Annotated in this window: 54 protein-coding genes and 1 tRNA gene (1 of these 55 running past the window's edge); 31 read left to right on the plus strand and 24 right to left on the minus strand. The window is 36.9% G+C overall.

All coding sequences use genetic code 11. The annotated features are described in order from the left end of the window. From DDY94_RS06560 to DDY94_RS06655, 20 genes are all read left to right on the plus strand, one after another. Positions 1–169, plus strand: partial view of a YceD family protein gene (locus DDY94_RS06560; RefSeq protein WP_111683377.1) — the final stretch only. 371 nt of this gene lie to the left of the window's left edge; only the last 169 of its 540 coding nucleotides appear in the window; its start codon lies off the left edge, out of view; its stop codon occupies positions 167–169. 8 nt (positions 170–177) lie between these two features. Next, the gene (gene rpmF, locus DDY94_RS06565) at positions 178–381 is read left to right on the plus strand and encodes a 50S ribosomal protein L32 (RefSeq protein ID WP_111683250.1); all 204 of its coding nucleotides are present in this window, start codon (positions 178–180) and stop codon (positions 379–381) included. A gap of 178 nt (positions 382–559) precedes the next feature. Further along, complete coding sequence (locus tag DDY94_RS06570) at positions 560–1,558, plus strand: beta-ketoacyl-ACP synthase III (protein WP_111683251.1); 999 nt, start codon at positions 560–562, stop codon at positions 1,556–1,558. A 29-nt stretch (positions 1,559–1,587) separates the two neighbouring features. Continuing rightward, the gene (accB, locus tag DDY94_RS06575; protein ID WP_111683252.1) at positions 1,588–2,073 is read left to right on the plus strand and encodes an acetyl-CoA carboxylase biotin carboxyl carrier protein; all 486 of its coding nucleotides are present in this window, start codon (positions 1,588–1,590) and stop codon (positions 2,071–2,073) included. An 83-nt stretch (positions 2,074–2,156) separates the two neighbouring features. Then, positions 2,157–3,506: an acetyl-CoA carboxylase biotin carboxylase subunit gene (gene accC / locus DDY94_RS06580; protein WP_111683253.1), complete on the plus strand. Its 1,350-nt coding sequence runs from the start codon at positions 2,157–2,159 to the stop codon at positions 3,504–3,506. A gap of 174 nt (positions 3,507–3,680) precedes the next feature. After that, on the plus strand, positions 3,681–5,807 hold the full coding sequence (locus DDY94_RS06585) for a zinc-dependent metalloprotease (RefSeq protein WP_111683254.1): 2,127 nt from the start codon (positions 3,681–3,683) through the stop codon (positions 5,805–5,807). Between the two features lie 51 nt (positions 5,808–5,858). Next, complete coding sequence (locus DDY94_RS06590) at positions 5,859–6,974, plus strand: NAD(P)/FAD-dependent oxidoreductase (protein ID WP_111683255.1); 1,116 nt, start codon at positions 5,859–5,861, stop codon at positions 6,972–6,974. After that, positions 6,971–7,420: a 3-oxoacyl-ACP synthase gene (locus DDY94_RS06595; protein WP_111683256.1), complete on the plus strand. Its 450-nt coding sequence runs from the start codon at positions 6,971–6,973 to the stop codon at positions 7,418–7,420. The genes DDY94_RS06590 and DDY94_RS06595 overlap by 4 nt, the downstream gene beginning before the upstream one ends. A gap of 64 nt (positions 7,421–7,484) precedes the next feature. Next, a complete protein-coding gene (locus DDY94_RS06600) occupies positions 7,485–8,000 on the plus strand; it encodes a YceI family protein (RefSeq protein WP_111683257.1) in 516 nt (171 codons plus the stop codon). Then, entirely contained in the window at positions 8,000–9,133 is a 1,134-nt protein-coding gene (locus DDY94_RS06605; protein WP_111683258.1) for an NAD(P)/FAD-dependent oxidoreductase, read from the plus strand. The genes DDY94_RS06600 and DDY94_RS06605 overlap by 1 nt, the downstream gene beginning before the upstream one ends. Next, positions 9,130–9,840 (plus strand): methyltransferase domain-containing protein, encoded by a 711-nt coding sequence (locus DDY94_RS06610; RefSeq protein WP_111683259.1) that lies wholly within the window; start codon positions 9,130–9,132, stop codon positions 9,838–9,840. The genes DDY94_RS06605 and DDY94_RS06610 overlap by 4 nt, the downstream gene beginning before the upstream one ends. Then, complete coding sequence (locus DDY94_RS06615; protein WP_111683260.1) at positions 9,841–10,893, plus strand: type III polyketide synthase; 1,053 nt, start codon at positions 9,841–9,843, stop codon at positions 10,891–10,893. Positions 10,894–10,924: 31 nt separating this feature from the next. Further along, positions 10,925–11,464, plus strand: coding sequence for a dihydrofolate reductase family protein (locus DDY94_RS06620; RefSeq protein ID WP_111683261.1), 540 nt, complete (start codon positions 10,925–10,927; stop codon positions 11,462–11,464). Continuing rightward, positions 11,461–12,255, plus strand: coding sequence for an enoyl-ACP reductase FabI (locus DDY94_RS06625; RefSeq protein WP_111683262.1), 795 nt, complete (start codon positions 11,461–11,463; stop codon positions 12,253–12,255). Before DDY94_RS06620 ends, DDY94_RS06625 begins: the two co-directional genes overlap by 4 nt. Before the next feature lies 1 nt (position 12,256). Then, positions 12,257–12,694: a 3-hydroxyacyl-ACP dehydratase FabZ family protein gene (locus tag DDY94_RS06630; protein ID WP_111683263.1), complete on the plus strand. Its 438-nt coding sequence runs from the start codon at positions 12,257–12,259 to the stop codon at positions 12,692–12,694. Positions 12,695–12,828: 134 nt separating this feature from the next. Next, a complete protein-coding gene (locus DDY94_RS06635) occupies positions 12,829–13,134 on the plus strand; it encodes a GIY-YIG nuclease family protein (protein ID WP_111683264.1) in 306 nt (101 codons plus the stop codon). An 86-nt stretch (positions 13,135–13,220) separates the two neighbouring features. After that, positions 13,221–14,495, plus strand: coding sequence for a beta-ketoacyl-[acyl-carrier-protein] synthase family protein (locus tag DDY94_RS06640; RefSeq protein ID WP_111683265.1), 1,275 nt, complete (start codon positions 13,221–13,223; stop codon positions 14,493–14,495). Between the two features lie 22 nt (positions 14,496–14,517). Continuing rightward, a complete protein-coding gene (locus DDY94_RS06645; protein WP_111683378.1) occupies positions 14,518–14,769 on the plus strand; it encodes an acyl carrier protein in 252 nt (83 codons plus the stop codon). Further along, the gene (locus DDY94_RS06650; RefSeq protein ID WP_111683266.1) at positions 14,769–15,332 is read left to right on the plus strand and encodes a 4'-phosphopantetheinyl transferase family protein; all 564 of its coding nucleotides are present in this window, start codon (positions 14,769–14,771) and stop codon (positions 15,330–15,332) included. Before DDY94_RS06645 ends, DDY94_RS06650 begins: the two co-directional genes overlap by 1 nt. Beyond that, on the plus strand, positions 15,332–17,584 hold the full coding sequence (locus tag DDY94_RS06655) for an efflux RND transporter permease subunit (RefSeq protein ID WP_111683267.1): 2,253 nt from the start codon (positions 15,332–15,334) through the stop codon (positions 17,582–17,584). Before DDY94_RS06650 ends, DDY94_RS06655 begins: the two co-directional genes overlap by 1 nt. A 7-nt stretch (positions 17,585–17,591) precedes the next feature. Here the strand turns inward: DDY94_RS06655 and DDY94_RS06660 are convergent, their stop codons facing one another. The 9 genes from DDY94_RS06660 to DDY94_RS06700 all read right to left on the minus strand — a co-directional run bounded on the left by DDY94_RS06660 (position 17,592) and on the right by DDY94_RS06700 (position 30,408). Next, a complete protein-coding gene (locus tag DDY94_RS06660) occupies positions 17,592–18,503 on the minus strand; it encodes an ABC transporter ATP-binding protein (RefSeq protein WP_111683268.1) in 912 nt (303 codons plus the stop codon). Between the two features lie 69 nt (positions 18,504–18,572). Continuing rightward, a complete protein-coding gene (locus tag DDY94_RS06665) occupies positions 18,573–21,050 on the minus strand; it encodes an FG-GAP-like repeat-containing protein (protein ID WP_111683269.1) in 2,478 nt (825 codons plus the stop codon). Between the two features lie 10 nt (positions 21,051–21,060). Beyond that, positions 21,061–22,422, minus strand: coding sequence for an Ig-like domain-containing protein (locus tag DDY94_RS06670; RefSeq protein ID WP_111683270.1), 1,362 nt, complete (start codon positions 22,420–22,422; stop codon positions 21,061–21,063). A 122-nt stretch (positions 22,423–22,544) separates the two neighbouring features. Then, entirely contained in the window at positions 22,545–24,614 is a 2,070-nt protein-coding gene (locus DDY94_RS06675) for an HAD family hydrolase (protein ID WP_157957266.1), read from the minus strand. 32 nt (positions 24,615–24,646) lie between these two features. Then, the gene (locus tag DDY94_RS06680) at positions 24,647–26,812 is read right to left on the minus strand and encodes a prolyl oligopeptidase family serine peptidase (RefSeq protein ID WP_111683272.1); all 2,166 of its coding nucleotides are present in this window, start codon (positions 26,810–26,812) and stop codon (positions 24,647–24,649) included. Positions 26,813–26,998: 186 nt separating this feature from the next. Further along, complete coding sequence (locus DDY94_RS06685) at positions 26,999–27,988, minus strand: aspartate-semialdehyde dehydrogenase (RefSeq protein ID WP_111683273.1); 990 nt, start codon at positions 27,986–27,988, stop codon at positions 26,999–27,001. Positions 27,989–28,182: 194 nt separating this feature from the next. After that, entirely contained in the window at positions 28,183–28,581 is a 399-nt protein-coding gene (mscL, locus tag DDY94_RS06690) for a large-conductance mechanosensitive channel protein MscL (RefSeq protein ID WP_111683274.1), read from the minus strand. Between the two features lie 77 nt (positions 28,582–28,658). After that, positions 28,659–29,768: an alanine racemase gene (gene alr / locus DDY94_RS06695; protein ID WP_111683275.1), complete on the minus strand. Its 1,110-nt coding sequence runs from the start codon at positions 29,766–29,768 to the stop codon at positions 28,659–28,661. Beyond that, positions 29,755–30,408: a thymidine kinase gene (locus DDY94_RS06700; protein WP_111683276.1), complete on the minus strand. Its 654-nt coding sequence runs from the start codon at positions 30,406–30,408 to the stop codon at positions 29,755–29,757. The genes alr and DDY94_RS06700 overlap by 14 nt, the downstream gene beginning before the upstream one ends. A gap of 83 nt (positions 30,409–30,491) precedes the next feature. Between DDY94_RS06700 and DDY94_RS06705 the strand changes: the two genes are divergently transcribed. Together DDY94_RS06705 and DDY94_RS06710 are read left to right on the plus strand one after the other, a co-directional pair. After that, complete coding sequence (locus tag DDY94_RS06705) at positions 30,492–31,238, plus strand: hypothetical protein (protein ID WP_111683277.1); 747 nt, start codon at positions 30,492–30,494, stop codon at positions 31,236–31,238. Then, entirely contained in the window at positions 31,238–31,594 is a 357-nt protein-coding gene (locus DDY94_RS06710) for a DoxX family protein (protein ID WP_111683278.1), read from the plus strand. The genes DDY94_RS06705 and DDY94_RS06710 overlap by 1 nt, the downstream gene beginning before the upstream one ends. Here DDY94_RS06710 and DDY94_RS06715 read toward each other — a convergent pair. Next, positions 31,591–34,998 (minus strand): DUF7933 domain-containing protein, encoded by a 3,408-nt coding sequence (locus DDY94_RS06715; RefSeq protein WP_111683279.1) that lies wholly within the window; start codon positions 34,996–34,998, stop codon positions 31,591–31,593. The two genes, DDY94_RS06710 and DDY94_RS06715, sit on opposite strands and share 4 nt — an antisense overlap. A gap of 93 nt (positions 34,999–35,091) precedes the next feature. Here DDY94_RS06715 and rsmI point away from each other — a divergent pair, with 93 nt between their 5' ends. Both rsmI and DDY94_RS06725 read left to right on the plus strand, forming a co-directional pair. Continuing rightward, the gene (rsmI, locus tag DDY94_RS06720) at positions 35,092–35,760 is read left to right on the plus strand and encodes a 16S rRNA (cytidine(1402)-2'-O)-methyltransferase (protein ID WP_111683280.1); all 669 of its coding nucleotides are present in this window, start codon (positions 35,092–35,094) and stop codon (positions 35,758–35,760) included. 18 nt (positions 35,761–35,778) lie between these two features. Further along, a complete protein-coding gene (locus DDY94_RS06725; protein WP_111683379.1) occupies positions 35,779–36,369 on the plus strand; it encodes a uracil-DNA glycosylase family protein in 591 nt (196 codons plus the stop codon). Positions 36,370–36,396: 27 nt separating this feature from the next. On the opposite strand, the gene DDY94_RS06730 is transcribed toward DDY94_RS06725, so the two are convergent. Beyond that, positions 36,397–36,999, minus strand: coding sequence for a carboxymuconolactone decarboxylase family protein (locus DDY94_RS06730; protein WP_111683281.1), 603 nt, complete (start codon positions 36,997–36,999; stop codon positions 36,397–36,399). Positions 37,000–37,136: 137 nt separating this feature from the next. On the opposite strand from DDY94_RS06730, the gene DDY94_RS06735 reads away from it, so the two are divergent. From DDY94_RS06735 to DDY94_RS06745, 3 genes are read left to right on the plus strand one after another with little or no spacing between them, the layout of a single operon-like run. After that, entirely contained in the window at positions 37,137–37,574 is a 438-nt protein-coding gene (locus DDY94_RS06735; RefSeq protein WP_111683282.1) for an OsmC family protein, read from the plus strand. A 5-nt stretch (positions 37,575–37,579) separates the two neighbouring features. Further along, complete coding sequence (gene recJ, locus DDY94_RS06740) at positions 37,580–39,271, plus strand: single-stranded-DNA-specific exonuclease RecJ (RefSeq protein ID WP_111683283.1); 1,692 nt, start codon at positions 37,580–37,582, stop codon at positions 39,269–39,271. A gap of 4 nt (positions 39,272–39,275) precedes the next feature. Further along, the gene (locus tag DDY94_RS06745; RefSeq protein ID WP_111683284.1) at positions 39,276–40,550 is read left to right on the plus strand and encodes an MFS transporter; all 1,275 of its coding nucleotides are present in this window, start codon (positions 39,276–39,278) and stop codon (positions 40,548–40,550) included. Here the strand turns inward: DDY94_RS06745 and DDY94_RS06750 are convergent. The 5 genes from DDY94_RS06750 to DDY94_RS06770 form a co-directional block, all read right to left on the minus strand. Further along, positions 40,547–41,299: a UDP-2,3-diacylglucosamine diphosphatase gene (locus tag DDY94_RS06750; RefSeq protein ID WP_111683380.1), complete on the minus strand. Its 753-nt coding sequence runs from the start codon at positions 41,297–41,299 to the stop codon at positions 40,547–40,549. The genes DDY94_RS06745 and DDY94_RS06750 overlap by 4 nt on opposite strands. Positions 41,300–41,309: 10 nt before the next feature. Further along, entirely contained in the window at positions 41,310–41,762 is a 453-nt protein-coding gene (locus DDY94_RS06755; protein ID WP_111683285.1) for a 6-pyruvoyl trahydropterin synthase family protein, read from the minus strand. A gap of 78 nt (positions 41,763–41,840) precedes the next feature. Beyond that, the gene (locus tag DDY94_RS06760) at positions 41,841–42,020 is read right to left on the minus strand and encodes a hypothetical protein (RefSeq protein ID WP_111683286.1); all 180 of its coding nucleotides are present in this window, start codon (positions 42,018–42,020) and stop codon (positions 41,841–41,843) included. 33 nt (positions 42,021–42,053) lie between these two features. Then, positions 42,054–43,391 carry an MATE family efflux transporter gene (locus tag DDY94_RS06765; protein WP_232817833.1) on the minus strand — a complete coding sequence of 446 codons (1,338 nt, stop codon included), beginning with the start codon at positions 43,389–43,391 and terminating at the stop codon, positions 42,054–42,056. After that, positions 43,388–43,888 carry a GNAT family N-acetyltransferase gene (locus tag DDY94_RS06770; protein ID WP_111683288.1) on the minus strand — a complete coding sequence of 167 codons (501 nt, stop codon included), beginning with the start codon at positions 43,886–43,888 and terminating at the stop codon, positions 43,388–43,390. The genes DDY94_RS06765 and DDY94_RS06770 overlap by 4 nt, the downstream gene beginning before the upstream one ends. A gap of 34 nt (positions 43,889–43,922) precedes the next feature. On the opposite strand from DDY94_RS06770, the gene DDY94_RS06775 reads away from it, so the two are divergent. Both DDY94_RS06775 and DDY94_RS06780 read left to right on the plus strand, forming a co-directional pair. Further along, positions 43,923–44,720 (plus strand): universal stress protein, encoded by a 798-nt coding sequence (locus DDY94_RS06775; RefSeq protein ID WP_111683289.1) that lies wholly within the window; start codon positions 43,923–43,925, stop codon positions 44,718–44,720. 80 nt (positions 44,721–44,800) lie between these two features. Continuing rightward, positions 44,801–44,874: transfer RNA gene (locus DDY94_RS06780), tRNA-Ala, on the plus strand. Positions 44,875–45,040: 166 nt separating this feature from the next. Here DDY94_RS06780 and DDY94_RS06785 read toward each other — a convergent pair. The 5 genes from DDY94_RS06785 to DDY94_RS06805 all read right to left on the minus strand — a co-directional run bounded on the left by DDY94_RS06785 (position 45,041) and on the right by DDY94_RS06805 (position 49,937). Beyond that, positions 45,041–45,250, minus strand: coding sequence for a YgaP family membrane protein (locus DDY94_RS06785; RefSeq protein ID WP_111683290.1), 210 nt, complete (start codon positions 45,248–45,250; stop codon positions 45,041–45,043). Positions 45,251–45,326: 76 nt separating this feature from the next. Next, a complete protein-coding gene (locus DDY94_RS06790) occupies positions 45,327–45,944 on the minus strand; it encodes a Crp/Fnr family transcriptional regulator (protein WP_111683381.1) in 618 nt (205 codons plus the stop codon). Between the two features lie 25 nt (positions 45,945–45,969). Then, a complete protein-coding gene (locus DDY94_RS06795) occupies positions 45,970–48,474 on the minus strand; it encodes a TonB-dependent receptor (protein WP_111683291.1) in 2,505 nt (834 codons plus the stop codon). Further along, on the minus strand, positions 48,461–49,363 hold the full coding sequence (locus DDY94_RS06800; protein WP_111683292.1) for a FecR family protein: 903 nt from the start codon (positions 49,361–49,363) through the stop codon (positions 48,461–48,463). Before DDY94_RS06800 ends, DDY94_RS06795 begins: the two co-directional genes overlap by 14 nt. A 49-nt stretch (positions 49,364–49,412) precedes the next feature. Then, on the minus strand, positions 49,413–49,937 hold the full coding sequence (locus DDY94_RS06805; protein ID WP_111683293.1) for an RNA polymerase sigma factor: 525 nt from the start codon (positions 49,935–49,937) through the stop codon (positions 49,413–49,415). 203 nt (positions 49,938–50,140) lie between these two features. On the opposite strand from DDY94_RS06805, the gene DDY94_RS16215 reads away from it, so the two are divergent. Both DDY94_RS16215 and DDY94_RS06815 read left to right on the plus strand, forming a co-directional pair. After that, a complete protein-coding gene (locus tag DDY94_RS16215) occupies positions 50,141–51,925 on the plus strand; it encodes a hypothetical protein (RefSeq protein ID WP_198658923.1) in 1,785 nt (594 codons plus the stop codon). 27 nt (positions 51,926–51,952) lie between these two features. Then, entirely contained in the window at positions 51,953–52,435 is a 483-nt protein-coding gene (locus DDY94_RS06815; protein WP_232817834.1) for a hypothetical protein, read from the plus strand. A 113-nt stretch (positions 52,436–52,548) separates the two neighbouring features. Here DDY94_RS06815 and DDY94_RS06820 read toward each other — a convergent pair whose 3' ends face one another. The 3 genes from DDY94_RS06820 to DDY94_RS06830 form a co-directional block, all read right to left on the minus strand. Next, positions 52,549–53,391 (minus strand): alpha/beta hydrolase family protein, encoded by an 843-nt coding sequence (locus DDY94_RS06820; protein ID WP_111683294.1) that lies wholly within the window; start codon positions 53,389–53,391, stop codon positions 52,549–52,551. Continuing rightward, on the minus strand, positions 53,388–56,153 hold the full coding sequence (locus tag DDY94_RS06825) for a PD-(D/E)XK nuclease family protein (protein WP_111683295.1): 2,766 nt from the start codon (positions 56,151–56,153) through the stop codon (positions 53,388–53,390). Before DDY94_RS06825 ends, DDY94_RS06820 begins: the two co-directional genes overlap by 4 nt. Before the next feature lie 61 nt (positions 56,154–56,214). Then, positions 56,215–57,612, minus strand: a complete 1,398-nt coding sequence (locus DDY94_RS06830) for an OmpA family protein (protein WP_111683296.1) — start codon at positions 57,610–57,612, stop codon at positions 56,215–56,217. Positions 57,613–57,671: the final 59 nt, after the last annotated feature.

Raw genomic sequence — 57,671 nt, forward strand, 5'->3', positions numbered from 1 at the left:
AGCAGTTCCTGCGAAACGTATTCATCCCGGAATTGCCGATGGCACATTGAAGTCAGATATACTTTCAAAATTAGAAGAATTAAGCCCCGAGAACGGGAATGATGAAAATGGATCTGAGGATATTGATCCTCGTTGGAATAATTTAAAAAAACTATTAACGGATAAATAACATTTAAAATGGCACATCCAAAACGTAAAATATCTAGAACAAGAAGAGATAAAAGAAGAACGCATTATAAAGCTTCTGTACCTCAAATAGCAACTTGCCCTACGACTGGTGAGCCACACTTGTATCACAGAGCACACTGGCACGAAGGAAAACTTTACTACAGAGGTCAGGTTCTTATAGATAACTCTGCTGAAGAAGAAAACTTAGCATAACTATTATGCACGCATATAATAAAACGCTCACTCCTGAGCGTTTTTTTTATTTAAATTTTCTGAATAGGCCAAAAACCACTTAATTTGCATAATTATTTGCCAAAAAATGCCAAAAATTCATTGAAAAGCATTGATTTTTGTCATTTTTCAATACTTTTAATTAACCTAAAAGCTAAGAATGAGTAAAATCACAGCGGCAATTACAGCTGTCGGAGGCTATCTACCAGACTTTGTTTTATCCAACAAAGTACTAGAAACTATGGTAGACACAAATGACGAATGGATTACCACGCGTACCGGAATTAAGGAACGTAGAATCCTAAAAGACGAAGGAAAAGGAACATCATTTTTAGCCATCAAAGCAGCTGAAGACTTACTTCAAAAAACAGGCTTAGACCCGAAAGAAATAGAACTACTAATAGTTTGTACTGCCACACCAGATATGAAAGCAGCTTCAACAGCGGCTTACACGGCAACACAAATCGGAGCTACAAACGCATTTTCATACGACTTAGAAGCAGCCTGTTCTAGTTTTTTATTCGGGATGTCTACAGCAGCAGCCTATATAGAATCTGGTCGATACAAGAAAGTTCTACTCATTGGTGCAGATAAAAATTCATCGTTTATTAATTATAAGGACAGAGCTACCTGTATCATTTTTGGAGATGGCGCTGGTGCCGTATTGTTTGAACCTAACGAAGAAGGCCTTGGTTTGCAAGACGAACTTCTTAGAAGTAATGGTGAAGGACGCGAGTTTTTACAAGCCACCTATGGCGGATCATCCTATCCAATTACACAAGAAGCCTTTGATGAAGGTAAACATTTTGTGTTTCAAGACGGAAGAACGGTTTTTAAAAATGCGGTATTCAATATGGCTGATGTAGCCGAACGTATTCTGAAACGAAACAACTTAACTAATAAAGATATTGCCTGGCTTGCAGCCCACCAGGCCAACAAGAGAATTATTGATGCCACTGCACAACGAATTAATCTTGAAGATGAAAAAGTAATGATGAATATTGAGAAGTATGGCAACACAACTTCTGCAACATTACCGTTATTACTTTACGATTACGAATCAAAACTGAAAAAGGGCGATAATTTGATTTTTGCTGCCTTTGGAGGCGGATTTACCTGGGGTTCTATTTATTATAAATGGGCCTATAACCCAAACTAAACACTAACTAACAAAAATATCTAAATACTATGGATTTAAAAGAAATTCAGAACTTAATCAAGTTTGTAGCCAAATCTGGCGCAAGTGAAGTTAAGTTAGAAATGGATGATGTTAAAATTACAATTAGAACTGGTTCTGATAGCGAAACTACAATAGTTCAGCAAGTACCTGTTCAAGCTGCTGCACCGGTAGTTCAGTCTCCTGCACCAGCACCAGCTGCTGCACTAGCACCTGAAGCTCCTGCAGCCTCAGCACCAGCAAGTGATGACACAAAATACGTTACTGTAAAATCTCCTATCATTGGTACATTCTATCGTAAGCCGTCACCAGATAAACCAGTTTTTGTAGAAGTTGGTACTGAAGTAAAAGAAGGTGATGTACTTTGTGTTATTGAAGCTATGAAGCTTTTCAACGAAATAGAATCTGAAGTATCAGGTAAGATTGTAAAAGTTTTAGTAGACGACTCTTCTCCTGTAGAGTTTGATCAACCTTTATTTTTGGTCGACCCGTCATAACAATTGAAAATTCCAATCTGCAAATCCCAGAACCCAATTATTGGAATTTGGTGCTTGGAAATTGAATTTTTAAAACAAAAGTTATGTTTAAAAAGATACTTATTGCTAATAGAGGTGAAATAGCACTGCGTGTTATTAGAACCTGTAAAGAAATGGGAATTAAGACGGTAGCTGTTTACTCTACTGCAGACGCAGATAGTCTTCATGTAAAGTTTGCTGACGAAGCTGTTTGTATAGGCCCGGCGCCTAGCCCAGAATCCTATTTAAAGATTTCAAATATTATCGCTGCAGCAGAAATTACAAATGCTGATGCCATTCACCCGGGATATGGTTTTCTTTCTGAAAACGCCAAATTTTCTAAGATCTGTGAAGAACACGGTATAAAATTCATCGGCGCTTCAGAAGAAATGATCGCAAAGATGGGAGATAAGGCTACTGCCAAAGCAACAATGAAGGCTGCAGGTGTACCATGTGTACCAGGAAGTGACGGCATAATTGCTGATTTTGAAGAATGCGAAAAGCTGGCTGAAGAAGTAGGATATCCAGTGATGCTGAAAGCTACTGCCGGTGGTGGTGGTAAAGGGATGCGAGCCGTCTGGAAAAAAGAAGACCTTAAACCTGCTTGGGATTCAGCAAGAATGGAATCTAAAGCAGCATTCGGTAATGACGACATGTACATGGAAAAACTCATTGAAGAGCCAAGACATATCGAAATTCAGATTGTTGGGGATTCAAGAGGAAAAGCGTGTCATCTTTCAGAAAGAGATTGTTCAGTTCAAAGACGTCATCAGAAGTTAACAGAGGAAGTACCTTCACCTTTTATGACTGATGAACTTAGAGATAAAATGGGTAAAGCCGCTGTAAAGGCTGCTGAATTCATAAGCTATGAAGGTGCAGGAACTGTGGAGTTTTTGGTAGATAAACACCGAAACTTCTACTTTATGGAGATGAATACCCGTATTCAGGTAGAGCACCCAATTACAGAACAGGTGATAGATTTTGACCTTATTAGGGAACAGATTCTTGTAGCTGCAGGTGTTCCTATTTCAGGAAAAAACTATACACCAAACTTACATTCAATAGAGTGTAGAATTAATGCCGAAGATCCATTTAACGATTTTAGACCATCACCTGGTAAAATAACCACGCTTCACGCCCCTGGTGGGCACGGGGTTCGTCTAGACACTCACGTTTACGCAGGATACAGCATACCACCTAACTATGATTCAATGATCGCTAAATTGATCACAACAGCTCAAACACGCGAAGAAGCCATTAATAAAATGAAGCGTGCTCTAGATGAGTTTGTCATAGAAGGTATCAAAACAACCATTCCTTTCCACAGACAGTTGATGGAACATCCAGATTATTTAGCAGGAAATTATACTACTAAATTCATGGATGATTTTGAAATTCAACCTGAGGAAGACTAAATATTGATCTGAAATCTGGACTAACAACCGTCCAGATTTCAGAAATTTCTTCATAACGCGTCGGAATAGCGTTAAATATTGTGGGTATATCCAATAAATAAGTTAGTTTTCTTAAAATTTGTTAAATTTGAGGTTAATTACTTCAAACAATAGATATTAACTAACTCAATCCACATGAAAAATTTTACTCTTTGTTTTATTGTTGCACTCCTTATTGGATTCGTTCCTTTAGAAGGATTTGCTCAAGAGAATAAACACAACACGCAACAAGAACATGAAAATGCTATTGAGCCTGAAAGATGTTCTATGGAAGCATACATGGAGGAAATGATGCAAGACCCTGAGTATGCAAGAGAATATGAGGAAAGACAGAAGGCCTTCAAATTAAGATTAGAAAAATACCTAGAAGGAAGCGACATAAGTCAACGTAATGGAGGAGGAACTATAGAAATCCCTGTTGCAGTTCATTTTCCAAGTGCAAGTGAAGCTGAAAGATCTTGTCTAGAGGCCTTGGCGCAAAATCAGATAGACATATTAAATGCAGACTACTCGGCAACGAATTCAGATATTGCCTCATGGAATGCAATTAGCGGATCCTTTCCAGGAACCACTGCTGGTGTCGCTAATATTTCTTTCTGTATTGCTACATCTAACCACCCAACCGGATTAGATCCTGAACTTTTAGAAGGAAATCCTGCAATTACAATTGGTTATAATTTTGGAGGCGGAAGTAACACCGATGGTAACTGGAGTGGCTATTTAAATTTTGTTGTAAGACCAATTTCTGGCGGAATCCTTGGTTTTTCTCCATTAGGAGGTAGTGTACTTGCTGGTGATGCAGTTACAATGAACACCTTTGCCTTTGGTTCTGGGGCGGGTTGTACTTCTGTTGTACCAGGCGCGCCGTACAATTTAGGAAGAACTACTACTCACGAGTTAGGACATTTCTTCAACTTATTACACACTTTCAACGCTGATGGCGGAGGTATTTGTGGAATTGGCGGTGGAGATGGTATTGCAGATACTCCTGAGGTTGCTAATAGTACTTATGGTTGCCCACCACCAACATCCGTAGCATCTTGTTCTGCTGGTCAGCCAGCTTTAATTATGAACTATATGGACTATGCAAATGACGCATGTATGTACATGTTTAGTGCAGGACAGATGTCAATTGCAGAAGCTTATGTGGCGACACAACTTCAACCATTTTTTGCTTCGAACGTTTGTCAACCTGCCACGCCAGGATTCAATTTAACAGCAAACGATACTGAATTGTTAACTTGCCCAACAACTGATACTCAGGCCGTTTTCAATTTAGATTATACGACAGTTCAGAGTTTTTCTGAAACAACAACATTTAGTGCTACCGGTCTTCCAGCAGGAGCAACAGCAACTTTTAGTCCTGTATCACGAAATTCTGATGGACCGTTTACACTTACGGTAGGAAACCTTGGTGCTACAGCTCAAGGTGTTTATACAATAACTGTTACAGGTACATCATCACCATCGGCAATAGTAGAGACTGTTGATGTTACATTAAATAATAACTGTACCGAGATTGTTTGTACGGACTATCCGTCTAACTCACCAGATTTACCATTGGCAATTACTGATGGTCAAGCAGGAGGAGGAATTGGTACGCCTGTAGCGAGTACTGTAATTAATATTCCTGATGCAGGAACCATTGAAAGTATGACAGTAACAGTTGATGTAACACATACATATGTACAGGATTTAATTTTACAATTAGTACACCCAGATGGTACAACCTTCATGAATTTATGGGCACAAGATTGTGGTTCTGAAAACAATCTTACTAATATTACCTTTGATGATACGGCGATGACAATTTCTTGCCCTGGCGGAACAGCATCTACCATTGAAAACATGACGATTGCACCAAATGGTAGTCTTAGTGATTTTGTTGGTCTCGATGCCCAAGGTGACTGGACGCTCTTTGTAGCCGATACATTTGCTGCAGATACTGGTCAACTTAATGCTTGGTCCATTGAGATTTGTACGGAACAGCAATTAAGTATTTCAGAATTTAGTTTCGATAATTTACAGATCTATCCTAATCCAAATAATGGAGAGTTCAATATTGGCTTCAGTCCAAAGTCTGGAGAAGATATTGTTATCGAAGTTTACGATATCAGAGGTAGAGCTATATTGAGAAACACTTACAATAGTGTAAGTCGATTCGAAGAAGCAATTAAATTGAATGAAGCACAGTCTGGTGTATATTTATTAAGTATTTCAGATGGACCTCAAAAAGTAACTAAGAAGATTATCGTTGAATAATTTTTCATAAAATATAAAAAGCTCCTAATTTTAGGAGCTTTTTTTGTTACTATGCATCTATCCTATTGGGAAATAAAATCCTGGCTTACTAATGTAGACTTTACCGTTGTTGGTAGCGGTATTGTTGGACTTAGCTGTGCATTAGAACTGCGTCGATTATACCCAAAATCGAATATTCTGGTTCTGGAAAAAGGCAAATTACCACAAGGAGCGAGCACCAAAAATGCTGGCTTTGCTTGTTTCGGTAGTCTTAGTGAAATTATTGATGATCTTAATAATCATACAGAGCAAGAAGTTTTAGAGCTTATTCAAAAGCGTATTGATGGGTTAAATTTACTCAGAGAAACGCTGGGCGATGAGACTATAGACTATCAACCTAACGGTGGCTATGAACTATTTTTAGACCGAGACGAAGAGTTGTATTCTACCTGTTTAGACCAGAAAAATGCCATAAATAAACTCCTTGAACCCGTATTTAAGAATGAGGTGTTTTCTTTTGTCGATAACCGTTTTGGTTTCGAAAATATTACGCAAAAAATAGGATTCAATAAATTTGAAGGGCAGATCGATACAGGCAAAATGATGCAAGCACTACTTCATAAGGCCTACGTTTCGGGTATAAAAATATTGAATAATTGCACTGTAAAATCAATCGAAAATGATAGAGACAAAGTGCATATACATACTTCCGATTTTGAACTTAAATCTCGTAAACTATTCGTTGCTACCAACGGATTTGCCTCTCAATTGATAAATGAAACCGTTCAACCAGCAAGAGCTCAGGTGCTCATTACAAAACCCATTGAAAACCTTCATTTGAAAGGAACATTTCATCTCGATCAAGGCTACTATTATTTCAGAAATATAGACCAAAGACTATTATTTGGTGGCGGTAGAAATCTCGATTTCAAAACTGAAGAAACCACCGAGTTTGGTGAGACCAAACTGGTTCAGAATAAACTAGAAGAACTATTAAGAACAACTATTTTACCAAACACTCATTTTGAAATTGAACACCGATGGTCTGGCATTATGGGCGTCGGTTCACAGAAAAAACCTATAGTAAAACCACTAAACGATAATGTGCTATGTGGGGTTCGTTTAGGCGGAATGGGCGTTGCCATTGGCAGTAGTGTTGGAAAAGACCTTGCTAATCTTATAAAATGAGTTTAAAATTAAGACTATATAGGCAATGCCAAAATATGCTCAAAGAGCGCTTGGTGGTGGTGCGAAAAACCATTTCCGATATCCAGACTGCTCTAGAGTCTGAAACCAAAAGTTCGGCTGGCGATAAGCACGAAACTGGGCGAGCAATGCTTCAAATAGAACGAGAAAAGGCAGGGCAACAGCTGGCCGAAATTCAGAAGCAATTCGATATTCTTAATAAGATCAATCCGAAAGCAGAACAAAGCACCATAGCTTTAGGAAGTGTAGTCTACACTTCAAAGTCTAATTATTTTTTAGGCATAAGCGCCGGAGAAATAAGAGCGGGTGAAGATACCTTCTATGCCGTTTCTATGGCAACACCTATAGCACAATTATTATTGTCTAAATCTGAAGGAGGAACTGTTAGATTTAGAGATGAAGAATTGACAATCACAAAAATTCTATAAAAATCATCTGATTTCTTCAATCACGCCAAAAAACTATTGTAACTTCACATGAAAAACAATAGCTATGTTTCGCCTTATCAAAGTATTAATATTGGTGATTTTCGCCAATTTGAGCTTTGCCCAAAATGCATCCTCGATCTCATTTGTAATTAAGAATTTAGGGGTAAATGTTGATGGGCATTTTAACACATTTGAAATTGATGCCAATTTCGATAATAACTCAGAGTTAACTGAACTAACAGGAAAGATTACGGTTTCGTCTATCGAAACAGGAATTGATAGTAGAGATGAACACTTATTAGAAGAAGACTATTTCGATACAGAAAACCATAAGTATATTACACTAAAAAGCAAGACCATTACTAAAACTTCAAACGGTAACTATACGGTTAATGCAAGTCTAAGTATTAAAGGAAAAACGAAATCGATCACCATTCCTGTAACGGTTTCGAATACTGGTAATTCGAAAAAGATCGTGTCTTCATTCGAAATTAATCGGAAGGATTTTAAAGTAGGCGGCGGAAGTTTTGTGATGAGCAAAACTGTAAAAATTGAAGTGATTCATTTTCAAGAGAATTAATGACTACTAATGACTTTGATGTAATTGTAATTGGTGGCGGATTAGCGGGTTTAACTTCGGCGATCCATCTCGCAAAGTCTGAATACAAGGTTTTATTGATTGAAAAACAAGATTATCCAAGACATAAAGTTTGTGGAGAATATGTATCTAACGAAGTACTACCTTACTTAAACTATTTAGGTTTTGACCCTTTTGAATTTGGCGCAAAACGAATTACCGAGTTTGAACTCACTACACACAACAATAAAAAGATAGAAGCAAAATTACCACTCGGTGGTTTCGGAATAAGTCGCTACGAAATGGATTTTCGGCTTTACAAATTGGCACAAAAGTTAGGTGTTCAAAGCCTTCAAGATACTGTTGAAGGTGTAAAATTTAAGGACGAATCATTTCAGATTAGAACCAAATCCAATGAGATCTATACTTCAAAAGTTGCCATTGGTGCTTTTGGAAAGCGATCAAATTTAGATGTTCAATTCAACAGAGCATTCATCAAAAAGAAGTCACCATACTTAGGTGTAAAAATTCACGTGTCGGGTAAATTCGAGGATACCAAAGTGGCGCTTCATAATTTTAAAGGAGGTTACTGTGGCGTTTCAAAAGTGGAGAATGATCATATCAATCTGTGTTACATCACCAATTATGAATCATTTAAAAAGTTGAAAAATATTGAACAATTTCAAGAAAACGTTGTTTTTAAGAATGAAGCTCTGAAGGCGATTTTTTCAAATTCAAAGGCAGAGTTTGAAAAACCATTAACTATAAGTCAGATCTCTTTTGAGACTAAAAATCCTGTTGAAAATCATATTCTAATGTGTGGTGATTCTGCCGGAATGATTCATCCCCTATGTGGTAACGGTATGGGAATGGCCATTCGAAGCGCTAAGATCGCTTCAGACCTAATTGAGAGATTTCTCAATAATGAAATCACTTCTAGAGAACAACTTGAGTTAAGGTATACCAAAGCTTGGAATAGCACATTTCAACTACGACTAAGAATGGGACATATCATTGCGTATTTATTTAGACAAGATTGGTTGGCGCCAAAATTACTCGTACTTTTAAGAAGGCTTCCATTTTTAGTGCCAATAATAATAAGAATGACGCACGGTAAACCCATCGACATAAAATGAGTCTCTTTATAGATACGACATATCGAAGTAATGCCACCGAAATTATGGACGATTTTTCCATGAAGGGCGAATTGCTGCGCGATACGCTCGATAAACTTGGCAAGATCAATAAGTGGCTAGGTGGCAATAAGGTTACCATTAATGGCATTGAACAATTACTAAAGGGTAAACCAAAGGATCGAACTTATACCATAATCGATCTTGGTTGTGGGCATGGTGATATTCTTCGACTTGTAGCAGAATATGGCAAAAAGCACCACTATAAGTTTGAACTTATCGGCATTGACGCCAACCAAGACGCTATAGACTACGCCAAAGAATTATCTTCTAATTATGATAATATCAATTATCAGGCAATAGATATTTTTTCCGAAGCATTTCAAAAAATAGACTATGATATTGTATTGTCTACGTTGTTTTTGCATCATTTTAAACAAGAAGAAATAGATCAGCTTCTGGGCGCAATTTCAAAGAAAGCAAACATCGGTATTGTTGTAAATGACCTTCACAGAAGTAGACTGGCCTATGCTTTATTTAAATTATTGGGACTGACCATCTCTAACCACATGATTGTGCAGGATGGGCTAACGTCAATACTTCGTGCCTTTAAGCGCGAAGAATTAGAAGCTATTTCGAAAACATTAGAACTCAAATCACAAATCCGTTGGAAATGGGCATTTCGTTACCAATGGCTAATAACAACCTAAATGGCTGTAAGAATTACATCAGTTGCAAAACAACTGCCTCAATATACGAGAGAAACAAAAGACATTCTACCCTACGTTGAACTTTGGATGGAAGGGCAGGAGGAACGCTTTAAACGTAAAGTTTTAAAGATCTTCGAAAATGCTGCGGTAGACCGTCGATATTCCATTATGGATGCGGAAGAGGTGTTTTTAAAAACCTCTTTTGAAGAAAAGAACGATATCTACATTAGAGAGTGCGTTAAAATTGCCGAGCAATCTCTTCTGAAGGCTCTCGAAAAGGCAAAACTTCAACCGAAAGATATCGATTATATCATCACAGTATCATGCACCGGAATTATGATACCCTCATTAGATGCCTATTTAATTAACAGGCTAAACATGAAACAAGATATTGTACGTTTACCAGTTACCGAAATGGGTTGTGCTGCGGGGGTTTCGGGGATTTTATATGCTAAGAATTTCCTTAAAGCCAATCCGAATAAACGTGCCGTAGTAATCGCTGTAGAGTCACCTACCGCAACCTTTCAATTAGAGGATTATTCTATGGTGAATATTGTTAGCGCAGCTATTTTTGGTGACGGTTGCGCAAGTGTAATTTTATCGTCACATGAAGGCGAATCGGGACCAGAAATTATTGATGAAGCCATGTATCATTTCTATAATGCTGAGCATATGATGGGATTTAAATTGAAGAATTCTGGGCTTCAAATGGTACTAGACCAAACGGTACCTCAAACAATTGCAGATCACTTTCCGAATATTATTCATCCGTTTTTAGAACGTAATGATTTAACTATTAAAGATGTTGACCATTTGGTATTTCATCCTGGAGGAAAGAAAATTGTTCAGACGGTAGAGGATCTTTTTGGAGAACTAGGCAAAAATATCGACGACACAAAAGAGGTGCTTCGACTATATGGAAATATGAGTAGTGCAACCGTACTTTATGTTTTAGAACGCTTTATGGACCGGCAATTGCCTAAAGGCGATAAAGGTGTAATGTTGAGTTTTGGCCCAGGTTTCTCGGCGCAACGGATTTTATTAGAATGGTAGAAAACTTTAAAAAATACAGCGTATAACTCCAATGTCTAATATTACCTTACATATGGTTTCGAGTATTGACGGATTCATCGCAAAGACAGATGGCGATATCTCATGGATGCACTCTAAAGATCATTATCCTCAAGGGAAAGTTCTCACTCAAGACTATATCGAAAAGTTTCTAGAGTCTATCGATTGTTATATTATGGGTTCTAAAACTTTCGAGCACACTTTAAAGTTTGGTTGGCCTTATGGTGAAAAGCCAGTATTTGTATTAACCAGCAGATCTTTAGAAAGCGAGAAAAAAACGGTTCGTTTTTATTCGGGTGATTTGAAAAGCTTAGTAAAGTCAAAATTACAATCAGAGTATAAAAATGTTTGGGTAGTTGGTGGTTCTAAACTTGCTAAATCATTTCTGAAAGCAAATCTAATAGATGATATCGTCATAACTTACGTTCCTATTTTATTAGGCGAAGGCATGTTGTTTTTCGATTATATAAAATCTGAAAAGGAACTTCATTTAAAGGATGTCACAGCTTTTAATGATGGAATGGTAGAATTAACCTATGCAATAAAGAAATGAAGGAATTTGAAAATAAAAAACAGTGGGCATTAATACTAGGTGGTAGTAGCGGCTTGGGACTAGCTTCAGCAAAGAAGCTAGCCAAACACGGGTTGAATATTTGTATCCTTCATCGTAGTCCAAGAATGCGCGAAGCGATTATTTCAAAAGAATTTGAAAGTATTAAAGCACCTAACATTCAGTTTAAGGCATTCAATATAGATATCACAAAACCAGAAAAACGACAAACGGTTATTGATGAGCTAACTACTAGTTTTGGTGAAGACCACCAAATCAAAGTGTTGGTACACAGTATTGCAAAAGGCAATTTAAAACCTATGGTTTCTGAAGACGGAAAAGTCTTGCAGAACGACGACTTTGAGATTACACTAAACGCTATGGCACTAAGTTTATACGATTGGACTAAAGCCATTTTTGAAGCTAAACTCTTTGCTGATGATTGCAGAATTATAAGTTTCACTAGCGAGGGTAATACCAAAGCATGGCGTAATTATGCTGCGGTTTCTGCAGCAAAAGTAACTTTAGAAGCCATTTCAAGAAGCATTGCCTTAGAGTTTGCACCATTTGGAATAAAGGCGAATTGCATTCAGGCTGGTGTAACCGATACGGCGTCCTTGCGATTAATTCCTGGGAGTGAAAAGATGATTGAGTACACTATAAAACGCAATCCCAACGGCCGTTTAACAACACCTGAAGATGTGGCCAATGTGGTTTATTTATTAACCAAAGATGAAGCATCATGGATCACAGGAACAGTGATTCCTGTGGATGGTGGTGAACATTTAAGATAACATGACAGCAACTGAAATAATAGCACTTTTGCCCTATGAAGTTCCCTTTCTGTTTGTTGATGGAATTGATGAAATTTCAGAATTAGGGGTGACAGGTCATTATACATTCAGAAAAAAGGCGTTTTTCTATGAGGGCCATTTCAAAAATAATCCTGTAACACCAGGAGTCATTCTTACCGAATGTATGGCACAGATCGGTTTAGTGTGTTTAGGTATCTTTTTAATAAAAGATGAGTTAGACCTATCGCGAAAGCCGCAAATTGCATTAACCTCACATCAGATGGACTTTTACCTACCAGTATTACCAGGGCAAAAAGTAATTGTTAGATCAGAGAAGGAGGTCTTTCGCTTCAACAAGTTGAAATGTAAAGTGAGCATGTTTAATTCGAAGGGCGACATGGTGGCTCGTGGATCAATCTCAGGGATGTTGAAAGCATGAAAAACAGAGTTGTCATAACAGGTCTCGGTGTAGTAGCACCCAACGGCACAAGTGTTGCTGAATGAATTATTTAAAATGATCACTATTGTGAAACCTTTTGTCATGCTGAGCTTGTCGAAGCAATTAATATTATAATGAAATTTTATTTTGTGTACATATTACTATGTTCTGATGATTCCTACTACACCGGAATAACTAACGATATAGATAGAAGGCTAATGCAGCACCGATCAGGAAGTGGGAAATTTAATTATACAAGCTCGAGATTGCCAGTTGAGCTAAAATGGAGCCTTAAATGTACTAATCCGACTGAGGCAATCAAAATTGAAAAACAAATCAAGGGATGGTCCCGACGAAAGAAAAGAGCCTTGATTGAAGAGAAATGGGACGACTTAATTGAGTTTTCCAAAAACTATAAAGAATATGGCAATAGAATTTAATGCTTTTAACTATAAACAACACTTCGACAAGCTCAGTGTGACATTTATTAAACCCAAAATAACCGTTCTAATATGATGTTGGTTTCATGAAAAACAGAGTCGTCATAACAGGTCTCGGTGTAGTAGCACCCAACGGCACAAGTGTTGCTGAATTTACGCATGCGCTAAAAAACGGCCATTCAGGAATTCGATTTCATAAGGAATTAAAAGCACTTAATTTTTCTTGTCAAATAGGTGGAATTCCAAAGGTTTCGGATGAGTTAAAGTCAAAATACTTTACGGATTTGCAATTGCGTGGCTTCAATAGTTCAGGGATATTATATGGTTGCATTGCAGGTATTGACGCATGGAAGGATGCAGGTTTTAATGTAGATTCTGAATCTAAAGTCGATTACAATACAGGACTCATATTTGGCACAGGAACTTCGGGCGTCGAAAAATTCAGAGAGGCCATTTATAAATTAGATGAAGGTCAGGTTAGGAGATTAGGAAGCACTGTCGTTCTTCAAACAATGGCTAGCGGCGTAAGTGCTTATCTAAGCGGAATGCTCGGACTAGGTAATCAGGTTACGACAAATTCTTCGGCATGCTCAACAGGCACAGAGGCATTAATAATGGGTTATGAGCATATTAAAAATGGCAAGGCCGAGCGAATGATCGTCGGGAGTTGCAGTGATCACGGCCCTTATGTTTGGGGAGGATTTGATGCTATGCGCGTTATGACCTACAAGCACAATGATCAACCAGAGTTGGGATCACGTCCCATGAGCGCTTCGGCATCTGGATTTGTGCCTGGAAGTGGTGCAGCAGCTATAGTCCTCGAATCTCTAGAAAGTGCTTTAGAACGAAAGGCCAAAATCTATGCTGAGGTATTGGGAGGTAATGTTAATTCGGGAGGTCAGCGAAATGGTGGAACTTTAACCGCACCAAACCCTGAGGCTGTACAACGCTGTATTAATGATGCTATTGAAAATGCGAATATCACACCTAAAGACGTGGACGTTATCAATGGACACTTAACAGCAACTTCTAAGGATGCCTTAGAAATTGAAAACTGGGCGACCGTATTAAATCGAAAAGGACAACAATTTCCTTATATCAACTCTACCAAATCACTTGTTGGGCATTGTCTTGCGGCTGCTGGAGCAATTGAATGTGTTGCGAGTATTATTCAACTTAAAGAACAGTTTGTGGCGCCAAGCATTAATTGTGAAGACCTACATCCCGAAATTGAAAAGTTAGTGACGAGAGAAAAAATTCCGAACCAAAAGTTGGATCTAGAGTTTGATGTGATTGCGAAAGCGAGTTTCGGCTTTGGAGATGTTAATGCTTGTGTTTTATTTAAGCGATTTATGGCGTAACTTTGTTTTTCAAAGAATAGCCATGAATAAAGAAGAACTAATTGCCAAACTTAAACCTATTATTGCTCCTTATATTCAGGATGAGGAGTCCTTCAAAAATTTAACAGAAGACACCGACTTCGTGAATGATCTAAAGATCAATTCTGCAAATCTCGTCGACATTATTTTAGACATAGAAGATGCTTTCGACATTCGCTTAGAGAATGAAGATATGGAGCAAATGCTCGACGTTAAATCTGCCATGAATATCGTGACCCAAAAATTACAAGGCTAATGGTTGGAAATGATATTGTAGATATCGCATTAGCGCAACAACAATCAAATTGGAAGCGACCAAGATATCTTGATAAAATTTTCACACAAAAAGAACAGGATCTGATACTGCAATCAGATTTACCCGAAATAAAGCTATGGCAACTGTGGAGCATGAAGGAGGCAGCCTATAAATTATATACACAAATTAATCCTTGTCGTTTTTTTAATCCGAAAGCTTTCGAGTGTACCTTCAGCAATGGGGCTGAGGTTACTTATGACACGTTTACCTGTGCCGTTAAGACCGAAACAACTTCAAATTATATTATGTCTGAAGCGCGTTTGAAACAAGATGAAATGCTTTCAAGCGTTATAGAATTTGAAGCATCGTCAGTTTCGACGCAAAGCGAATTTTTGAAAGACTGCTTACTTTCTGAAGTGGCACACTATTTTCAAACTGACAGAAAACAGCTAAATTTTGTAAAGCAAGCCTATGGCATTCCGACCATTGAGTACAATGACAAGATGATAAATGTGAGTTTAGCGCACCATGGCCAATACGGAACGATAGCATTTTCACGCTAATGGAACGACTACAAAGAATCATATCAACGATAATTAAATTCAGAATTGCGATCATTGTATTTCTAACGATCGCTATGGGCTTTTCAGGGTATCAGACCATCAATAAACTGAGTGTCGATAATTCGTTGGGTATTTGGTTTCTCGAGGACGATCCTAGTTATAAGGCGTATATAGATTTTCAGGAAAACTTTGGGTCAGATGAGATTTATATTGTGATGCTGCCTGTTGATAACGCCATTGGCGAAACCGAGGTCAATACATTAAAAACGCTACATAAAAATATTGACGCCTTGCCTTATGTGAAAACAACCTTTAGTTTGGCTAAGGCGAAATACCCTATTTATGGTAACGATAAGGTGGTGTTCAGAGATTTATACAGTCCGAAGCGCAGCGAAAAAGGTTTAAAAAATCTGTTTTCGAAATTGCCGAAAGTCACTTCGCAATTGGTAACCAATGATTACAAAAGTCAGTTTTTCTATATACAGATGAAACCGACGCCAACCATTGAAGAAAAGCGACAGGACATTGCTGGTGAGATTCGCTCAATAATTGATAAAAGCTACTCCAACTACTACCTTACCGGACCGCCAGTACTTAACGAAGCCTATAGCAAAGGAATTTATAAAGAGAGTCTTGTTTTCGGAATATTGACCGTTTTAGTCATCACCATTATGCTACTCTTTTTATTACCGAGTAAGCGCTACCTTATCATTTCATTATTGTCGGTTGCTGTACCAGTGTCCTTACTCTTCGGATTAATTACCTCTTTAGGCTATGCCTTGAATATGATCTCAATGCTAATCCCAACTATACTCATGGTGTATAGTGTGAGCGATGCGGTACATATCATCAATATCTACCATAAAGAAGGGCTCAAAAATAAATCTTTAAGCAAAACGGAGCTGTTAGCATATACGGTAGTGAAGAGTTTTACACCTTGTTTTTACACCACACTCACAACCTTCGTAGGGTATTTTGCCTTGTATTTATCACCTTTACCAGCCTTTAAGAATATGGGAGTTTTCACCTGTATAGGTCTGTTTTTTAGCTTTATCCTGGTATACGTGATAACAATTATTGGTTTTAGTTTTATGAATCTCAATTTTGAAAAGGCCAAACCACTTTTAAGCGTGAAATGGATCAGCCAGACAGGCGTAATAAATTGGCTGAACCAATTTACTTCAAGATACAAGCGCTCTATTATATTCGGATTTACGGCAGTTTTGATATTTGGATTGTATTCGGTATTTCAGGTGAAAATCGATACCAATTCGCGCGATCTATTGGCGGAAGGTGTGGCTAAGCAAGACTTAAGAACCGTTGAGGTAGAACTTGGCGGAAGCAATCGTTTGCAATTAAATATTTCTACCAAGAGCGGTAATGCCATTTTGAATAGAGATGCCGTAAAACGCTTTGAAGAATTTCAAGCTAAACTAGAGGCAAATGAATTTATATCTAACCCTGTGTCAATCGTTAATTTTAAATCTTTTCTGGAACAAAGAACACCAGTATTATTTCAATCTAATTTGTCGGAGGAAAAGATTAAAAACACCTTGTCTATGGTAGATACGGACGATAATAATTTCTTTAAACTATTCTCAGAAGATTTTAGCACGGCAGGTTTCACACTAACGTTAAGCGAGATGAAGACCTCTGAACTCGAGCAGGTTTTAGAGGATATTGAAGTAGCTTTTAAATCGACCTTCGATACAGAAACTTATAATCTTAAGATCAATGGATTTGCTGTTGTTTTTGCACAGCTCAATAATTTTATATTAGAAACGCAATTCAAGTCGTTCTTTGCGGCATTTTTTGTGGCTTTCTTATGTTTATTGGTGTTCATTCGAAGTCTAAGAACAACGCTTTTAGTTCTCATTCCGAATATTCTACCGCTTGCCTTACTGGCTATTTTTATGAGCTTGCTCGATATACCACTCGATGTGTCGACTGCAATGATCACGCCCATTATGCTTGGGATTGCCATGGACGACACAATTCATTTGGTTTATAAATACCGAAAGAGCAATACCATTACCGGTTCACCTGAATCGCGCATGGATAACGCCATGCATTACACTGGTAGCGCCTTGTTTTCGACAACAATTGCTTTAGTTGGAGGGTTTTTAATTATTGCCTCTAGCGCAACACCTTCAGTCGGCGATTTTGGAATTCTCTGCGCAGTGACGGTAGCCATTGCGTTAATTACAGACATTTTTTACTTGCCTGCTCTTCTAAAACAGTTTGATAGGTAAAGGTTCCCTATTTATCAATTTCGAAATGAATCTCCGTACCTTTATTTAGCTTGGTATGATGGGAAATAAAAATTGGCTGGTTATTAAAGTCGGCCTCAATCAACCAACTTTGCCCATTAAAATAAGATTTGGTTACTGTGGCCTTAAATTCTAAATGATCTACAACCTTCAATTGATGTGCGTAATATATGTTATCATTAATCACTGAAAACTCGCCGAAAAATGAAGCGATCAGAGGTGTTTTGGGATGATTATATAGTTGATTTGGCGTGTCCTTGGCGATGATACTTTTTTGATGAAGCACGATCATTTGATCAGCAAAACCGAGTACGTCATTTTTATCATGACTAGCAACAATACAGGAAATCTTCTGTTCTTTTAAATAGTTAAAAACACTTCGCCTAAGAGACTGTTTCTTAAAGTTGTCGATATGGCTGAAGGGTTCATCGAGTAATAAGATTTCGGGTTCTTTAGCCAATGCTCTTGCTATGGCAACGCGTTGTTTTTGTCCACCACTAAGATTCTTAACTTTCGTTTTTGCGAATGCTTCAAGCTCTACAACTTTGATAAGCTCTTGGGTACGTCGTTTTTTTTCTTCAGGATAAAATCGTGAGAGATGCTTGCCAATATTGTCTTCCACAGTAGTATAAGGCATAAGATCGAATTCTTGAGACACATACTTCATAAAATCATAGCCCACCACTAAATTAAATTTGGGGCCTAATATTTTGGTGTCTTTCCAATGGATCTCGCCTTGTTCCGCATCAAATTCGCCATAGATCAGTTTCAACAATGTGCTTTTTCCTGAACCGCTTTCACCAATGATAGCTAAATTTTCACCAATATCAACAGTAAAATTCAGATGGCTAAGCACATCGGTTTTAGAGTATCCAAACGATAAATTTTTTATTTGAAGCATACTGCAAAAATACCACAAAAAAACCGCTTGATTTCTCAAACGGTCTTTGTACTAATTCTTTATTTCGAACTATTTCTTAACGAATCTTCGTATGATTTGCTTACCATTAGATTCTATTCTTAAAACGTAAACACCTTCTTGAAGGCTTGAAACGTTAAGTTCGTTATTTAATAATTTTTGATTGTAAACACGCTTACCAGTCATGTCGAAAACGGTCGCGATCTTTTCCGTCAAATCTGCTGATGTTTTAATGATTAACACATCATCAACAGGATTTGGATACAGCGTCATATTGGTTAAGGTTTCATCCTCTACGCTAAGAGGTGCAGAACCTTCAACGATTGTATGAGCTGTATTGATTGCTGGGTTAAGGATCTCATCGATCTCTCCAGAAGGCCAATAAATAGTGATCTTGGTAATTGACGTGTCAGACCCAATTCCAAAATGCGTATTTAATGAACTCATAAACTCAAAACCATCTCCACTTCTTACATCACGAATCTGAGTACCTGAAGGTGTGGTGAGTACAACTCTTGCCCCAATTCCATTTCGGTTACTGTAGTTAGGCGTTACGTGAGCCATTCCTACGGTATGAATTTTCACCCAATTATGATTGGTGTTTTTCTGATTAAAGTAAATATTACCACTATAATAAGCATCGATGTAGCCATCATTATTGAGGTCACCGAAACTACCATTTTTATAATTGAGCTGAAGCGACTCAGCATCTTCAAACGTCATATCACCCTTTCCATAGGCAATAGTACCGTTGCTAATAATATCTAAATTCCCATCGTTATCAATATCATGAACAGCATTTTCCCATCCAGTAGGTGAAGTTATTCCAGACAATGGAACTTGCGTAAAAACATAATCATTGTTTGGATTTCCGTCATCAGAAAAACCACTGTTTTCCATTAGTTTATGTGTGCCTGAACTAGCACCCACAAAAACATCCATATCGCCGTCATTATCGAAATCTCCCCATGCAGAAGACCAAGTTTGCATTGGATCTGCTAAACCAATGGCGGCAGCGTTTTCAGTATAAGTACCATCACCATTATTCGTGTACATGATGTTAGTTCTTCGGTCAACTGAACCTCCACATTTGGCAACAAATAGATCTATATTTCCGTCGTTGTTGTAATCGATCCAAATTGAACCATAATCACCACCAGAAGGATAGTTTCCAAGCTCAAAAGGTGCTCCGGGTGTCACGTCTGATTGATAAAAATCGAAATTTCCAGTACCATCATTTATAAAGTAAACGTTTGGTTCTACATCATGACAGACGAAGGCATCTAAGTTTCCATCGTTGTTAATGTCTACAAAATTTGAACGTTGTGAAAACACATATTGCGTAGTTGAATATTCAGTAAAACTTGTACCATCGTTACTTGCTTTCATAAAAGTAACACCACTTCCGGCGCCATAAAGTATATCGGTTTTACCATTAGCGTCATAATCTGCCGCCGCGATACTCCAGCTTGGTAAATAGTTAGCTGTTGGGGTTCCGACATTAACGCTTGTAAATGAACCATCAGGGTTTTGTCTCTGAATATTAACATTAGTCGAAGTCACACCCACAATATCATCTAAAAAGTCACCATCCATATCAACAATCGCTGTAGCATAAGAAGCGCTTGTGTTTAACGAAATAGACTGCTGTACGAAGTTTATTCTTGATTGAACTTGCGTTGTAAAAGAATATGGTCCGGAGTAGTTTGAAGTTTCACCAGGGCAGTTAGCTCTTACATAAAAATCATAAGAGGTATTAGATGATAAACCGCCAAGGTTATAACTTGGACTATTAAGATTGTTTACTACGTTCGCACCTAATCCTCCAGGCAAGAACCCAGACGCACCCCATTCTAAGCTCCATTGACCTGCGCTTCCTGCTTCTGTCCAGGATAAATCAGCACTTGAAACACTTACGTTGTTAGCGACAAGATTGGTTGGACTTGGGCATGAATTTGGTGTTTGAGACATAATGATTGGTGATGTGAAGCAAAAGCCATATCCCCAAGATCCATCGTCGTCATAAGAAATTCGATATCTGAAATTAGCCAATTGATTAGCTGTAAAGCCAGAGATATCCAATATAGGATGATCTAAGCTAAAAAATGCTCCATTACAGTAATTTGAGTTTGGCGCACCAGTAGTATCCGAATCATAAGTTGGCCCCCAACTTACCCATTGAGAAGCATCTGCATCCCAATAATCAAGGGTAAATATTTCGGTTTGATATACGTTAAACACGTAGTTCACCTGAACCTGAATCCAGGTTTCTCCACCATTAAAAGCGTTAGTTAAATTTATAACCGGTGATTCTGCTGCTAAAACATTATCTGACCCACTTTGAGCATCGTCGTCATCAAAAGAAAAATTAGACGAAGAGGTTGTAGGATCTTCATAAAGATAGTTAGCATCATAAGTACCAGTAATTGACCAATTACCATTTGGCCAGCTGGCGTTTTGATTAAGTATCTGTGCTTCACTTATGGTAAACATAAGAAGGGCAGCAAAGATCAAGGTAATTTTTTTCATGTTTTATGTGTTAATCGCAATTATTTAAAGAGTTTATCCACTCATCGATAAGTCTGATACCTTCCTCATGGTTAATAGATCTACCAAGCAAGGGCATTCTAAAGGTCTCGTCGGTGGTACTTATCCTGTAAAATAGTATGGATAAGTCGGTGTCATTTGGTTTTACAATATAAGAATTCGGTATGAATTGAGTGTCTGGCTCAACGCATACACCTATGTTTTCAATATTAGTGGTAAGGTTATTTGCAAACCTCATTGGCCTGTAATTACAGTGACCCTGATCTGAATGACAATGCGCACAATTGATGTCTAAGTAAGAACGCACTCGTGATTCTAAGGGATATGATTCGTCATCCCAAGCCACAACTGTATCAATTGCGCCAGGAACATTATTATTTAAATATCCAATTTCAACTAATTTTTGTAATTGGTTTGCGATGCCTTCTGTATAGTCAAAAGATCGATTCAGGTTTTGTGGTTTCATTCCAATTGGAGATGGATCATCTAATTGGTTATGGCAGGTGAAACATTCTGCTCTTGAAGGAATACGATAATCTGTAGATTTAGGGTTGTTGTCTTCAAGCCAATTCAAATTAACGATGCTCCCTTGATTTGAGAAAAAGGCTTCCGTTTGTTCTTCGTTCCAGATATAGTTGGCAAAATCCCATTCATCGGCCTTCTTGTACATCAGTCTTGTTTCGAGAAGTCGTGTGGTGTTACCCGGTTGAACATTATTGTAATAAAAGTTCTTTATAAGTATAGTTCCTTCAGGAAAATCGAGCGGCTCATAATCTTCAACATAATTTGCTTTTACTCCATTTGGCATCCAGATGAAGCGTTTCTTATTTGCATAATCACTAAATAATGGTGAAATAAGGTCGTATGGTACAACGCCAAAAGTTGGATTGAGGTCTTTTAATTCACCTTGAAAAAAATTATAAGCCGAAAGTGTCTGGTGCGGTGTGTCGTTTTCAAAAATATTAACAACGGAAAGCGTCGTGATATTAACCGTTACATTTTCGGTATAACAGTTATTAGAATTATCGCATATGGTATATTGAAACGTTTCTTCACCTACTATATTAGGATTTGCTACATATAACATGTAATCGTCACTAGGATTATTAGGTGTATTGTTATTTTGAATTTGTATGGTTCCGAGAGCAGCAGCACTAATAGTTAGGGTACCATTTTGAGGTATGTTGCTGTCATTGGCAAAAATGAAGATTTCCACCTGAGAATTTTGCGTTAATACAGCTGTATCAGCATTTGTTTCTGTAGCCAATGTTGTTGCATTGTCGTCCTCACTACTACAACAAAATAGCAGTGTAAGCACAACTAAAATGAAATTAAGAACTTTGTGTTTAATCATATGGTTACTAGCGACATTAATATAACAACTGAGACGCAGAAATCCCTACTTTTATCAAAAGGGACGTAAATCTAAGGTTTTTTCTTTAAATCGTTTATAATCAATAAAAAAGGATAAACGGCCTATTTAAAAGCGTTATACTTTAATAGAAAATAACGCTTCAATATTTTAAATCTGAAATATTTATTGAATCCAAAATACAGATAGAACAACCACATCGGCGCAAGCATAGCAATCGCCTTATTCTTCTTGTATAATGCAGGCTTAAGCTTTACCAAATACCTAAAGTACTTTTCAGGAGTCATTAAAAAACGAATGGCGCTACCAACGGGGCTTTTAATCTTTGGAGGTTCATAAGAAATTCCAACCTGATTGGTTCCAACATTTTGATAAAATCCGTGACTAAGCGTATCTAAAAACTTCAATTTTTTAAAGCTTTGGAATAACCCAACTTTAAGGGCAATTTTCGACATGGCAACCTGCATCATTTCTTCGGAATAGCAAATAGGCTGCAATCGACTTAAAAGCTCCTTGTGATGTTCAGACATTTGCTCTTGATGAGCTTTTATATGATTATCGTACAACCATTTTTCTTCAGGCTTATGATACTCAAGCGTGTAACCATCTGCATCGAGACTATAATCTAAAGCGCTACCGTGATCGGCTGCAGAAAATTGCTCATACAACTGCATATTCGCCATTATAATATGATCGTTATAATCTGGGTACGGCATTAGGGAGAAATTAAGCCCGTAGCGTTTGGTCAATGGCTGAATATCGTAAATTTCGTTGAGGCCAAGGTAATAACCAGTTACAGGAATTTTTTCATCAAAAAATGTGTAAATAGCTTCTTGCATGGTACCGCCCCAACCAATGTCTGCCAAATGAATGCCTTCATTTTCAATATCCGCACCAAAAGATTGAATATAAGTTTCGAAAGCTTTTCGACTTTCTGATCTATGCTTGTCATAATAGTTCAAAAAGCTCTTGTTCTGTTTTAAGCTTTCAAAAATTGAAGAACTAAAGAATCCTTCAACACTAGCCTTTCCGTCAACATTAAGATCATTTATGATACTTTCTCTTAATTCATCGGGGCAATTAACAGCGATTAAAAAATCCTCTGTTGAGATATTGCTGTACTTTTTACTTAAAAAAGTGAAAGGTTCCTTCTCAATATCTTGTAATGACATTTGAAGCGCTGCATGTCGCGAAATTTTTAAGTAATGCGTTCTAATTTTGTGATCGCTTCGCAAGGCAGTAAATTCTTGATAGGAATCGAATAATTTTTTGAGATATTGTCCTTCCCTTGATAAGAAAAACAGGTCTTTTATGTTCTTTCTTTTAGCCGTTTCATATAAGCGCTCAGCAAAAATGTGATAGAAAATAGCGTATTCAGTAAACGGTATTGCTGAACCTCTTTTACATTTATTATAAAGCGCATTGAGAACAGATCTTAATTGCTTTTTATCGTTACCGAAATTGTTTCGCTTGTTTTTACGGGTATATTTTTTATGAGGTAAAAGGTAGGCACTAAGACCACTTTTAATAGCATTGCTATAATCACTTCGCTCATTATCACCAATCATCATGGCTTCTTTAGGATCGACATCCAATTCTGAAAGAACGGGTTCGTAAATCGTTCCTGAATATTTGCTCAACTCCGAAGATGAAGAAGTGTAAATGCCATCAAAGAGATCGATGATGCCGTGATGTTCTAATAGTTTTTCAAACAGTGAAATAGAACCATAAAAATCTGATATCAAATAAACTTTTCCTCCGTTAGATTTAAAATACTTTATGGTGTCGAGGACTTTTTGGTCTAAATACTGAACACTAGCTTCGGCTCTGGCGTCGGCGATTTCAAAAAGAGCGATAAATTCTTCTTTTGAATCAGTAGAAATGATCTCATCATTAATAAGGCGTTTGCAGACTTCCTCCTTCAGCCTCTGATATGGAATCTCATCGATATCCTTTTTTAGTTTCTTCTCAAGATACTTTACCGATTCTTGTCGGGTAAAATAGAGGTTGTCAATGGACAACGTGAGTCCAAGTTCGCGGATAATCATTTTAGCCCAAATACGTTGTACATAATTTGGGTGAACACGCCTGTGTACTATGGTGTCATAGTAATCCGTGAAAAGAAATTTTATTTGCTTTTCCTTAAGCTGTTTATGAAGTTGGTTAAGTGACAAAACATTCGATTTGGTTAATAGCTAAAGGGGTGTTACCCTTTTATTTTTTCTTTGGTTTTACTTGGTAAGACATCAAATCCCATATTATAAAGGGTGAAGCCAAATACATCCGCTTGTTCTTCTATGATTTTGCTTGTTGGTTTTCCAGCGCCATGACCAGCATCTTTTTCAATTCTGATCAAAGTAGGATTTGTACCCGTTTGTTTACTTTGTAGTTCAGCTGCAAATTTGAAACTATGCGCTGGCACAACGCGATCATCATGATCACTTGTGGTAATCATGGTTGCAGGATATTCTACACCTTCATTAACATTATGAACCGGCGAATAACCTTTAAGATACTCGAACATTTCTTTATTGTCCTGAGCTGTACCATAGTCGTAAGCCCAACCTGCACCAGCGGTAAATGTGTGATAACGCAACATGTCTAAAACACCAACAGCCGGAATGGCTACTTTTACTAAATCTGGTCTTTGGGTCATAGTTGCACCAACCAACAAACCACCATTAGAACCACCTCTAATAGCTAAATAATCTGATGAGGTATAGTTGTTTTCAATTAAATATTCACCCGCTGCGATAAAATCATCAAATACATTTTGCTTTTGCATTTTTGTTCCGGCAACATGCCATGCTTTACCATATTCGCCACCGCCACGAAGATTAGCAACAGCATAGATTCCGCCTTGCTCCATCCAAACGGCATTTGTAATACTAAATCCTGGCGTTAATGGAATATTGAAACCACCGTAACCATAGAGAATTGTAGGGTTTTTGCCATTAAGTTCTAATCCTTTTTTATGCGTAATGATCATCGGTACTTTGGTGCCGTCTTTTGAGTTATAAAAGATTTGTGTACTCACATAATCCTCAGGATTGAAATCAATTTGAGGTTTACGGTATAACTCTGAAGTTCCATCTTCAATATCATATTTGTAAATGCTACTTGGAGTTACATAATTTGTAAAGGAATAGTATAGTTCAGCGTCTTCTTTCTTTGCGCCAAAACCATTTGCGCTACCAACACCTGGTAACTCTATCTCTCTAATCATTTTTCCGTCGTAATCGTACTGTAAAACCTTAGATACAGCATCGACCATGTACTTGGCAAAAAAGTAACCTCCACCCGTAGATGGTGTCAAAACATTTTCAGTTTCAGGAATGAAATCTACCCAGTTTTCAGGACTAGGGTTTGACGCATCAACTGTTACGATCTTTCTATTTGGCGCATCTAAATTGGTCATTATGTAGAGTTTAGACCCTACATTTTCGATAATATTAGAATCTGAATCAGTATGCCCAAGAATTTCAACTAATGGAGTGTTCGGTACAGTTAGATCTTTGATGTATAGCTTATTTCCTGAGGTAGAGACTCTCGGTGTAATAACCAAATAGCGATCATCTTCAGTTACACCACCATAAATGTAGCGGTGTTTTTCTGCTGGAGTGCCTCCGTATATAATGGCATCGTCAGATTGTGCGGTGCCTAATTTATGATAGTATACCTTGTGCTGATCTGTTTTTGCTGATAATTCACTGCCTTCTGGTTTGTCATAACTAGAGTAGTAAAACCCTTCGTTTTTATACCAAGACATTCCGCTGAATTTAATATCCACCAAGGTGTCTTCAATGATTTCCTTAGTTTCGGCATTCATTATGAGAATTTTGCGCCAATCGCTACCACTTTCAGAAATGGAATAGGCAAGGGTTTTTCCGTCCTTGGAAAAGCTTAGACCACCTAATGAGATTGTACCGTCTTCTGTGAAAGTATTAGGATCTAAAAACACTTCTGCTGTTGATGGGTCAGCCCCATCTTTATATCTGTAGATCACAAATTGATTTTGTAATCCATCATTTTTGCGGAAATAGGTAAAGCCCCCTTCTTTGAAAGGCGCTCCAATTTTTTCGTAATTCCATAGTTTAGTAAGACGCTCCTTCAACTCTTCGCGGTAGGGAATATTATCTAAGTAACCAAAAGTAACTTCGTTTTGAGCTTTAACCCATGCTTCGGTTTCTTCACTTCGGTCGTCTTCTAACCATCGGTAAGGATCTGCAACAGCAACATCAAAATAGGTATCAACCGTATCTACCTTTTTGGTTTCAGGATAATCTACAGAAATAGGTTTCACGTTTTCAGATTCGTTTTTACAGGAAACAAAAATACTTAGCGCAAGTGTAATTAGGAGTAGTTTCTTCATAATTAGGTTTTTTTGAAAAATAACAACGTTAAATTCAAATATAAGTATTAATCAAATCTGATATTATCAAAAATGTATTAAAACTTACGGTAAATCGGGACGGCAATATAAATAGAAATATTGCTGAACAATTAATTATTTAGTTGAAATACAAAAAATTACCGCTATTTAGAAACCTCTAAAAAACTAAACTAATGCCTCTTTTACTAAAAATTCAGCAATTTGAACGGTATTTGTCGCTGCACCTTTTCTGAGGTTGTCGCTCACAATCCAGAGATTCAGGGTATTTGGTTGAGAACCATCTCTTCGAATTCTCCCTACGAAAACATCATCTTTACCATTGGCGTACATCGGCATCGGATATACGTTAACATCAAGGTCATCTTGCACCGTTACACCATCCGTTTCACTCAGAATTTTACGAACCTCATGTATATCGAAATCATTTTCGAACTCTACATTTACAGCCTCACTATGCCCGCCTGCAGTAGGAATTCTTACGGCTGTGGCTGTAACTGCGATGCTTCTGTCGTCTAGGATTTTTTGGGTTTCCCGAACCAATTTCATCTCTTCTTTGGTATATCCATTTTCTTCAAAAATATCACAGTGAGGAATTGCATTTTTGTGAATTGGGTAATGATAAGCCATATCGCCTTTTTTACCAGCAATTTCATTTTCTAATTGCTCAACAGCCTTAACTCCTGTACCAGAAACAGATTGATAGGTTGAAACTACAATGCGTTTTATTTTATAGGTCTTGTGAAGTGGCGCTAATGCCATTACCATTTGAATGGTCGAACAGTTTGGATTAGCAATAATCTTATCGTCTTTTGAAAGCTGAGCGGCATTGATCTCGGGAACTACCAATTTTTTTGAATGATCCATTCGCCATGCCGAAGAATTGTCGATAACTGTTGTGCCAACCTCTGCAAATTTCGGAGCCCATTCAAGCGACGTGCTTCCTCCAGCAGAAAACAAAGCAATATCTGGTCGTTTTTCTATTGCGGTAGGGATGCTAATGACTTCATGCGCTTTGCCCCTAAAATTAATTTTCTTACCGACTGATCTTTCAGATGCTACCAATAATAATTCATCTACAGGGAAATTGCGTTCCTCTAAAACATTGAGCATTACATTCCCTACTAATCCTGTTGCGCCTACTACAGCTACTTTCATTTCTATTTATTAAAAAATTATCCCACAAAACTAAGCAAAATCACCTCCTTATTTTAAAGAAAATGAGTGGATTTAACAACAAAAAACAAATTGTTAATTATTTAACTAATTAAGGGTTTTTCAAAAAAAAGAACCCAAGCCATTGGCCTGGGTTTGGTTAATAATATGTAATGTAGCGGTGTCGCTAAACTTTATTATTTCTTAAGAGAATCTCTGATCTCTGTTAATAGATCAATCTCAGATGGACCTGCTGGTTCTTCTGGAGCTGGCTCCTCTTTCTTTTTCATCTTGTTAACACCCTTTACAACAAGGAACATTACAAAGGCAACAATGATAAAGTCGATCACATTAGTGATAAAAGTACCGTATTCTAAAAATACTTCTCCTACCATTTCTCCATCTACCATTTCTCCATCTTTTAATTTATACTTCAGGGCTTTAAAGTCTGAGTCGAAAATTAACCCAATTAACGGAGAAACAATTCCTCCTGTAAACGCAGTAACTACTTCTTTGAAAGCAGCACCCATTACAAAACCTACTGCAATGTCAACAAGGTTACCCTTCATTGCAAACTCCTTAAATTCTTTTAACATGATTTAGTGTTTTATGGTTATTATCTGTTAGTTAGGATACTAAAATACACAAAAAGTCACATTATGTTAAAAAAATCTTAAGAGGAGATAATTTTTCTTTTAATACGCTGAGAGATGGCGGTTAATATTTCATAAGAAATTGTACCTGAAGACTCCGCTAATGTTGAAGCTTTTTTTTCGGCGTCAAATAAGATGACTTCATCGCCTTCCTTGCATTCAATATCGGTGATATTAACCATGATCATGTCCATGCAGACATTGCCAATAATTGGTGCTTTATTTCCATTTATAAAGACGAACCCATTTTCATTACCGTAGTGTCTTCCCAAACCGTCGGCATGGCCAATCGGTATCGTAGCCGTCTTTTCAAAACCTTTGGAAGTATAAGCTCTATTGTAGCCAACAGTTTCACCTTTCTCGATCATATGAATTTGGGAAATAACTGATTTTAAACTGGCTATTGGTTTAAGGTTATTGTCTTCAGAAGCGGAATTCCCGAAACCGTAAAGTCCGATACCACAACGTACCATATCTAAGTGCCCTTCAGGGTAGTTGATCACACCCGATGTATTACATAAATGAAGCCAAGGTTTATAGGCCATTTTTACCTCGAATTCTTTAGCTGTAGCTTTAAAACTATTAATCTGGCGATTTGAAAATTCAGTTTCATTTGGATCTTCACTAGCTGCTAAGTGCGAAAACAACGATTTAGCGACAATAGCTGATGTTGCTTTTAATTTCGAAACAATATAATCCACATCGTTTTCCCAAAACCCTAAACGATTCAGACCTGTATTGAATTTAATATGAACAGGATAATCCTTTTGTTTTTGCTGTTCTGCCACTGCAATGAATTCATTCAAAACTTTAGCATTATAAATGCTAGGCTCTAAACAGCGTTCAATAATCGTTTCAAAATTTATAGGTTGTGGATGTAATACAAGTATTGGTGTGGTTATGCCTGCATCTCTTAGCAGTACACCTTCTCTGGTGTAGGCTACAGCAAAATAATCAACTTCAAGTTTTTCGAGATGGTTGGCAATTTCTACGGCATCGCTACCATAGGCAAAAGCTTTAACTACAGCGAGAAATTTTGTGTTGGACTGTAATTTAGATGTTAAATAATTGAAGTTGTGAGTTAAGGCACGTAAATCAATTTCAAGAACTGTTTCATTAGCTTTTGGCATCCGAATTTTTTTCTTTGGGTTTAACCTCTTCGGCATCTTGCACCTTCATTTGCCTTACTTTATCTCTCAGCATACTTTTATAAAAGGCTGCACGGCTGAGTGGCTCATATTCATCAACCTCACCAAGTAAGACCAGATCATCGCTTTTTGCTTTTCGATAACTGTATTGTGCAAGGTTTCCGGTTTTTGTGCAGATCGCATGAACTTTGGTGACATATTCAGCAGTAGCCATGAGGTAAGGCATGGGGCCAAATGGATTGCCTTTAAAATCCATATCTAAACCAGCAACTATAACTCTAATCCCTTTATTAGCTAGGTCATTGCAAACTCTAACAATTTCGTCATCAAAAAACTGGGCTTCGTCTATACCAACCACATCACAACCATCAGCTAGAATAGGAATATTTGCGGCTGCAGGAACAGGCGTAGATCTAATTTCGTTGGAGTCGTGAGATACAACCATCTCATCGTCGTACCTAACATCGACTGCGGGTTTAAAAATTTCAACTTTTTGTCGGGCAAATTGTGCGCGTTTTAATCGGCGAATAAGTTCCTCGGTTTTTCCAGAGAACATCGACCCACAAATCACTTCAATCCACCCAAATTGTTCTTTATGATTTACCGTATTTTCAAGAAACATTTCGTAATTTTAGCACTAAAACGTAGTAATAATTCGTTTGTATAAAGGTCAATCAAAAATATTAAAAATCAAAAGTAATTAAGATGAAAAAGAAATTAGAATCAGAATTAATAAGCATTGCGCACAGGATTCTAAAACTTGGAGGTAGAGAAGATGTTGATAGAATGCACGAAGAGGTTGCTAAACTCTACGAGAAACTTACTGTTTTAAAATTTGCCCACGAGAATTTTGAAGACGATATGCCAACAATTGGTAATGATTCGTCATTTTTTGATATGCTAGACACTGCTTTTAACAATAAAGTGAGTGATAATATTGAAATAGGTAACAAAACTTACGTGAATCTAGATGAGCGTGAAGATGATGACATTATGGAACCCGTAATGGAAACCATAAAAGATATGGTAGCTCAAATGCCAGAAGAAACACAGCAAGTGGATGTGATGATCGAGGAAGCGGTAACCGAAGAAAAACCAACAACCATAGAGTTTGAAACCATAAGCCCTGATTTTGCTGAAATCCCAGAGTTTGAACCTATTGAAGAAGCTCAAAAACGTGAAGCATCCGAAGCCAAAAAGTCCTTGAATGATAAATTAAAAGGGAAAGGCTTACAAATTGGCTTGAATGATAAACTGGCTTTTATTAAACACTTGTTTGAAGGTAAAAATGAGGATTACGACCGCGTAATTTCTCAGATTAATACTGCCAATACTTTGGATGAAGCCCGACAACTCATTGATGAGATGATAAAACCGGATTACAACAATTGGGAAGGTAAAGAAGACTACGAAGAGCGCTTTATTGAGATTGTTGAAGGTAAATTTAGTTAATGCGTATAAAACAAATTATATACTGGTTGACCACAGTTTTACTTTGTGGCACCATGTTATTTTCGGCCACCATGTACTTCACAAAAACAGACATGGTAAAGGGCTTTTTTGAAAGTTTCAATTATCCAACATATATCGTCATTCCTTTAGCCGTATTAAAAGTCTTAGGTGTTGTGATGATTTTATGGAGAAGTAGTAAATGGCTAACAGAATGGGCCTATGCTGGTTTTTTCTTTGATCTGGTATTGGCAACTGCGGCACATTATTATGCAGGCGATCCTATTTTTGGAGCATCTTTAATAGGCTTAATACTAATCTTTCCGTCTTATTTCTTAGGAAAATATATTAGAGATTAATAATTGAGATAGATATAACCACCTATAGGATTTTCAAATCCATTTATTTGTAAAACATAGAAATAAGTGCCAACGGGTAAACGTCTTGAAGATTCCGGGAATCCCATATTAGCTCTACCATCCCAAGTATTCAAGTAATTACTAGCCTCATATATTTGTGTGCCATTTCGGTTGAAAATCTTTAGCACATTATCTGGATAACTTTCTATACACGGAATGACCAACACATCATTTTCTCTGTCTCCATTAGGCGATATACCTTGAGGAACCAACAAACAATTAGAGACATCAACACTTGCATCGTCTTCGTTATTTGAAGGGTTTCTATCAGTTTCATTTAAGTTGATCAAACTAGCAATGTTTAATAAATCTATAGCAGAAACTAAGTTTACCGTTAGGTCTAGTGTTGCTGAAGCCTCAGGATTTAAAACCGGAATTGACCACACCAGATCCGTTTCATTAAAGGTGCCTAAACTTGTTGCAGCTGAAACAAATTCATATCCATCTGGCAGCTGATCACTAATTTCAATTGCCGTACCTTCTGTGGTTCCGTTGTTTACAGCCGTAATAGTGAAAGTTACTTGTTCTCCAACTATAGCCTCAGTGGGTTCTACGGATTTTAAAACCTCAATATCTACATCAGAAGTATCAACAAGGACATCTAGTGTGGCGCTGGTTTGTGAGACATCAATATTATTAGTGTTAGTGAAGTTTTCAAAATTATTCAGATATGTACCACCAATATTTGATGTGACGATCACCGAAAAAGTGCAGCTATCTACACCTTCAGGAAAAATAAGGTCATTCACACCTACAAAATCGTCTCCGATATTGCCTATAAAATTGGTCGTACAACCATTAGATTCCACCCAGTCTGGTTCAGAAACCAAGAATAATCCTTGAGGTAAATTATCGGTAAACGAAATATTATTTTGCAACGGACTATTTGCAACATTAAATACTGTAAAAACTAACTCGCTCTCATTACCTTCAAAAATCGAAGTTGGTAAAAAGAATTTATCGAGCACAGGTGCAATCACCTGAATACTGTTAATAGAAATATTGGTTTCGGGCGTTATTTCTTCATTATCTGAGGCGCTTGGAAAGGCCTGCGCGGTGTTATTAAATGCGCCACCAAAAATTGGAGCCGTAACCGGAATACTGATACTTATTGTAGAGCCGGCATCCATTGTTGGGATAATTCCTGAAATCGTATTACCATCTACTTCAAAAGTGGAAATACATGTTGCATTTCCAGAGGTAACAGTACAACTTGGAACTCCATTAATCGTAAATACCGGATTTAAGAAGTTTTCAAACAAAATATCAATAGCATTAGAACTTGTTGCGCTATTGCTAATATCAACGATCCAGTTAAATGATTGTCCGGTATCAATTTGGGTTAGCTCAGGAAATGTTTGTACCACCAAATCAATACAAGGCGCAAAAAAGGTGTTTACTTCGGCACTATTATTTGTGGTAATGGGTTCGGGGATACCACTTACAAAATCAACTCTTACGATGTTGGTACCAACAATTGGAGTTAAAGCACATTCTGGTTGCCAGTCAATGACCACTGTGAAAGTTACAGAACTATTAGCTGGGAGCAACCAATTTTCCTCTGGTGTTATTTGCCAAAATGTATCAAAAGTTCCGTCGTCGGTTATACCATCAAAAGTAACACCAATATTAGCGTTTACTATATCAGAACACGATGCGCCTCCGGTAGTTCCGGTACATTCAACGCTAATTAATGTGGCTTCAATAGGGACACTGTTCGCGCCAGGAACAGGCATATAGTCTTGTAACTCTATGAACTCGTCGGTGTCGCCATCGTTGGTTACAACAATCTCATAGACAATCTCTCCCCATTCTGCTGTATTTTGCGGAGTTTCACCAATTGGGATAGCCGGACTTATTTGAGTTTTTTCAACTTGTATATCCGATAAATCCTGAATATCACACTGTTCTGCTGGAGGAAATAATAAGATATTCGAAAAAAAGTTGTTTGCTATGTTAGTATCAACAATCTGCGAATCGATAATATTAGTACCACTGCGAACAAGTGCCTGAATCACTTCAGGTGAAAGCACACAGTCTGGTTCAATAAATTGAAGAACCGTTTCAATGGTTATTGTCGTATTCGGCTCAAGGACAAAATCACTACTTACCCATATTTGCCCATTATCTGTTAAGGTGAAATCATTGCAGGTAACAGCACCTGTTGTTCCTAAACAATTAATTGAAATGATATCCCAAGTTAGAACCGACAAATTCTGTAGAAAGAAGCGAATGGGCGCTGCTGATGGCCCATTATTACAGACGGTGGTTTCCAGGGTTATATTTTCATTATAAGCGAAAGTCGCCGTAATTGGATCAATGACCTCGGTTTCTATACAGATATCGGTTTCAGCGCACGGGTCTGCTTCGAGCAAAATTGTATCTACAAAATTTGAATTGTTAGGCGATACATTAGCGTGATTTAATCCAATTTCAATAGCACTAGCCACTTCGATCGTGGCTGGATCTGGCGAACATGAAAAATTAGTAAAACGATAAACCAATTGAAAAGTAAGACTCCCGCCCTCAGTAAATACAATTTCGTCATCAAATAAAAATAATGAAGGCGCTGTAGATAAATTTGGAGTTGTAATTGCTGCAGAAGTGCCTTGAATATTTGAAAGGTCTGGGCAACTGGTACCGTTTGTTCCAGAGAGACATTCCATTGAAATAAACTCGGCGAAAGGTTGACCATTATCAAAATCTGACTGAAGAATCAGTTTACCTTCAATAAAACTTAAAGGAAAATCAATTTCACTATTATTAGTAATGGTAAATTGATAAGTGACCTCATCACCCCACATATTAATTGCCGTACCAGGCGAAGGCTGAATTTGTGTATGGGTTACCACAAAATCGATGACAATATCCAATACATCTATGGAAATGATGGACTGGTTGTTATTGGAATTGACATCTGTAGTGCCATCAGGAGGGCTGACAATGCCATTAGCGGCAATGCCGCCCAAGGTTGGAGGCGCTGTTACTAAAACCAATAATTCAACACTCGAATTATTTGGCATGCTTGCTATGTTGGCCGTTAAAACATTATCCGTAAGATCAACAACAGATATATTAGAAGCTCCATTACTATTATTTTGAGAGGTCGTTGATATTATCGTGAGGTCTTCGTCAAAATCAACCGAAAAGCTGGCGTCATTTACTGAATTTCCGGAATTTAAAATGGTAATAACGTACTGAAAATCTTCAAAAATATCCACCTGAGAAACCGGATTTCCGCCCAAATCTTGAGCCTCTATAGCAATAGACAAATCTGTGGTTTGAGCAGATAACACAAAAGCGTTGAGACAAAAAAGTAAAAAGAGATAGGATAATTTTGGCATTAATAGCTTTTTATTTTTAAGATACAGAATTTTCTGAATGGTTGCGTAAAGAAATTCAAAAGGTTGTAAATTTGATTAGAAAGAATACTAAATATGAAGTTATTTTTAGTGCCTACGCCCATCGGAAATTTGAAGGATATCACCTTTAGAGCTGTTGAGGTATTGAATGATGTTGATCTCATTTTGGCCGAAGATACCCGAACTTCAGGAAAACTTCTTAAGCATTTCGAAATTAGTACACCCATGCAAAGCCATCATATGCACAATGAGCATAAGACGGTAGATGGCTTAATTCAAAAGTTGCAATCCGGGTTATCGATTGCAGTGATCAGTGACGCCGGAACACCCGCTATTTCAGACCCAGGATTTTTACTTGTAAGGGCCTGCGTTGAAAATAATATCGACGTGGAGTGTCTGCCGGGCGCTACAGCTTTTGTGCCAGCTCTTGTAAATAGTGGCTTACCCAATGATAAATTTGTATTTGAAGGCTTTCTTCCTGTAAAAAAAGGACGCCAGACCCGCTTGCTATTACTTGCTGAAGAAACCCGAACTATGATCTTCTATGAAAGCCCGCATAAGCTCATTAAGACTCTAGGAAACTTCTGCGAATATTTTGGAGAAGACCGATTAGTATCCGTATCTCGCGAGTTAACTAAACTTTACGAGGAAACCATCAGAGGAACGGCGAAGGAGGTTTTAGAGCACTATACTAATAAACCTCCAAAAGGAGAGATCGTCATTGTGGTTGCAGGTAAAAAATAGTTGATCATTCAGAAAATTTTGAAGAAGCTTTTAGACGAAATAAGCCAATGTGCCATTTGTAAAGCGCATTTACCCTTGGGACCAAGACCTGTTGTAACTGCGCACCCAAATTCAAAAGTGGTAATAATTGGGCAAGCACCCGGAACCAAAGTACACGAATCGGGAATTCCATGGGATGATCAAAGTGGAAAAAAGCTCAGACAGTGGCTTAATGTTACTGACGAACAATTTTATAATACAGAGAACTTTGCAATAATTCCTATGGGTTTTTGTTACCCAGGGAAAGGTAAAACAGGCGATCTGCCACCACGACCCGAGTGTGCACCACAATGGCATTTACAATTGCTAGAAAACATGCCTAATGTTCAACTTATAATTTTGATTGGCAGTTATGCACAGCACTATTACTTGAATGATAAAAAGACTTTAACCGAACGCGTTGGAGATTATATATCTTATCTTCCTAAATACTTTCCTATACCTCATCCGTCACCTACCAATCGATTTTGGCGCGCCAAAAATCCATGGTTTGAAGAGTCTATTGTGCCCGAGCTTCAAAAGGTAACGAAGAACATCCTTGGGTTAGACTCTAAAAATCTAAAGATCTAATCGTCTAATGATCTAACAATCCAATATCTAGTATTTCGAGCCGTCGTGCTTCCCTTTTTCCCAGCCGTGTTTACCTAAATATTGATCGGCACTCTCAACAGCACCGGTTTCAATATCGGTACCCATAGAATCGTTCCAACGGTTGAGATACCCGAAGAGTGAGATCACGCCCAGCATTTCAACAATCTCACCCTCGTCCCAATGTTCGTATAGGCGCTTCTTAATATCAGCATCGACTGCATTTGGTACCATTGAAGCAGCCAGGCTAAAGTCTAACGCAGCACGCTCCGCATCAGAAAAAGCAGGGTGCGTTTTATAATCCCAAATATTATCAAGTTGTTCTTGTTCAGCACCATAGCGTTCTGCCGCTCTAATAGCATGAGCTTGGCAATAACGACATCCGGTTGCGTTACTACTAACCCAAGCAATCATCCGCTTTAAGGCAGAAGTAACCCTTCCTTCATTGGCCATTACGGCTTTGTTCAAATTAATAAAGGCTTTACTTATGGCGGGTCTGCGCTGCATGGTTAATACTGAATTTGGACAAAACCCAAGGGTTTCGTTAAAAAATTCTGCTAATTCTTTGGTTTCCAGATCGTGCTCTGGAGATAATGGAGTTACTAAGGCCATTTTATTATTTTAAAAGTTAGAAGTATTTAAAGTTTATAAAGTTAATAAGTAAAAATGGATAACAGGTATTAAAGTTAAGTTTGTATTGACCGTGGACTTTAAGTACTTTAGACACTCAAAACTTTAAGTACTTACAAATGGCAGATAAGATCATTACACATTGGCAAGGAGGATTGACTTTTGAATCGGATAATCCAAGCGGAAAAAAGGTGATCATGGACACTGATATTGAAGGGCAAGATGAACGTTATGGCTTGTCGCCAAAGGCTATGATGTTGTCATCTCTTGCAGGCTGCTCGGCTTTAGATGTGATTTCTATATTAGATAAAATGAATGAGGAAATTGACGATTTTAAGATTGAAGTTACCGGAGAACTCACCGATGAACATCCCAGATACTATCATTCCGTTGACGTAGAATATCACTTTTACGGATCGGAACTAAATAAGAAAAAATGCGAACGCGCTGTTAACCTATCTGTTGAAAAATATTGTGGTGTTATGGAAATGTTTAGACGATTTGCTGAAGTAAAAACAAGTATTGTCTATCATATCGGCACCAAGCTAAACATTTAGTTTATATGCGTTGGACTCTCAAGCCAAAACCAGAAAATTCAAAAGTAGAGACCTTAAAAAAGGAACTTCAGGTAGATGATATTGTTGCTACCTTGCTTGTGCAACGCGGTATTGAAACCTATGAAGCTGCTAAAACTTTTTTTAGACCAAGTTTTGATGATTTACATGATCCTTTCTTAATGAAAGATATGGACAAGGCAGTATCTCGAATTGAATTGGCCTTAAATCAAAATGAAAATATTTTGGTTTATGGCGATTATGATGTTGATGGTACTACTGCTGTGGCGCTTATGTCTTCATATCTAAAAACAAGAACAGAAAACATTGCTACCTACATTCCCGATAGATATGATGAAGGTTATGGTGTGTCTTTCAAAGGTATTGATTTTGCGCACGACAATGATTTTACACTTATAATTGCTTTAGACTGTGGTATTAAGGCCATTGATAAGATCGCTTATGCTAAAGAAAAAGGCATCGATTTTATAATTTGTGATCATCACCGACCTGGTGATGAGTTACCAGATGCTGTGGCCGTTTTAGATCCTAAACGAGAAGACTGTAGCTATCCCTTTGATGAACTTTGTGGTTGTGGTGTAGGTTTTAAATTAATTACTGCTTTGGCCAGTAAACAAGGGCATTCGGCCGAAGACCTAACAGAATATCTCGATTTGGTAGCGACGGCGATCGGCGCGGATATTGTTCCTATTATTGGGGAGAATAGAGCACTCGCATTTTTTGGATTGCAAGTCATAAATTCAAATCCTAGAGCAGGAATAAAAGCGATTATCGCTGAGGTAAAAAAAGAAGAATTAAACATAACTGATGTTGTTTTCATTATAGCTCCGCGAATTAATGCGGCTGGAAGAATGAAACACGGCAATCATGCGGTTGCACTTTTAACCGAGAATGATTTAGATCTTGCTTCGAATTACGCCGTAGATATTGAGCAATTTAATTCAGATCGTAGAGAAGCAGATAAACAGATCACGGAAGAAGCACTCCTTCAAATTGAAAAAAATAAGGAGCAAGATCGCTTTACTACCGTAGTTTATGACGAATCTTGGCATAAAGGCGTCATAGGAATTGTCGCTTCGCGCCTAACAGAAACCTATTACAGACCCACATTGGTATTTACGAAAAGTGGCGACAGGCTTGCGGCTTCTGCACGTTCAGTTAAAGGGTTTGATGTTTATAATGCACTTGGAGAATGTTCGGAATATATTGAACAGTTTGGCGGTCATAAATATGCCGCAGGATTAACTTTACTTCCGGAAAATTACGAGGCCTTTAAAGCGAAGTTTGAAGACGTCGTGAAAGCAACTATTGACCCAACATTGTTAACACCTGAATTGAATGTGGATATGGAGATCAATCTCAATCAGATTGACCATCGCTTATATCGAATTGTGCGGCAATTTGCACCCTTCGGACCTGGAAATATGACACCTGTATTTATGACGCAAGGAGTTAAAGATACGGGTTGGGGTAAATGTGTTGGTGAAGATGATAAGCATTTACGGTTTACCGTTACTCAATCTTTTGACGATAAAATAGTTGCTATCGGTTTTGGATTAGGTGAAAAACTTGATCTGATAAAAGACCAACAACCATTTGATGTCGCCTATACCATTGATGAAAATCACTGGAACGGTAATGTGAGTTTACAATTGAAAATTAAAGACCTTAAAGCATAGATAAGTGGTAAAAAACGATCCATACGCGGCATTGCGATTTAAAGAATTCAACATTTTTTTGTTGTTGCGATTCGCGTTGGTGTTCGGTTGGTCCATGCAATTTGTAGTAATAGAGTGGCAGGTATACGCCCTTACCAATGACGAGCTTAGTTTAGGAATCATTGGCCTTTGCGAATTCTTACCGGCTTTTTTCTTGGCACCTTTTGCTGGGCATATTGTAGATAAAAAAGAAAAACGAAACCTCTTTACTCTTTGTATCACCTTATTTTCACTAATCAGTTTTGGACTGTTTTGGTTAACCTCTGAATCTGTGGAATCTACCTGGGATCAGAATGCTATTCTATTCGGCATCTATGGATTGGTATTTTTTGGCGGTGTGTTACGTGCATTTTTTGGCCCCACAATTTTCTCATTGATCGCGCTTTTGGTACCAAAAGCTGTTTACCCTAATGCGGCAACCTGGAGTAGCAGTACCTGGAAAGGAGCCAGCGTTTTTGGAGCACTTTGCGGTGGATTTTTAATTGCGTGGATTGGGGTACATTATACCCTTGGTTTTATTTTTCTATTGGTGATGATCGCCCTGTTATTAGTGCTTCAGATAAAAAAGAAACCTATACTAAATAAAGTTGCTAACGAATCCATTAAGGAAAGCCTGAAATCTGGGATTAAATTTGTGTTCAATGACAAGGTCATCTTAGGCGCACTTACTTTGGATATGATCGCAGTTCTGTTTGGTGGCGCAGTAGCCATTTTTGCAGTGTTTGCTAAAGATATTTTAGATGCTGGCCCGAAAGGTTTCGGGATTTTAAATGCAGCCTTGTCTTCAGGAAGTATTATTACCATGTTGGCCACGACTTACATTCCGATTACCAAGAATACCGGAAAGAAATTATTGGTTTCCGTTTTTGGGTTTGGAATTTGTATGATCATCTTTGGCGCCTCAAAAATAATGTGGCTAAGCGTTATTGCCTTATTCTGTTCAGGTGTATTTGATGGCATTTCTATGGTGGTACGTCAGACCATCTTACAATTAAAAACACCAGATGAAATGCGTGGACGTGTAGGTGCTGTAAATTCTATGTTTGTTGGGTCTTCTAATGAATTAGGCGCTCTTGAAAGTGGTATTGCAGCTAAGATCTTTGGTGCGCCTTTGGCGGTAGTACTAGGCGGTTCGGTAACGCTTCTTACAGTAATAGTTATGAGTTTGAAGAATAAACCACTGCGCGAATTAGATTTACAAGAGGATATTGAGAATCATTATGAGGAGGTGAAAAACTAATACTTCTTAAGTTCGAAGGTTTCACCATCAAAAACACCGTAGGTATAATAAGAGATCCAATCGCCAAGATTGAAATACCTTGAGCTGTCGTTAAGTTGAATTTCTAAAGGTAAATGACGGTGACCAAACACGAAGTAATCGCGGTGTTTTTCTTCAAGTTTACGCTTGCTGTATTGGGCCAACCATTCATTGTCTTCCCCTAAGAATTTAGCATCATCATCACCAGAAATCAGTTTGTTTTTCACTGATAAATACTGGGCTATTTTCATACCAACATCAGGATGCAGCCAACGAAATAGCCATTTAAAGAAGGGATTGGTGAAGACTTTTTTCATGCGTTTGTAACCCTTATCTCCTGGTCCTAAACCATCACCATGGCCAATAAAAAAAGAGGTTTTATTAAGTATGAAATCTTGTGGTTTGTGATATACAGGGATACCGAGTTCATCTTCAAAATAACCATTCATCCATAAATCATGGTTACCTACAAAATAATAGATTGGAATACCAGAATCACTGATTTCCGCGAGTTTACCAAGGGTTCTTGTGAAACCTTTTGGAACTACGGTTTTATATTCAAACCAAAAATCGAATAAATCGCCGATTAGAAAAATGGCTGCAGCATCGTGCTTTATCTCATCTAACCAAGCAACAAATTTCTTTTCGCGCGGTCTTGAAGCTTCCATAGTAGGAGCGCCAAGATGATTATCTGAGGCGAAATAAATCTTTTTACCTTCGGGAATTTGTATGTTATGATCTTTATTCATTATCAGAAGCATACCACTCCGCAAAGCTCGTAGCTGTTTCTTGAAGTTTTAAAGAATGAAGTGTTATGTTTTCAGGTAATTGTTTTTTGATTTTTTCAGCAAAATCGATGACCATCATTTCGCTAGTTGGCTGATAATCAACTAACAAGACGTTATGACCTCTTTTTTCTAGTTCTTTCGCCAATTCAACATGAGGTGTATTCTTATTAAATACTGTAGCATGATCAAACACATCAACTATTTCGCTTTTTACAATTGATTTCAAATCACCAAAATCGATGACCATACCATACTTCACATTTGAAGTATCTGTAATAGGAACACCAATGACAGTGACATCTAAGCGATAGCTATGTCCATGCACATTTTTACACTTCCCGTCATAACCGTAAAGTGCGTGACCTGTTTCAAAAGAAAACTGTTTTGTTATTCTTATATTGCTCATTAACGTCCTCTGTTTCTATTATAAAAGTAGATGATAATAAGTACAATTGCTAATATTAGAAATAGTCTACTCCCCACTTTAATCGTCGTTTAATCGTTTTTTATTGTATCTGTAAATCGCATAAGCTATGAGTACTAACACTACGAAGGGTAATATTTGACCAATAAAGACCCCAATAGCATAGCTGTCATCGGGGGCGTCCTTTAGTTTTTGATCGATATCAACGTCCTGAATTAGGTATATAAATGCTCGTAACAAGGCTTATAGCGTTATTTGGAATTTTCGCCAAATTTAAGCGTTTTGCGCAAGTGATTTAAATGTTTTTCTGAATTTTATGATTAATGGTAGTCCTCTGGCTACGATCCAAAGTGTAAATGCTGTAAAAATACCATACAGTTTAAAGTCTAAATGATCGGTATAAAAGATCACAGGTATGAAAACTAATAAGGTTGAAAACAAGAGTACATTTCTTAAATATTGCATCTTGCCGAGGCCTTTAAATACACCGTCAAAGATGAAGGCCAATGCACATAAAGGTTGCATAGCTAGAATAATCCAAAAGACTTTGTAGAACTCATCTAGCACAGCTTTATCGTCGGTAAATATACTTCCAATAGGGAAATAGAGTAGTGCGCCAATGCTTCCAATGACAAGCCCTACCACAACGCCATATTTAATAAGTTTATTACTCAAGTTGATTAGGCTTTTATAGTCCTTGGCACCGAATAGTTTTCCTGATAAAATATTACCAGCACTAGCGTAACCATCAATTAAGAAGGCACCCAAAAACCATAGGTTAATGGCAATGGTGTAAGCGGCAATGTAGGTTGTACCATATTTTGTAGCAAAACTAGTTCCGAAGTATAAAGCTACATTGAGGGCAATAGTTCTTATAAATAAATTGACGATCATTAAAATGAAACGTTTAATTTCAGGATTAAAAGGAAACTTAACCAGCAGTGGAATGTCTGTCTTTTTAAGGATATAATAAACCGACAATAACGCCATGATTATTTGCGCAATTACACTGGCATAGGCAGCACCTTTAATATGCATAGCGGGAATAAATCCTTCAATTCCATAAACCAAGATAATATCGAGAATGATATTGGCAACAGCTCCTGAAATAGCAATCAGCATGGGGTGATATGTATTTTGAAGTCCTCTGAAGGTACCAAAAACGGCTATAGTAAATAAGGTGAACGGAAATCCGAATACTCGAATCTGATAATAGTCTATACTGTAGTTTAGAATGAGGTCTGATGCATTATATAGTTTGAAAATCTGTGCTGAAAAGGGATAGGTCGCCAGAATGATCAGAATACTCAATGACGTTATAATAAACATTGCCTGCGCCGGAAGGTTTTTCACTTCACTCAGTTTATCTGCGCCTAAATATTGAGATACGATTGATGAAATAGCACTTCGCGTTTGCCCCAAAACCCAAATTAGCATGGAGAGAAATGTTGTAACAATTCCAACGGCGGCAAGAGACTCGGTAGCATCTAAATCCATATTACCAATGATAGCCGCATCTGTCAACGAAAGAATAGGCTCAGACACACCAGAAATCAATGCTGGTATGGCGAGTTTGTTGATCTGTTTTAGGCTTATGTTGGTTGTGCTCAAAGTACTAATTCGTAACAATGAAAGGGATATTCGCTTTGCTTCGGAAAATAAATATCACCTAATCGTTTATAGCCGCGAAGTTCGTAAAACTTTTGATTTCTTTTGTTCTGAGAAAAGGTATCTAATCTTATGGAGCTATAGCTATTATCAATAGCGAATTTCTCGGCAAAATCCATCATTTTCTGTGCATAACCTTGTCCTTGAAGTTCTGGGTGTACTGCTAAACGGTGGATATAGAGGTTGTTTTCGGTTTTTGTGAGCCACTCAATAGGGTAGTATTCTTCGTCCATTAAAGACGAGATGACCACAGTGCCTTTAATCTGTCCGTTGAGTTCTAAAACATAAAGTTCATTTCGATTCACATCTTGCTCGAAAGCATTGGGATTAGGATAATGTTCATTCCACTGATAGATGCCTTTAGCGATCATTGCCTTAGCACAAGCCTTGGTTAATTGCATTATAGATTTTATATCCTCTAAATTCCCTTTACGAATCATTAAAATATGTACTTTTGTGTTAAATTTCTTAGAGATGAAAACTATCTTAGTTCCTGTTGGGTCATCCAAAAATGCACAGTCGCATTTACAATATGCTGTTGATTTTGCAAAAGCTTTTGGTGCAAAATTATATGTGATTCAAATATATAATGTTTATACCAAAGCAGGAACTATGATCAAGGTTGATCATATCATTGAGCGCGAATCTATGGCGTTCTTAGAATCTCATATAGCTTCCGTTGACACTAAAGATGTTGAGGTCATAGCCAAAACATTTAAAGGCAAATTAGTAGATACCATTGATAAAGTCTGTGATGCACTTAATGTGGATCTTATCATTTTAGAACCGCGCACTAATTCTATTAAGGATGAAGTTTACTTAGGAAAGACTTCAGGTAAAATTGTGAAGCGTACACAAATACCGGCGTTAATTGTACCTGAGGGCTATGTGTATAAGCCAATCGTGAAGATACTTTTAGCTGTGAAATCGGCCGTAATTAGAAAAGAAGGCGTTTTGAAACCATTGCTAAGCATTAAGGACAAGTTTAAAGCTGTATTGAATATTTTGTTGGTAAAAACCCCATATCATAATTCAGGAGATTTTGGACTAAATGATGAACTGCAAAGTATAATCACTAATACGACGATGGCTGAGAGTCCGACGACCTTTCAAGCGGTTTTAGAGCATTACAAAAATCATAGTCCGGATCTATTGTGTGTGGTGCGACGTCATCGCGGTTTCTTCTCAAAGTTATGGGAGGATGATATCATTTTAAAGAAAGATTTTCACAGCTCTAACATTCCGGTTTTGGTGTTGAGTGGCCTGAAATAATTTACTACATTAGCCAACCTTATAAAGGGGCATTAGCCCGCCTGAACGAATGCATTTAGGATTAAGTTGAAAATATAAATGGGGCATTAGCTCAGCTGGCTAGAGCGCTACGCTGGCAGCGTAGAGGTCATCGGTTCGACTCCGATATGCTCCACATCAAGCAGAACACCTGAACATTTGTTCAGGTGTTTTCATTTTGAAAAAGGATGAATTTTTTTGGTGTTTTCATCTTGAAAAAGGTCTAACTATTGAAATAAAGAAGTTTTTCTTATTACATTAATACAATCATCTTAATCGAATATTTTGATCATTATTAATATCTAGTTTTTGTTCAAAGAGCACGTTCTAATTCCAAATGGAGCATATAATGGACAGAAACTTACAAAGCTCGTCAATACAAATATTCCAGCAATAACTAACAATATTATTCCTAATGTCCCAGAAATTACATCAGTAAAAAACAATACCCCAACTATTGCAGCGATTATTACTCTAATAATTCTGTCTGCTGTTCCCATATTTTTCTTCATCTTATTTAAGTTTAATTATTACATTACAAAGATTGTAAATCAAAATAAGCTATGCAGTGACTTTAGTCACATGTTACTAAATAAGTTTTATTTCCCCTGAATCTTGTTTTATCTTACCCTCAGTTTCGAGTTTCTTTAAAACTCTGGTAATGACTTCTCGTGCAGTTCCCAATTCATTAGCTATTTGCATATGACTCATTCGTACCGAGGATTTATTAGTTAATAGAACTTTGTTTTCTAAATAATCATAGAGTCTTTTATCTAATTTATCGGTTAACAAATGCCCAATGGTATCTAACAACTCTGAATATCTCAAATTAAATTGATCATAAAACAAGTTGTTAAATTGGGGATATTCTCTTAACCATTCAGGTAACAATTTAACAGGAATGAGTAATATTTTTGAATCTTCCTCAACACTCGCATATACCTTACTTGGCGTGTTCTTTAGTGAAGCATAAAAGGTCATCACACAACTTTGTGATGGCTGAATGTAGTATAATAAGAGTTCCTTATCATTAAATCGGGAATAAACCTTTACCAAGCCTTCAAGCACGATAGGTAATACTTTAACATATTGCTCTTCGCGCAGTATTTCAGTGCCTTTCTGAAATTCTTTTATTAATGATTGCTCCAGAACTTTATCTAACAAAGGAGGTTTTAAAAAATCTAAAATTCGTTTATCAAAATCCATTGAACTCCAATTTATTTGTTGAGAATTAGAAATATAATCTAATAACAGCATTAGTTGTTAATCCCAATGAAAACCTAGAAAACCTATTCACAGTATCATTTTGATTTATTCTGTAATAATCATTAATCGCATTTTGTCGATTTGAAATATTCCAAATGGAAGCTCCAATTTCAGAACGGAAGGTGCTGCTTATCCTAAATTTATAAATGGCAGAAGCATCTACTCTGAAGTAATCCAAAAGTCGTTGATTATTGGCAACATCAAAATTGACATTGTCATCTACAATGTCATTTCCAATTATCGGAATTGAAGTAGGTTTTCCAGTTCGGTAATTTATACCTGCTGAGATATTCCAAATTTTATTACTGAATGTGGTTCCTAGAGTGAATGAATGTGTTATATCAAAATTACTTGGGAACTCAGTATCTTCAAGCATTTCAAAAGTATATTCATTATTTATGTAGGCATAACTTAGCCAACTACTGAATTGATTAAACTTTTTTCGACATAAAAGTTCAAAGCCATAGGCATCATAACTTCCTTTTGCTTTTGAAAATTCATATTTAGTAGTGAAACTTTGACTTTGTGTCGTAATGCCTTCAACAGTTTTATAATAGCCTTTCGCATCTATTAGCCAGCCTTTATTTTTATACATAATTCCGAGAGATCCTTGTTTGCTCTGAATTATGGGGATACTATCATTATCTGTTAGCTGCCAACGCCTTTTTTCTATACCCAAAAAATCATTTTGAAAGTTTATAACTTGCGAGGTACTCTGATGTTTAAATTCACCTAAAGCTTCGATTTCGAATTTATCTCCAATGGATTTTCTTATGCTGAATCGGGGTTCAATTATTAGTCTTTCAAATCGTGTTAGATAATTGGCTCTTACTCCTGTTCTCACGGAAAAATCATTATTCAAATTTGTATAACTCACTTGGGTGAATGTTGCGTGTTCCCTTAAGACCTCTTCATCGCGTCTAACAAATCTTGGGAGATCAATGTCATTTAGATTGATGACTTCGGTTTCTGTAAATTGATAACCAAGGTTAAACCGCCATTGATTCGTTTGATATAAATTATTAAGCTGAACACTAGACTCAGAGACGACATTTTCTTGCAGTTGTAACTGATTGTTGAGTACATCTGCATTTAATGCCTCTAACTTATATTCGCTATCATAGATATTTAACGTTGTTGAAAATTTATTATTCCACAATCGCTTATAGTTAAGACCAGCCGCTAGATTATTTTGGGAAATGCTACTTCGCCGGGTTTGAGAGTTTTCATTAATAACGGCTGTTTCATTATAACCTAAATCATTATTAACAAGAGCAAAGTTTAATCTGATATAGTCTTTATCAGTCGGCTGATATAACCAGCGAAACGACACATCAAAAAAGTTGAACTCCTGATTAGAGTTGGTAACATTAGCCACATTAGTTTCTGCTTCAGTATCTTGGGTAATTCTATCAAAATATTCCTCATAAGTTGGAGTTCTTATGAGATCATCTAAAGATTTTCGTGATGCCACCTGAAGTGATGATTTATTACCTACAGGAATATTAGAAAACAATTCGGCATTTAAAAAGTTTATTCCGAACACTCCATTAAAATCTGGATTAATTTGTTTTTCTGTTTGCATGTGTATCGTTCCAGAAATACCATCAGTAAGCGTAACATCCGAGCCGTTATTAATTATAGTTGCAGATTGCGTCATCTGCGGATTAAAGCTAGAGATCAGTCCGAAAAAATGACCTGTTTGATACATCTTTATGCCGTCCCAAAGAATGAGATTTTGATCATGAGAACCACCTCTAATGTTAATATTTGAAACCGTTTCATCGACACTTAATATACTAGGTAAAGCCTGAACAGTTTGAAGCACATCAGATTCAATAAGACCTGGTAATAGACTAAATCGTTTATAATCAATAGTTGTGGTCCAATCTTTCCTCTTATCTATACCACGAACCAAGTAGGTTTCAATAAGTACTGGTGCTATTACTTCTAAAACAACATTCATTGTAATGATTCCACATTCGGACGAGTTAAAATATTTGGCTTGGCGTTCAATGGTTTTAAAACCAATATGTCTGATGGTTAATTCTTCGTTTGGCGATGTAAGTTCAATTTCAAAATAGCCTTCATCGTTGGTTACAGCATAAGCATATTTCCCGTTAATTGTCGCACCAATCAATGGTTTTAGTAATTCTGAATCTTTAATATAACCACAAAGCTGAAGGGTCTTTGTTATGGTATAAACAAAGTCACTTACTTTTTCAAAAACTAAGCCTGTTTGTCTGTGGAGATTCTTAAGCTTTTCAGATAAGCCTAAGTTTTGTGGAATTGGATCTACAGTAACCCCATTTAACAGATCACTTCGGTAATTAAAGGTAATAGAATGTGATTTAGAAATATCATCTAATACATCAATTATGGACACCTTTTGTGTTTCCGTTTGGCCTTCAAGATTAAAAGAGGCCGCGCAAAAAACTATGAAAAGTATTAAAATCTTAATTCTGAACATTCCTTATAATGACCTCGTTATTCTCATTGATGGTATAGGTCAAATTAAGCGGCATTGTAATAGATTTTAGGGCGTTCTCAAGATTATCATGTTCAAATGCACCAGTAAAATTCACATTCATATCTGAAGGATATTTAACGATGACATTATATTGTTTTATAAGTTCTTTTATAACATCGATAAATGAGGCGTTTTCAAAAACACTCATATTTTTTAACCAGTAAGGTTCTGATATAACAATATTCCTTGTTTCGGCTCTACCAGAAGATAAATAATATTCTTTACCAGCAGGCAGATTGATAATAGTTTCATTGTGAGTTACTTGAACCAATCCTTCATAACAAGAAACCTTAAAAATACTATCTTTCGATAATACATTAAATTCAGTTCCTAAAACACTCACCTTGCCTAAAGCAGTATTCACATCAAATCGTTTTCCTTTTTCCACATCGAAGAAAGCCTCCCCTTGAAGATCTAAAACCCTTTGCTCATTCCAATCAGAACTATTATATGTTAATTCTGATAACTCGTTGAGATTTACCATTGAATTGTCTGGTAACGTGATTACCTCATTCTGAGCTAAATCAGTATAAAATGAGTTAATTTGATCTTTATTGATAATAGTAAATAATGAGAAGCCTACAACTAAAATTGCCGCTATCCCAGAAGCAATTTTAAGCCATTTTAAAGAAGAACTCTTCTTAATAATCAGTTTATTTTCAAGTAGTTCAAAATCATCTACCTCAGCGTTAATATTTCCGCTAAACCGATGAGCTTCCTGAACAATTTCCCTGTAAAGACTGGCATCTTCTAGATTATTGAAAGCTTTTACCTCATCTTCCGATAGGTCATTGTTTAACCACTTTTTTAATAAATTCTCGTTATCCATAACATGCTGTTATATTTATAAAACAACTTAGATTGAAAAAGTCCCGAAATCAATTTCGTTTTAATTCGTCGAGTTCATTTTTAAGCTTTTTAAGCGCTGAATAAATTCTATGTTCTGCTACTTTCTTTGTAATGTTCAATTCTAATGCAACTTCATTGTGGGTTTTTCCTTCTGCCTTATTTAATAAAAATGCAACTCTTTCTTCTTCATTTAACCTTGACAATGCACGTTCGTAACGTTCTAAAAATTCTTTTTTCCTTAGAACAAATTCTGGTGATTCGTTAGTGTAATCCTTTGGTTTTATCTGCTGGTGCTTCAAAACAACTTTCTGGTGTTTAAACTCATTAAGCATCATATTGTTAGCCGTTTTATACAAAAATGATTTAGCGGCCTCAGGCTTTATTTTGGAACAGTTTTCCCAAAGTTTGATAAAAGCCTCCTGTACTTTATCTGAAGGATTTAATAATTCTCCATACTTATAATACAAGATATTGCTTAAGGATTGCGCATATTTTTCATAAAGTTTTGAAAATCGAAACTTATCACAGATGTCATTATGTAAGGAATTTGGCAATGGACTTAGTTTATTGAGTCTTCAGATTTTGTCGAAAATATCGGATATTAAGTTTAGTTTAGATGATAATTGTCATGCTTCACAACATTTATCTCTAATAAATTTAAAAATTTCTTGGGACATTCTTTTCATAAGTTGTTTTAGAATAAAGTGGCGTTATTAAGCCAATCAAAAAACGAACATTAATCATAAAACATTCTATTATGAAAACCTTAAAACCAATATCACTACTCGTCTTAGTGTTTATAATGTGCTTTACCTCGTGCAGAACAGAGGACGATTTAGCAATTGATCCACCAATCGAAGAAACTATAGTAGCCAATTCAACAGCTGCAATTTTAATGAGTAATGTAGCCACTAATGATGGCTCTTTTGATAATATTATCGATAGCGCAAGCTGTTTAAGTGTTCAATTACCCGTTACGGTTACTGTTAACGGAATAGAACTTGTTATAGATGATGAAGATGGTTATGAAGATATAGAGGACATAATCGATCTATTTGATGATGATATTGATTCGATCATCATTTCATATCCTATAACAGTGATACTAACTGATTTTTCAACAGTTGTAGTTAATTCAGATACAGAATTGGCTGCACTTGCAAGCAATTGTGTTGGTGAAAATGAAGATGATGATGACATTGAATGTATTGACTTTCAATATCCTATTACCGCATCTATTTATAACGAAAATAATGACCTCATAAACACTATTACCATCAATAATGATAATGAAATGTATGATTTCATTGACGATTTGGATGAATTTGCAGCCGTTACAATTAATTTCCCAATCACTGTGATTTTCGCAGATGGTACTACTCAGAATATAAATACCATTCAAGAATTAGCAAACGCGATTGAATTGGCTGATAATACATGTGATGAAGATGATGACAATGATTTTGATGATGACGATTGTGACAATTGTTCAACAAATGACCTCGATGCAATTTTTTCAGATTGTGAAGAATTGACCGTTGATAAACTAGAACGCAATGACGAAGATTTAGAGGACAATTATGTAGGCTATGTTTTTAAATTTAATAGCGACGGATCAATTGTTGTAACCCAAGGTATGAATATCTTCAATGGAAGTTGGTCAGCTTCAGGATCAGGGAACAATATTTCAGTTACAATAGATGTAACAGGACTATCAGATTTCAATGATACCTGGAATTTACATGAGATTGAGGAGGAGCCTGGTGAGGTTAAAGTTGATCTAAGATTAGGAGATGATAGATTACGATTTGAAAGTGATTGTTCTACGGATGGTAGTATAGATGATTCATCATTGGTGAATGCTCTTACTAATGGAGATTGGTATATCACTTACTTCTTTGATGATACTGACGAAACATCAGATTTCATTGATTATGTATTCAATTTTGCTTCTGATAATACAGCAACAGCGATGGATATGAATGGTACAACTAATGGGTCTTGGTCAACTTCATCTGGAGATGATACGGAACTTGGTCTTAATTTAAACTTTGGAACAGGGATACCTCTAGATGAACTAGCTGATGATTGGGATGTTTTAGAGGTAACAAATGAAATTATTAGACTAAAAGATGTGAGCGGTGGTGACGGTTCTGAGGACTTTTTAACTTTTGAACGCGAGCCGTTTGATGGCGGGAATAATGGGGATGATTTAGAATCTATACTAACTGATGGTTTATGGTTTGTAGCTTCTTATACTGAAGATACAGAGGATCAAACTTCCGACTATGCTGGTTATGAAATCAACTTTGATATGAATGGAACGGTCTCAGCCTCTAATGGATCTAATACTAATAATGGTACTTGGGCTGTATTTAGTGGAGGTAACCAGATGGCATTAAATTTTGATACAGATATACCGTTTGAAGAATTTAACGATGAAGACTGGGATGTGATTTCAGTTTCAGAAACCGAAGTTATTATTCAAGATGTGAGTGGCGGCGGTGGTGGCCTAGATACACTTACACTTCAAAAATTATAATCTTTTAATATCTAAAAACAACAAATCATGAAAAATATATTGAATACCGGTCTTTTATTAATGCTCAGCTTTACATTAATGTTATCGTGCTCAACAGAAGACGATGAAGGAAATCCAAATAACAACAACCAACAAATTGCAGCAATTGCAAGTGCTGTTCAATCAGGAACTTGGAGAATTTCAAATTTTAACGATTCTGGAGAAAACGAAACATCAGATTTTAACGGTTATAATTTCACCTTTAACTCTAATGGATCTTTAGTTGCATCAAATGGCACTAACACAGTTAATGGCACTTGGTCTGTTACCGATGATAGCAATAGCAGTGATGATAGTAGCAGCGATGACGATGTAGATTTTAATATTTTCTTCCCTGTTCCTGAGAGCAGCGATTTTGAGGACTTGAATGATGATTGGGATGTAGTGTCATATTCTTCCACAAGAATTGAACTTATCGATATTAGTGGTGGTAATGGAGGAACAGACTTGTTAACTTTTGAAAGGAATTAAGCACTTTAAAGAACTCAAATCTTATCCTTTTTTCGCCCCAATCTGTTTTGATTGATAACTAACCAACTATGAATTTCATAGTTGGTTTTTAAATTTAAAATTAGTGTAGTTTTTTAATTTCTCAAAAATTCAACCATCGCATCAGTAACCTCCTGAAATTCTTTTGAAAGTTGGTCATTGTCCCAAGGATGCTTCACATTAAACACATGATCGGCACCTCCAATAATTCTAAATTGACTATTGGGGTTCCATTGATGTAAAGCCTTGCCCTCATCAATTTTAACCGAGGGATCATTATCGCCATGAATGATCAGATGTGGTAGTTGTAGTCGCTTTTCTGCAGACGCAATATGCAAACGCTCTTCATTAGCTTTAAAATCTTCGTAAAACTGATAATAATGCGGCATTTGCTGTTTCGTTCTGCCATTGAGTACATATTTTACACCGTCTTTTTTCCAGCTTTCTAATTCGCCAGATGTTGCGGTACGTTTTCCAAAATCACTTACACTGGCAAGGGTAATAAGTTTTGTAATTCGCGAATCTTCAGATGCTTTTACGATGACAATGCCACCACCTCGACTATGACCAATCAATGTTATTCGATCAGTTTCAATATTCGGGTTGTCATTAAATTTATGAGTTGCCCAGTCGATCACATCAGCAAGATCATCGAGCTCTTTTGTGTAATTGTTATGTCCAAAGGCCTCTAGATCTGGGAAATCAATAGGGTCTTGCATGGTACCACCATTGTGTGAAAAATTGAACTTAACAAAACAATAACCCGCTTCTGAGATCTGTTTTGCCATTACATTCCAAGCGCCCCAATCTTTAAAACCTTTATAGCCATGACAAAAAATGACCAAAGGCTGTTTAGCTTTAGTTTCAGAATAAAATGTGTCGATGAGTATAGGCTTTTTATGGCTTCGGTGAAGTATAAAATTTTTATCAATTTTCATGAGTCGAGTTCTTTTTCAATAAAATCTGTAGCCGGATCACAAATCTCTCGGATGAGATTGAATAGTTCAGTTTCAAAATTAGCTAAGGTTTGCGCCGTGATAACCTGATCTTTCGTTCTGCTGTAGGTGGATTCTTTTTTTCCGAATTTTAAAAAGCCGGCATTGAGATTTTTAAATGAAATGATACCTGCTTCCACAGGTGCTTGAATCTTTTTATTATGATGCATCATATAGGCATAACACAACACCTGAAATGACTTGCTGTATTTGTCATAATCTGTAGCAATTTCATTCCAGTCTACAATTTCAACTTTATTAGATTCTACCTTACCTGATTTGTAGTCGATAACTCGAGTTGTCCCATTAAATTGGTCTACACGATCCACTTTTCCAGTTAGCCTTACCGGGAAAGCTAAGCCTTCAATGGCTAAGGTAATGGTCTCTTTAACCTCAATGGCAATAATCTTTATAGTATTACCGGCTTTTATTTGCTCTATTTCAGAATCGATGAAATTTAGAATGTAGCGCTTGGCAATTTCAAAAATGATGAGGTTTTTGCCAGATGTAAAATCCCCGTCCTTATACAAGGATTTAAAGTGACGGGTTATTGTTGTTTCGAGTTTGGGCTTAAAACTTTTGAGGTGATCAATACTAAGAAATTCACCTTCAAGAGGCTTGTAAAACTCTTCTAAGGTATCATGAATCACCGAGCCTAAGGTGTTGGCAGCAATATTTTCTTCAACATCTTCAAACTCTTCAATATCGAGGATTTTTTCAAAATAAAAATCGAGAGGATTTCTAATATAGTTGGTTAAGGACGAAGGCGAAAAGCCCTTGTCAGATAGTTCTTTTAGTTTATCGAGAACAGATCCTGTTTTTGCAATTTGTTGTAATTTCTTTTCAATAATAGGCACATCTGGAGACACAATCGATTGCTTTAATTGATGAATGCCTTCAACATCCATCTGCGTGATAAATCTACTTTTCTCACCGCCTTTAAGGGCATCGATCTCCGTATTGTAAAGTAGGTATACATTTTTTGCACGTTGAATGAGGCGATAAAAATGATAGGTGTAAACAGCGTCTTTCTCTTTATAGGTTGGAAGTTGATGCTGCAATTTCACATCAAACGGAATGAAGGAATTATGGGTCTTGCCAGACGGCAAAATTCCTTCGTTAACCGAACTGATAATCACCGTATCAAAATCTAAAACACGCGATTCTAACATTCCCATAATTTGAAGTCCTTCTAAAGGTTCACCTTTAAAATCTAATGTTTCGCTATTGAGTAGATCTTTATATACACGATGCAGACTTTCTATTGAATTCAGATATTTATAATTGCTGTTAAGCTCAGTTAATTCATTAAAAAGTGTGTTATAGCGGTAAAGATATTCTAGCTCAAGACTATTGTTAGGTTTGTCCTTAATTAGTGAACCCTTAATTTCCTGAATAAGTTGAGTACAATGAGCTAATGCTTTTTCAGGACTGTTATCCCATGGGCCAAATAAAATATTTAAAAGACTGTGATAATCCGTCGGAGTAATTTTTCTTAAGTGCGAAACATTAATATATACCAGATTATTATTTTGAATGTGGTTAATAATAGCCTCTGCAATATTACTAGTATCGTTTTCAAATAAGTTATATATTGAAGGATGTGAAAGAATGTCTATGAGGTCTTTATAGTAAAAACTTTTAGTTTCAGATTTATGTGAAGCGAATAGTTGTTCAAACAATGAAGCCAAGGGTACAAACTTAAGCGGTAATCCCATGGTAACATTGATCTGATCAATATCTTTAGGGATTGAATGGAGTAGTGGCATAAGTAAATTTTCCTCTCCTAAAACAACAGCTACGCTCTGAAGGTCTTCATTCTTGGTGCGAATCTCTTCTAACAATTGCCCAATATACTTTGCCTGTCCCACAAATTTAGGGACACCAATAACTTCAATATTTTTCTTTTCGCTATAGTGTGAGGTGATCCAATTAAAAGGTTGTTTTTTGAAATAATTCCAATCACTTTTATGTGATCTAATAAACAGACCTGCATCATGAATATCGTCTTCTACGAACACTTCATCAATATCCCAATAGATGTGTGCTAGATCATTCTGAAGCAACCCTTGAATAATTAAAGATTCGCAAGTGTTAAGCGCATTGAAACCCAAAAAGACGTGCATCTTTTCACTATTGTTTTCCATATAGGCTTCCAGATTTTCTGTAGCCTCTCTATAGATAAGCCCCTGAAAACCTTTCTTGTGGTTTAGCAGTTCATCAGTGAATGACTTATAATAATCCTTAAGTCCTTTCCAAAACTTTAAGTGGCGTTTTACAAGATCGGTTTGTTCAGTTTCTAAAGACCAATGATTAATTTCCTTGATCGCCTGGAGATAATCGAATATAGCATTTTGGTCGGTGTAGTAACGATCTATTTCGTTGAAGTCTTGCAATAAGATTTGTGCCCAACTAGCAAAAGATTCAAAGGGCTCACGATCTTCTTTTTTTGTATGATCTACATAAGATTTGTAAAGCCAAAATAACAGGTTGGTGTTAGATAAACTTCTTAAGCCTGAAAGTTCTTCTACGAAGGCTTCGATACTTAAGATATGAGGAGCAAATGTAGGTTGATCTATAATTTGTGAGAGGTGATGTTTTAAAAAAACACCTGCGCGTTGACTAGGAAGGATGAAGTATAGATCTTCAGGATTTAAGCCCTTTTCTTTAAGATCTAGCAACACTGTTTTTATAAAACTACTCATTTTATAAAAATAAAAAACGCTCCGAATTTCGGAGCGTTTTTCTATATATTTTGAAGTTTAATTAGCTCTTAAGCTTAACTTCTACACGTCTGTTTTCTTTTCTACCTGCTCTTGTTTTGTTATCAGCGATTGGATTATCCTCACCGTAACCAGTTGCAGTTAATCTTTCAGCGCTAATTCCGTTAGCAATTAAGTAATCTCTAACTGCATTTGCTCTTCTTTCAGATAAAGCTTGGTTAGATTTCTTAGAACCAACTGAATCTGTATGACCTTCGATAGCGAAGTCAGCCTTTGGATATTGCTTGAAGATGGCAACCATTGCTTGTAATACTTGGTCAGTTTCTTCTTTGAAAGAAGCTCTACCTGTATCGAATAAGATAGTTCTTGCATAGCTGTTTAATTCATCGATAACCTCTTGAGTTGGGTTGATGATAGGACAACCATTATTAGCAACTTCACCAGCTTCGTTTGGACACTGATCGTCTTTGTCTAATACACCGTCACCATCAGTATCTGGCCAAGGACATCCGTTGTTTGCAGATGGACCTGCTTCGTTAGGACAGTTATCGTTTTTATCAGCGATGCCATCACCGTCAGTATCAGGACATCCGTTTAAAGCAGCTAAACCAGCAACTGTTGGACACTCATCATCGATATCTCTGATGCCGTCACCGTCACCGTCAGGACAACCGTTAAACTCTGCTAAACCAGCAACGTTTGGACAGTCATCTTTTGAATCTTGGATACCATCGTTATCTGAATCTGGACAACCATTAAAAATTTCTAAACCAGCTTCTTCTGGACAAGCATCATCCTGATCGTAGATACCATCACCGTCAGTATCAGTTCCACCGAACTTAAACGTTACACCAACTGAATGTTGGAAGTGCTTTGGTAAGTAATCTTCGAAAGCATGCTTATAAGTTGAATTTAAATCAACACCGAATTTTTCAGAGATCCAAACTTGAAGACCTAAAGTACCGTTTACTGTACCAGCACCTATATCGTCTAACCAAGTGTAACCACCACCGGCACCTAAATAAGGATTTAATTTCTTAGAATTGATTAAGTCCATAAAGCTATATGAAACTCTACCATCAGCTGCATAGTACGTTAAGTTGTTAAGTCTATTAGTACCAGCTTCTGATCCATCAGGATTTAAGTTAGTACCAAATTTGCTAATTTGGTTAATAGAACCTGTTGCAGTAAAAGTGAACCCATCGCCTATGTATTTAGAAATAGAAAGGGTTGATATTGAAGGAAGAATGTTCCAGTGATCGTTTGCGTTAAAGTATTCGTCAAACCAGTCACCCTGTGGAGTTGGCTCACCTACAGGATATGGATCAACTGCATTTACTCCTATTGTAATAGCCCATGGATTGTTCTTGTCTTGACCATGTGAAGTGCTAAAACTAAAAAGAAGCACTGCGACTAATAGTAATCTGCTAAGATTTTTCATATTCTAATTAATTTAATTTTAAGTGTTAATTGTTGGCAAATGTAACTTGTTAAATAATA

This window comes from Winogradskyella tangerina (assembly GCF_003260205.1).
GTDB classification, from domain to species: Bacteria; Bacteroidota; Bacteroidia; order Flavobacteriales; family Flavobacteriaceae; genus Winogradskyella; species Winogradskyella tangerina.

Excerpts from the sequence above, each read along its gene's own strand:
- rpmF (WP_111683250.1), top strand. The coding sequence starts at position 178 with ATGGCACATCCAAAACGTAAAATATCTAGAACAAGAAGAGATAAAAGA.
- DDY94_RS06570 (WP_111683251.1), top strand. The coding sequence starts at position 560 with ATGAGTAAAATCACAGCGGCAATTACAGCTGTCGGAGGCTATCTACCA.
- accB (WP_111683252.1), top strand. The coding sequence starts at position 1,588 with ATGGATTTAAAAGAAATTCAGAACTTAATCAAGTTTGTAGCCAAATCT.
- accC (WP_111683253.1), top strand. The coding sequence starts at position 2,157 with ATGTTTAAAAAGATACTTATTGCTAATAGAGGTGAAATAGCACTGCGT.
- DDY94_RS06585 (WP_111683254.1), top strand. The coding sequence starts at position 3,681 with ATGAAAAATTTTACTCTTTGTTTTATTGTTGCACTCCTTATTGGATTC.
- DDY94_RS06590 (WP_111683255.1), top strand. The coding sequence starts at position 5,859 with ATGCATCTATCCTATTGGGAAATAAAATCCTGGCTTACTAATGTAGAC.
- DDY94_RS06595 (WP_111683256.1), top strand. The coding sequence starts at position 6,971 with ATGAGTTTAAAATTAAGACTATATAGGCAATGCCAAAATATGCTCAAA.
- DDY94_RS06600 (WP_111683257.1), top strand. The coding sequence starts at position 7,485 with ATGTTTCGCCTTATCAAAGTATTAATATTGGTGATTTTCGCCAATTTG.
- DDY94_RS06605 (WP_111683258.1), top strand. The coding sequence starts at position 8,000 with ATGACTACTAATGACTTTGATGTAATTGTAATTGGTGGCGGATTAGCG.
- DDY94_RS06610 (WP_111683259.1), top strand. The coding sequence starts at position 9,130 with ATGAGTCTCTTTATAGATACGACATATCGAAGTAATGCCACCGAAATT.
- DDY94_RS06615 (WP_111683260.1), top strand. The coding sequence starts at position 9,841 with ATGGCTGTAAGAATTACATCAGTTGCAAAACAACTGCCTCAATATACG.
- DDY94_RS06620 (WP_111683261.1), top strand. The coding sequence starts at position 10,925 with ATGTCTAATATTACCTTACATATGGTTTCGAGTATTGACGGATTCATC.
- DDY94_RS06625 (WP_111683262.1), top strand. The coding sequence starts at position 11,461 with ATGAAGGAATTTGAAAATAAAAAACAGTGGGCATTAATACTAGGTGGT.
- DDY94_RS06630 (WP_111683263.1), top strand. The coding sequence starts at position 12,257 with ATGACAGCAACTGAAATAATAGCACTTTTGCCCTATGAAGTTCCCTTT.
- DDY94_RS06635 (WP_111683264.1), top strand. The coding sequence starts at position 12,829 with ATGAAATTTTATTTTGTGTACATATTACTATGTTCTGATGATTCCTAC.
- DDY94_RS06640 (WP_111683265.1), top strand. The coding sequence starts at position 13,221 with ATGAAAAACAGAGTCGTCATAACAGGTCTCGGTGTAGTAGCACCCAAC.
- DDY94_RS06645 (WP_111683378.1), top strand. The coding sequence starts at position 14,518 with ATGAATAAAGAAGAACTAATTGCCAAACTTAAACCTATTATTGCTCCT.
- DDY94_RS06650 (WP_111683266.1), top strand. The coding sequence starts at position 14,769 with ATGGTTGGAAATGATATTGTAGATATCGCATTAGCGCAACAACAATCA.
- DDY94_RS06655 (WP_111683267.1), top strand. The coding sequence starts at position 15,332 with ATGGAACGACTACAAAGAATCATATCAACGATAATTAAATTCAGAATT.
- DDY94_RS06660 (WP_111683268.1), bottom strand. The coding sequence starts at position 18,503 with ATGCTTCAAATAAAAAATTTATCGTTTGGATACTCTAAAACCGATGTG.
- DDY94_RS06665 (WP_111683269.1), bottom strand. The coding sequence starts at position 21,050 with ATGAAAAAAATTACCTTGATCTTTGCTGCCCTTCTTATGTTTACCATA.
- DDY94_RS06670 (WP_111683270.1), bottom strand. The coding sequence starts at position 22,422 with ATGATTAAACACAAAGTTCTTAATTTCATTTTAGTTGTGCTTACACTG.
- DDY94_RS06680 (WP_111683272.1), bottom strand. The coding sequence starts at position 26,812 with ATGAAGAAACTACTCCTAATTACACTTGCGCTAAGTATTTTTGTTTCC.
- DDY94_RS06685 (WP_111683273.1), bottom strand. The coding sequence starts at position 27,988 with ATGAAAGTAGCTGTAGTAGGCGCAACAGGATTAGTAGGGAATGTAATG.
- mscL (WP_111683274.1), bottom strand. The coding sequence starts at position 28,581 with ATGTTAAAAGAATTTAAGGAGTTTGCAATGAAGGGTAACCTTGTTGAC.
- alr (WP_111683275.1), bottom strand. The coding sequence starts at position 29,768 with ATGCCAAAAGCTAATGAAACAGTTCTTGAAATTGATTTACGTGCCTTA.
- DDY94_RS06700 (WP_111683276.1), bottom strand. The coding sequence starts at position 30,408 with ATGTTTCTTGAAAATACGGTAAATCATAAAGAACAATTTGGGTGGATT.
- DDY94_RS06705 (WP_111683277.1), top strand. The coding sequence starts at position 30,492 with ATGAAAAAGAAATTAGAATCAGAATTAATAAGCATTGCGCACAGGATT.
- DDY94_RS06710 (WP_111683278.1), top strand. The coding sequence starts at position 31,238 with ATGCGTATAAAACAAATTATATACTGGTTGACCACAGTTTTACTTTGT.
- DDY94_RS06715 (WP_111683279.1), bottom strand. The coding sequence starts at position 34,998 with ATGCCAAAATTATCCTATCTCTTTTTACTTTTTTGTCTCAACGCTTTT.
- rsmI (WP_111683280.1), top strand. The coding sequence starts at position 35,092 with ATGAAGTTATTTTTAGTGCCTACGCCCATCGGAAATTTGAAGGATATC.
- DDY94_RS06730 (WP_111683281.1), bottom strand. The coding sequence starts at position 36,999 with ATGGCCTTAGTAACTCCATTATCTCCAGAGCACGATCTGGAAACCAAA.
- DDY94_RS06735 (WP_111683282.1), top strand. The coding sequence starts at position 37,137 with ATGGCAGATAAGATCATTACACATTGGCAAGGAGGATTGACTTTTGAA.
- recJ (WP_111683283.1), top strand. The coding sequence starts at position 37,580 with ATGCGTTGGACTCTCAAGCCAAAACCAGAAAATTCAAAAGTAGAGACC.
- DDY94_RS06755 (WP_111683285.1), bottom strand. The coding sequence starts at position 41,762 with ATGAGCAATATAAGAATAACAAAACAGTTTTCTTTTGAAACAGGTCAC.
- DDY94_RS06770 (WP_111683288.1), bottom strand. The coding sequence starts at position 43,888 with ATGATTCGTAAAGGGAATTTAGAGGATATAAAATCTATAATGCAATTA.
- DDY94_RS06775 (WP_111683289.1), top strand. The coding sequence starts at position 43,923 with ATGAAAACTATCTTAGTTCCTGTTGGGTCATCCAAAAATGCACAGTCG.
- DDY94_RS06785 (WP_111683290.1), bottom strand. The coding sequence starts at position 45,250 with ATGAAGAAAAATATGGGAACAGCAGACAGAATTATTAGAGTAATAATC.
- DDY94_RS06790 (WP_111683381.1), bottom strand. The coding sequence starts at position 45,944 with ATGGATTTTGATAAACGAATTTTAGATTTTTTAAAACCTCCTTTGTTA.
- DDY94_RS06795 (WP_111683291.1), bottom strand. The coding sequence starts at position 48,474 with ATGTTCAGAATTAAGATTTTAATACTTTTCATAGTTTTTTGCGCGGCC.
- DDY94_RS06800 (WP_111683292.1), bottom strand. The coding sequence starts at position 49,363 with ATGGATAACGAGAATTTATTAAAAAAGTGGTTAAACAATGACCTATCG.
- DDY94_RS16215 (WP_198658923.1), top strand. The coding sequence starts at position 50,141 with ATGAAAACCTTAAAACCAATATCACTACTCGTCTTAGTGTTTATAATG.
- DDY94_RS06815 (WP_232817834.1), top strand. The coding sequence starts at position 51,953 with ATGAAAAATATATTGAATACCGGTCTTTTATTAATGCTCAGCTTTACA.
- DDY94_RS06820 (WP_111683294.1), bottom strand. The coding sequence starts at position 53,391 with ATGAAAATTGATAAAAATTTTATACTTCACCGAAGCCATAAAAAGCCT.
- DDY94_RS06825 (WP_111683295.1), bottom strand. The coding sequence starts at position 56,153 with ATGAGTAGTTTTATAAAAACAGTGTTGCTAGATCTTAAAGAAAAGGGC.
- DDY94_RS06830 (WP_111683296.1), bottom strand. The coding sequence starts at position 57,612 with ATGAAAAATCTTAGCAGATTACTATTAGTCGCAGTGCTTCTTTTTAGT.